The organism is Bartonella sp. HY328 (assembly GCF_025449335.1).
Classification (GTDB): domain Bacteria; phylum Pseudomonadota; class Alphaproteobacteria; order Rhizobiales; family Rhizobiaceae; genus HY038.
On record NZ_CP104883.1, the window covers coordinates 230,685 to 288,355 of the forward strand.

Below are 57,671 nucleotides of genomic sequence, written 5' to 3' on the forward strand. Positions count from 1 at the left end.
GAGGGGTCGCCCGGTACATTTATGGTTTGGCCGGTTAATTTGCCTTGCCCTGCTAGGCGAATAATCCGCTCACCATTATCGGCAATTTCTACCTCAAGATCAGCACCAAAACCACGCAACATTTTTTCCGTATGGTCGCGGGTCATCACTGGCTCGATCACTGTTGTAATGCCCGGAGTATTAAGCCCTGCAAGAAGAACGGCCGATTTTACCTGTGCCGATGCCATAGGTACACGATAGGTAATGGGATTAGCGGTTTTGGGGCCAATCAATGTCAAAGGCATTTTATCGCCTTCACTTGCTTCCACTTGCACCCCCATGAGGCGTAGCGGATCAAGCACGCGTCCCATTGGCCGGCGACTTAAGGAAGCATCACCAATGAAACTTGTTTTCATGTCATAAGTGCCAACCAACCCCATAGTAAGGCGTGCGCCCGTACCGGCATTGCCAAAATCTAAAGGTTGTTGCGGCTCTAATAATGCGCCATTGCCTGTGCCATGAATGATCCATTCATCACCTTCATGCCTAATTTGCGCCCCCATAGCGGCAAAAGCTTTACCGGTATTTAAAACATCTTCGCCTTCCAAAAGCCCAGTAATACGCGTTTCGCCGCTAGCAAGCGCGCCAAACATAAAAGAGCGATGCGAAATGGATTTATCGCCAGGAATATGCACTTCACCCTTAAGGGCACGACATTGATTGGAAACCATTGGCACAGGTTTAAGATCTGAAGACATGATGTTTTAAGCTTTATATTGAAGTGAAAACAGAATAATGCGCAAGTTAGCTATTTTAACTGCTGAGTGCAATGCTTAAAAAGACGTTCACAAATTTAAATAGCGATAGGCATTTATAGGCAATCTACCATTAAAAGCGTTAGTTTATCTAATAAGGGTTACCAACATTGTTGTGAATAATAAAAATATCATTTTTTATCTTTGACAAATTATCAAAATTGCGCTTAACCAACAGCCAACTCTTTGCCAAAAAGGCAAAATCAATTGGCTTATTTGAAAAAAACAAACAAGCTTTGGTAAAATTATTGCAGTCTGGGTTTTTTTGTGCTTGTGATACACTAAATACAACACAAATTGTTCCCTTTAACTTTTAAGAGGCTTGCTTATGGCAAAACCTGAATTAGGCACCAAACGCATCGATCCTGAAACAGGCAAGAAATTTTACGATCTTAATCGTGATCCTATTGTTTCGCCTTATACCGGAATTTCTTATCCCCTTTCTTATTTCGAAGCATCAGCTGAAGCTAAGGGTGAAGAAGAAGAAACTGAAGAAGAAGGCCTTGATACAGCTCTCGAAAAGCCAGAATTCATCTCACTTGATGATGATGACAAAGATGACGATCTGCCAGATCTTGGCGATGATGATGTTGATCTTGGCGATGACGATGACACATTCTTGGCCGATGACGATGATGACGAAGATGATGATGTTGCTGGCATTATTGTTGGCGGCGTTAATGATGAAGACGACATCTAAGATAGCTTAATTAACTATTTAATTTATAATGCCCAGCTGTATTTTATAGCTGGGCATTTTTATATCATGCCCAGATTTTGCGTTTTTGTGAAAGCTGTTTCTTTTATCTTGCCCACGGAAATGAAGGCAATTGCTAAACTACACAAAAAGCCGAGAACCAACCCCCAAACCCAGTATGGCGATTTAGGTAAAGAAATAATAAATTCAATATATTCTGACCAGTCGGGTAAAAAAATACCGCATGTAAATATTACAATCATCAAAGTAACGACTGTTCCACGCCATTTTGCAAAGCAATTCTCAACCAGTAGAACCAATGGGACTGTACTTAACACCGAGCCAGCTAAAATAACCCATACACCCAATAGCACGATGACAATAGAATAATCACTATTCGTCGCAATAACTAAATTTAAAATGCAAACTAAAATAATAAAAATAAAAGTCACCCAAAAACTGTACCTTATAACTGGTTTTCGACCAATAACATCAGACCATCTTGCAAAGCCAAGAGTTGAAATTATCAAAATCAAACTTGAAGAACCAAAAGACACAGAAAACAAAAAATCTTGGGAAAGATTGTTACTATATAACAAGATTATCAAACTAAACAAAGGTAATAGAAATAAAAATTGGGCAAGACCTATAAAAGCCAAAACGTGATTTATTTTTTTGGTTAAATCTATGGGCGCAATTTTAGCCAAAGAGATAAGATTACTGTTATTGACCCTATCTGGCTTTTTTAAGCAGAATATGCGTAGAACAACCAAGATAGCTGATAAAATTACACAGAAAAGCCAAATGGAAACATCTTCAAAAATTATTGTAATAATTTTTTGTGAATAAATTGGAATGCCTAAGAATAGTAAAGCATAAATAATATCAAGCAGAAGATTAAAACATAAAACCCGCTTTAATTGAAATTTATGCAAATTGATAGCATAGCGATTAAATACGAGACGTACCCCCAAAAGCGATGTGATGAGTAATAGGAGTAACAAAAATTGAAAAAAATTTAAATAAATGGCGGTTAGGATGAAACTTACACTAAAAGCGCGATATCCCTTATCACTAGTCTCAATGAGATAAGATAAAGAAACTGCAAGCTCGTCACAATAAAATGCAAAAATAGTGATTTTCGCTAAATTGATAATGATTGATGCAATGGTTAACGGCACCAATCCTTCCACTATTACAAAAATAACTAGTGACATTAATAGCAAAAAAATGCATTAAAAACTAAAATAGCTTTGCGGTAATAGTAATCAGAGATAGAGACTAAAACAACAGCACCGATAAGTATAACAACAAAGAAAAGCGGCGCTGGAATTTGCCATATTTCTATATCAAGGGGAATAGAAAATGCGTGCTTATTATCTGCGATACTTCCAAATATTGTTAAATAGTTATGAAACAAAAATATGCCTAAAACTATTGCTAGAATTGGCATAAAGGATTTTTGTAGCTGATCCAATCTACTCCCCCAAGTTAGCTTATTTAATGCTGCGCAATTTATATCCCATGTCAAAGACATATGGGAATAAAAATTGCTATAAATCATGCATTTCTTTGTTTAATATTGCCATAATAGTGCTAATAAGGGTTAATTGAAAATATTGGCCGCCAAAGTTCGCCTCTATAAATATAATAAAGCGCATGGAGTTACAAAATGACCAGCAATGTTGCCTTAACCGGTCTTGCCCGTGATCTTAAAGAACACGCCAAAACGGGCAAGCCTATCCGCATTGGTCTTGTTGGTTGTGGAGAAATGGGCACCGATCTTTTAGCTGGCGTCGCGCAAATGGATGGTATTGAAGTAGCAGCTGTTGCAACACGCACGCCATCAAAAGTTATACAAGCCGCTGAAATTGCTTGGCAAGAAAAAGGTCACGCGAAAGAAGTTGAAAATAACGCTGCTATGAGCGCGGCAATTGAAGCAGGACTTACCGCAGCGACCGGTGATCTTGATTTAATGTTGAATAACGAGCTTATTGATATTGTTGTTGATGCTACTGGCTATCCTGAAGCAGGGGCTGAAATTGGCATTAAAACATTGGAAAACAACAAGCATCTTGTGATGATGAATGTTGAAGCGGATGTAACAATTGGCCCCTATTTGAAATATGAAGCCGATAAGCGTGGCTTGATTTATAGTTTGGGCGCTGGTGATGAGCCATCATCTTGCATGGAGCTTATCGAATTTGTGTCCGCCCTTGGCCATCCAATTGTCGCCGCAGGTAAGGGCAAAAATAATCCCTTAAAATTTGATGCTATTCCCGATGATTATGAAGAAGAAGCTTCTCGTCGAGATATGAATGTGCGAATGCTGGTTGAATTTATTGATGGCTCTAAAACCATGGTGGAAATGGCAGCCATTGCTAATGCAACTGGCCTTGTGCCTGATTGTGCGGGCATGCACGGCCCCAAAGCCAGCGTAAAGGAACTAAGCAACGTGCTTATTCCAAAAAGCGATGGCGGTATTTTGCAAAAAAGCGGTGTAGTTGATTACAGTATCGGCCAAGGCGTTTCACCCGGGGTTTTTGTTGTGGCTAAAATGGACCATCCACGTATTCATGAACGCTTGCGAGATTTAAAAGTGGGCGAGGGGCCTTATTTTACTTTTCATCGCCCCTATCATTTAACCGCTATGGAAGTGCCCCTTACTTGCGCCCGCGTCATGCTTTATGACAAAGCCGATATGGTGCCTTTACCGCGCCCAGTTGCGGAAGTTTGTGCTGTCGCTAAAAAAGACCTAATGCCGGGTGACAAGCTTGATTTTATTGGTCTTTATACCTATCGCGCTTATATTATGACCATGGATGATGCCAAGAAAAACCATGCAATTCCTTGCGGTCTGTTAGAAGGCGCAAGCGTCACTGCACCAATTAAGCAAGGTGAATTGATAACCCATAAAAACGCAACTATACGCGAAGACCAGTGGATTGCAAAATTACGCAAACGCCAAGATGACCTTTTAAAAAGCGGTGCTTTAAGTTAATATAAAAACTAGTAATGCGGCGGCCGTGTAATAGGAATAGAGGGCTGTATTTGCTCTTCAACATTTAAAAAACGCTCGGTCAAACGATCGAGCTTCCTTTGCATGGCATCAATGATCTTCCATTGCTCGGTCAATGTGGTTGATAAATCATCAATCATCTTTTCTTGCTCGGTAATTCGGCATTGCAGAGCAATTATATCTTTTTCCATTATTTTTTGGTGCCTTAGTAAAAATTTCATTAAGTGAACACTTATCATTAAAAAGCCCATCCAATCAATAATTTACAACTCAAATAAATTATCAGTATTGAGCATAAATATCACATTAGAGCGTTTTTAAAAAAAGTATGAAGCGGTTTTTCGACCAAAAACGCGGTGTAAACAATGGATTAGAGCGCCGATCTGATCCATTCAGATCAAAATGCGCTCTAAACTTGGTACTTTGATAAATTTCGAAAGCAAACCATTGATATAATTTAATTATTTTCACAAACCTGTGAAAGCACACACGCGCTCGTGACTTGCTAAACCTCAATTAAAGGATCAAATATAGCACATCAGTTTTGCTTAGAGCGCATTTCGATCTGATTGGATCAGATCGGCGCTCTAATCCATTGTTTACACCGCATTTTTTGTCCGAAAACCGCTTCACACTTTTCGGAAAACGCTCTAAATATTTAACAAAAAAACCAAGACAGATTTTAAGTAAAACAAGCTGATCAATAAAAATACAAATCTTAAAAAATTAAGTTTGCAAATATCAGCATTGATAAAATGGAGAAAAAAATGAAAAAACTTATCTTTATCACTGCAACTGTTTTAAGTTTAACTGCAACAAGTGCCTTTGCTGGTAGCAGAGCCTTTGGTGATGGTAGCCGTGAAAATAGCTATATTACTGGCCAACACGTCACTGCACCAGTTGCAGACAATGTAAAAAATCCCGCTAGGTTCTATCGCGGTGACCATTCCATTGAAGATAATTATTATATTGGCCGCCATATGAACTCACCAATTGAGCATACAAATTCCATCATGGATAATTTACCTCATTTTGGTGACGGTTCGCCTGCAAACCAACAATCCTAATGCAAATAAATTGCTGCTATAGCAAAAGCCCTTTTGACGAATCCAAAAGGGCTTTTTAAAAGCATTATTTTTTATCAATTATCTTCGGTTTTGGCATACCAAAGAGCCTTAGGCCCAATTTTTTCAAGCAATGCCATATGGGCGGCTTTTTCGTCATCGGTTAATAAGGGCGCTAAAAATTTTGGCCGCGGTGGAAGAGTAATAACATTTTGGTCTTTATTGCTTTTGCTCGCATTGCTACTTTTATTGTCAGCAGCAAGCCCCAAAGCACCCTGTTTACCACCGATGAGTTCAATATAGACATCTGCCAAAATTTCAGAGTCGAGCAATGCGCCATGCAATGTGCGGTGACTATTTTCAATACCATAACGCTTACAAAGCGCATCCAGCGAATTGGGGCCCATTGGGTGTTTACGCCGCGCCAAGGCAAGCGTATCAATAATACGGTCAACACTAATCGGCAATTGGCCGATACGATCCAATTCAGCATTAATAAAACCAAGATCGAACATCGCATTATGGGCTACCAATTTTGCGCCATCGCAAAAGGCCAAAAATTCATCAACAATATCACTAAATTTAGGCTTATCTGCCAGCATTTCATTGGAAATACCATGCACGGCCAAAGCATCTGGATGAACAGCCTTACCTTGCGGATTAAGATAGACATGGAATGTGCGTCCGGTCAAAAATCGGTTTTCCATTTCAACGCAACCAATTTCAATCACCCTGTCGCTGGTCTTATCAAGACCTGTGGTTTCCGTATCAAATATAATCTCACGCATTTTTTGTATTTTCCGTTAGGGTCTTTATAATATTTTGTACCGCTTGTTCTGCTGCAATTAAACCTTGGCTGCTATCAATGATAAAATCAGCGCGAGCGCGTTTTTCACTATCAGGCATTTGACGATTTAAAATGGCGGCAAATTTTTCCTCACTCATATTTTCACGGGCAAGAACACGAGTTCTTTGTATATCATACGGCGCACTAACAACAGCAATTTTATCAACACGGCTTTCACCACCTGTTTCAAAAAGCAATGGAATATCAAGCACAACTAGTTTTTCGCGATTATCTTGATGTAATTTTATAAAATCTTGCTCTTTTTTACGCACTAGCGGATGAATAATTGCTTCAAGTTTTTTCAAATTATCGCTATTGCCAACCACGTAAGATGATAGATTTTGCCGCGAAACCTCACCATTAATCACTGTATTGGGGAAAGCTTCTTCAATAAGACTTAATGCAGGTTCTTCAAGGTAAAGCTGATGCACTGCCTCATCGGAACTATAAACCGCAATGCCATATTTTTTAAAAAAGGCAGCGGTTGTACTTTTTCCCATGCCGATAGAACCAGTTAACCCCAAAATAATCATGCAATTACCTGTCTTTTTCACCCATTGATTGCAAGATGCTCGCCCGTAATTCTGATGTGACGCTTGGCTTTACACCAAACCAGCGCTCAAATCCGGGAATTGCTTGATGCAATAACATACCAATACCATCAACGGTTTTAAGCCCTTCTTGCGCAGCAGCCTTCAAAAAAGGTGTATTAAGCGGCGTATAAACAATATCATTAATAATAACATCGCGGCGCGCTCGTTTAAAGTCGATAGGCATCACATTTGCATCTTGTTGATGATTTTCAAGTCCCAAGGAGGTAGTATTAACGATGAGATCTGCCGCTTGCACATGATCGTTCATATCTTGCCAATCAATCACATCGACATCATTATTAAAATGCACCATTAAATTTTCTGCCCGCGATTTTGTGCGATTACTTAACATAATCTTTTTAAATCCGCGCTCTCGCAAGGCATGGATAATTGCGCGGCTGGCACCACCAGCACCAATCACCAATGCGCAATCTCCCGCCCAATCATCGACGAAATCATCAAGATTTTTGGCAAAACCATAGGAATCGCTATTTGATCCCCAAAGCACATCACCTTCAAACCATAAGGTATTAGCCGCCCCAATTTCATTGGCTAAATCATCACGTCGATCTACCAAATCATGAGCCATTTCCTTATGGGGAATAGTAACATTACCGCCGCTAAAACCGCTTTGCCGTAAATTTTCAATAAAAATTTTGAAATTATCAGGCGCAATCTCAATCGGATCATAGCTGCCTTCTATTTCATGAAATTTAAGCCAATGGCGATGGATTTGCGGTGACCGCGAATGTTTAATAGGATAGCCGGTGACGAAAGCCTTTGAAAATTCACGCATTTATAATCCCCAATTGGCGTAATTTATTTAATAATGGAATAAGCGGCAAACCAATAATGGTAAAATAATCGCCATCAATCTTATCAAATAATTGAATACCTTCTCCCTCAATTTGATAAGCACCAACACTTGACAGCACCTTATTGCCAACCCGCTCCAGATAATAGCCAATAAAACTTGGCTCTAAAATGCGCACATGCATGTTAGCTGTTTCAACGCTACTCCAAATTATTTCTTGGTTTTTTACCAAAACAATACCACTATGAAGATGATGGACCTTGCCCGACATCGCCATTAACCGCCGCCGTGCTTCTTCCATGTCTTTTGGCTTATGGATAACATCACCATCAAGTTCTAATGTTTGATCGCAGCCAATAACAAGCGCATTAGGAAAGCGCTTTGAAACATCACACGCTTTGGCAAGGCTCAAAATTTCAGCCAATTTTTTAGGGCTAACCGCACCTATGTCCCGCTCAACCACACGTTCATCAAGCTGTGCACCCTCAATAGCAATGGAAAGGCCGGCATTTTTTAAAAGACCTGCACGAAATGGACTAAGAGATGCTAAAATAAGATTATCTGTCATGAAAAACCACTAAGGAATTAAACATTAGGCGACTTGTGCCAACAGATTTAATCTTTAACGATTATCTTTTTGCAAAACAATTAAAATATCTAAAGATAGGACCGATTTAATAATGCTAATTTTAAAAACAGTGTATTTTGCATTTAAAAAAATACACTGTTTGTTATTGATAATGTAACTAGTTTTATAACATTAAAACTTAGCATTTAATCCTAAACGGAATGTTCTACCCGGTGCGGGCATGAAACTTTGTGCCAAAGGATCAAGATAGTAACGGTCAGTCAAGTTTTGAACTGACGCATTAAAACTTGCATGCTTATTTAACTTAAAGCTGGTGAAAATATCAACAACAGTCACCGGTTGGTAAATGATTTGCGGTGTAGTTGCCGAAGTTTGCCAAGGCTCAGTGATTTCCGCCGTTGGCCCAGATGTATAGCTAACGCGGCTGCCAATCACCCATTTTTCATCAAAAAAGCGCATACCGGTTAATAAATTAATTGCATATTTGGGTGGGTTTTGCGCATTAGTGTAAGCGCCCATAAAACCGCCCTTAGTGCAATTGGGTGTATTTTCTGTTTCTTGCCAAATATTAGCAGTTTTGCGCAAATAAGCGGCAAAATCAGCATCACATGTTTCAGTATTTAAATAATAAGTTGCCGATAAATCGCCAAAGAAACGACCACTATCATAATGCGACTGAAATTCTATACCACTAGTCTTATAATTATCTGCATTTCTAAAATACATCATGCCATTTGATTGCGGATCATAAAAACGAGTGATAAAATCCTTCACATTATTATTAAAATAAGTGATTTTTGCCGACGCCGTATCGCCGGTAGTAATAAAACTATTTATGGTTTTAGAAGCGCCAATTTCAAAGCTTTTTGACCGCTCGGGCTTTAATTGATCTGTTGGGCTAAGTTGATTAGTACCATAGGTCGTTTCAAAAAGTGAAGGTAAGCGCACGCCTTGTGTATAATTTGCATAAACAAATGTGTCGGGCACAATTTCATAATTAAAGCCAACGGATGGAGAAAATGCATTATCTTTTAAATGCAATGGCTTGCTAATTTCAAAACCAGTTACTGTTGGTGTTATACTGGGCCCATAAACATAGGTACTAGTTGCGCCATAATCATTATAGCGAATACCATCAAATGGATTATTGGTATCTTTAAAGACAATACCATTATTTAGACGCGGATCATTCGCATCGGTAAAATTGCCATTTTCGTCTGCGACCCAATACATGTAACCATAAGTTGACGCATTATTGACCTCTACCCAACTGCCGTAAAGATCTTCGGTAATTGCTTTAGAATAGCCATTTTTATCGCGCGAGCGATAAAAGCTAAAACGACCCGCGCCCCAAATTGATAATTGTTCAACCGGTTTATAATCAAGTTTTGCCGAAATATTGGTTTCTTCTCTCACACCATTTCGCAAAATACGATTTTGAAAAATATCATTTTGGGTAATAACGACGCCTTTTTGTGGTCTAATATCTTCATGCTGATAAGCGCCCGCCAAAGTTAGATCAAATTCGCCGATTTGGGTATTGAATTTTGATTCATTGGATATATCAACACCAATACGCTTATTTTCCATCCGAACCCAATTACGATCGGTCATAAATTTTTGCGATGCTGGCCCGTTAACACCATTTAACTGACTGCTTTTGGAGCCCGTCCACCATAAATTGGCCTTTAAATTAATTAAATCTGAATCAGGATTAAAATTATACCGTGCTGTTGCACTGTTGATAAGCATTGTTCCTTCGGGATATTGATAAATATTACCAGTACCAAAACGGAAAATATCAGATGGCATAATTTCGCCAAAACTGCCATCAAAACGGCGATAACTTAATTCTAATGTTTGATTATCACTAATATTAAAACCCGTTTTTAAAAGAAAGCTTTCGGTACTCACCGAAGTATTTAGAATTTCGTTGCCTTCTTCATAATTAGTGGCAACTGAAGCTTGTTCTGTTCCACTTTCACTGAACATCCGATACCTATCGCGGCCGTATTTACCAGCAAAATAATTTCCTTGTTCGCGCTTTGCGTAAGCCGTAACTATACTGAAATTGTCATTGGCATAAGCAAATGCAACACTACCAGATTTAGCCGCTGAATTAATAATACCATTACGCGATGTTTCGGGAGTTTGAGAGAGTTGGCTACTTGAAAAAATATTATCCGAACGATTGGGAATAGAAACACCGTTATTCCATAATTCACCCTTTAATCGAAAACCTATATTATTACCGGGTAAAATAATATCATCAGCTTTTAAAGTATTTATCTCAATTGTGCCACCAATAGCACTAGCCGTTGCAGGGTTAAACCCGGGGCCTTTCGTGATAATCATATCGCTAATAAGATCTTGATCAATATAACTACGCTGTTGTGTACCAGCATAGCCGCGATAAACATTTAATGCTTGTTGTGATCCATCAATGGTAATTGCAATACGACTCTGCCCTTGAATACCACGAATATTAACATCAAGAGCGCCACCATTTCGACTATCGCCAACTTGCACCCCTGGAATGCCTTTTAAACTATCGGCAACCGACACACTACCAAAGCGATCAAGGTCATCACCCGTCACATAAACCGTTGATTTTGGGGCAATAAACATATCAGCAGCACGGCTACCCCCCCTAATAATAACTGGACTTAAACTATTTTCGTCACTACTAATATTAGAAGCACTTTCTGATGCAGGGCTATTATAAAGGCTAATGGTGCGGGCATTAATAAAACGATATTGAATATTACTACCCGATAACATCGTGGCTAAAGCTTCATCAGCTGATTGTCGGCCATTTACCGCAACTGAATTTCCTTGGATAGCTCCCCCATTTTCATGAATAACTTGTATTCCTGTAAGATTGGTAAAACTACTTAACGCCGATAATAGCGGCTTTGATGGAATATTAAAATTATAAATATTTCCTTGCTGTGTCTGCTGCGCCAAAGCCGACGGGGCGAATGGCATGGTTGCCAATAAAGCAATTGTTGAAACCCCCGCTACCGATAAAAAAGTCTTAAAACTTGAAATCACGAACCTGTCCCTCTTCATGTTTCTATAAAACCATAAGTTTTTAACGCGCCAAAAATTTTATTTTTCGTGAACACTATCCCACATGTCTTCATTGCGGTTTAAAACCGCAATAATGTTAAAAAATTTTTGATATGTTAAAAATTCACCTAAATATCGCCATGCCTTTTGCTACTTTTCAGCGGCAAAACTGGTCATTCAATTAAGTAACGATTTGAGAGACAAAAAGCCGTAAAATTATTTTGAAATAAATAACAATAGATCTGAAACCTTATAGATTTTTAATCCCATAACGGTCTCAAAACTGTTAAAAATTGTCTGATTATCATTGGTTAAGAATATGCCAGTAACGGGTAAATCACCCAAGGATTGATCGGCAAATATGACCTTGGCTTTAGAATAACGCGAAATTTGATTAACCACATCCCGTAAAGGTTTTTGATTTACGATAATCATACCTTTACGCCAAGAAAGCGCGATATCAGGATCTATATTTTCCATTCGTTGAATATTTTTATTGGAAATATGCGCGGCATCATTTTTTTCTAACACCAATTGGTCATTATTATTGTTTTTAACCAATACCTTACCGCGCTCAACAATAACTTCAACATCATTGGAAATTTTTTCTGCAGTAAATACTGTGCCGAGAACTTCAATTTGTGCGTCAGCAGTTTTAACAATAAATGGTCTATTTTCATCTCTTGCAACATCAAACCAAACTCTGCCACGAATGAGTTCAATTTGACGAGTTTCATGCGAAAAATTGGTATTGATTGCACTGTCACTATCTAAATAAAGATGTGATCCATCAGCAAGTTCAATATTTTGAAATTTTCCAATTGCCGCGGAATATTGGGCAAAATGACGCTCAATCAAACCATTATCAAACCATAAAACAAGTGCAGCGAATAGACAACATAGACTAGCGGAAATAGCGCTCCATTTGAAAAAAAATTTAGCTGGGGCTTTTTTAATCGGTTTATACGCACCAGTTTTAGCTAAAACTGTAGCAGGCAGCGCTAAATCTTCCCAAAGTGCTAAAGTTTTATCATAAGCAATCTGATTATTTTTATTTTGATTAAGCCAAGCATTAAAAGCCTTTTTTGTATTTTTATCAATATTTTTCGCTTGCATGCGCGCAAACCAAGCTGATGCTTGTTCAATTTCTGTGTCAGTTAATCGCTGTTCTTGGTCGGTATTTTGCATATTGGCCAATATAGTTACTTCATTTGATAAAAATACAAATATTTAGTCATGCGATTGCTTCCATTTATGACAAAATGCAATAGCTGCGGCCATTTCTTTTTCAACCGTACTTTCTGAAATATCAAGCATTTTTGCAATTTTTTTATAAGATAGACCGTCAACCCTTGATAGAAGCAATATTTGCCCCCGTCGTTTTGGCATATTTTCAATAGCATTTAAAAATATGTTTAAGTTGTTTTTTGACGAAGTAATTATTTCAGGATTTATTGTTTCGCATTGTTCTTCAGTGGCTAAACTATCGTGAATATTTTGTATTTGTCTTTTTTGTTTACGAATTTGATCTATAGCAAGGGTTTTAATCGTTGCAAAAACCAAGCCTTTATCATTTTCAGATAAGTCACGATGAGATAATTTGACATAAGTATCTTGAACAACATCTTCAGCGTCTTGCGGGTTGCCCAATATTTTTGCAGCAAAACGCTTTAACCGCGAACGCTCCCTAATAAAAATATGTTCAAAAACCATACTCATAAAAAAATAATCTCTTTTTTAAAAGATGATTTTTTTAGTATAGTATTTTTATACTTGCAATAAGTAAATCATGCAGGCTTAAAAAATTTTATTTTATTATTTATTTTCAAATAATTAACGATAACGTGGCCTTAAAGCCATAATAGCTGCGGCCGTTTCTTCAATAGAGCGACGCGTAACATCAATAAGCGGCCAGTTTTGCCGGTTACAAATACGCCGCGCATAATTTAATTCTTCAGCAATTTCAATCCGATCAATATAGGCTTGGGTATTAATACCGCCATCAAGATCTCTGGCGCTGCGCACTGTTGCCACCCGATCAACCGATGCCACTAAACCAACAATCAAAGGATTTTTGGCCTTTAATAATTGTATTGGCACTTCAAATTGCGGAACCAAGGGAACATTGGCGGTTTTAATGCCACGATTAGCAAGATAAATACTGGTAGGTGTTTTTGACGTGCGTGAAATTCCAACAAGAATAATGTCTGCTTCATCAATGTTTTCAAGCATTTGACCATCATCATGCTCCATTGTGAAATTTAGTGCATCAATTCGGCGAAAATAATCGGCATTCAACACATGTTGCGCACTAGCGCGGCGCATTTTTACCTGCCCCAAATAGGATTGGAAGGTTGAAATAACTGGTTCCAAAACAGATGCACAAGGTACACCCAATTTTTGACAGGCTTTATTAATCTCATCGGCAATCGTTTCATCGACAACCGTATAAAGCACAATTCCAGGTTCTGCATCAATTTCACCCATCACATCACGCAGCTGCGACTCGCTACGAATGAGTGGATAAATATGCTCTATCGCCCTGTGGCTGGAATATTGGGCAGAAACTGCGCGCCCAGCAGACAATAAAGTTTCCCCTGTTGCGTCTGAAATCATATGAAGATGAAAGTAAGAAATTGATTTAGCCACAGAAAAATGCCCCTGCTGTTGATAAATGTTAGAGTCGAGGATGACTATGGTGGACTCCTTATTGTGCTGGGGATAACCAACAGTTTAATCCACAATAGCATTGCCTGTTTGAAAGCTTTTCCACTCCACAAATTTTACGTGGATAATAGTGCTATTTTCAAAAAAATGACACAAGATTTCCACATAAAGGCTGCTACGCTCAATATTTTGGATTCATAAGCTTTTTTTCATTTTTTTTTAGCTATATACACAGGCATGGATTATTTTGTACATATAGCCCTATTAAAAGTTCAAACTGTGCAAAAATGACTGGTTTTTGATAATCCACATTACTCACAGACTATAATAATAAGAATCCTCTTTTAAGAAAGATTCTTTATTTAAAAAATAAAAACGGAAAAAACCTGATGACAAAAAAATTGGTAAGCGTACTCAAAGGTGAAACATTCAGCGTACCACCTTTATGGATGATGCGTCAGGCAGGACGTTATCTTCCTGAATATAGAGAATTAAGAAAAAAAGCAGGTTCATTTCTAGATTTGTGTTACCAACCAGAACTTGCTGCAGAAGTAACTTTACAACCAATTGAACGTTTTCAATTTGATGCAGCTATTCTTTTTTCAGATATTTTAGTTGTTCCCCATGCTCTTGGTAGAAATTTAAGATTTGAGGAAGGACGTGGTCCTATTCTTGAACCAATTGATCTTAATGGCATTAAGGCTCTTGAAAAAAATGAAGCGCAGGCACGTTTAGCACCTTCTTTTGAAACGATTAGGCTTGTTAAACAAAAACTCAACGATCAAACTGCGCTTATTGGTTTTTGCGGAGCTCCTTTTACCGTTGCAACCTATATGATTGCGGGACATGGTACGCCAGATCAAGCACCTGCACGGCAATTTGGCTATCAAAATCCGCAAGAAATGCAAGAATTATTGATGATCCTTGCCGATGTTTCTGCCCAATATTTGATTAATCAAATTGCTGCTGGTGCTGATGTGGTGCAAATTTTTGACTCTTGGGCTGGAATTTTGGACGAGCAATCTTTTGAAGCATGGTGCGTAAAACCGATTTTATCGATGGTTGAAAAAATTAGAGCCGTTTATCCGGAAGTGCCAATCATTGGTTTTCCGCGTGGCGCAGGCGCACTTTATGAAAATTTTGCAGAAAAAACTGGGGTTTCGGCCCTAGGGCTTGATTGGAGTGTACCTTTGTCTTTTGCTAAAAAATTGCAAAAGACAACCGCTGTGCAAGGTAATCTTGATCCACTTCGTCTTGTTTGTGGTGGCAAAGCCCTTGATGATGGCGTTGATGCAATTTTAAAAACCCTTGGCAAAGGTCCATTGGTTTTCAATCTTGGCCATGGCATTACACCCAATACGCCAATTGTCCATGTTGAACAAATGATTGCCCGCATTCGCAATTTTAAGTCGTAAAATTAAAATATATTAAGATACTGATTTTAAATAGTATTTTTAAAAAAGCCGAGGATTTTTCCTTGGCTTTTTTGTTGTGGCGAATTGTCACGAATTATTTTTGCATATTTTCTAATTTCTTCGCTATAATCTCAAGAATTATTCTAGATTCCTTTGCGTTTTCAGCAATTTTTTAGAATTTATAAATCAATAAAGCTATGTGTATTTCAAAATTAGGCTAAAAAATGCAAAATGAAAAATCAGGCTCGATGAGCAAAACAACTATTTGGATAAGAGCAATTGTTTCATTACTTATTGTTATTATTGGTTTATTTCTTTTGCTAAAAATTGAAAGCCCAACCGCTCAGCTCTGGTTTAAGGCTGTCCACATTATCGCAGTTATTAGTTGGATGGCAGGAATGCTCTATTTGCCGCGTCTATTTGTCAATCATTGCCGCGTAAAAATTGGTTCTGAAACATCTGAAGTTTTTAAAGGCATGGAAAAGCGCCTTTTGCGCTATATCATCAATCCAGCGATGATTGTTACTTGGATTACTGGACTTTGGCTTGCTCTAACCATTGGTGCATTTCATGATGGTTGGTTCCATTTGAAATTTACGGCGGTTATTTTGCTTTCGGCATTTCACGGCGTTTTATCGCGTGGTGTCCGGCTTTTTGGCCAGGATAAGAATATTAAGTCTGAAAAAACCTGGCGAATTTTAAATGAAGTTCCAACAATTTTAATGATTATTATCGTTATTTCAGTAGTTGTACTACGTTATACTTTATAATTTTGTTTTGAAATTTATATATTAATATTACAAAAGTATAGTTTTAAAAACAATAAGACCGTCGTGGTGAGGGGAACCACAACGGTCTATCTGTGCACTTTAATAGTAGATTTCCGGAGAGGGGATCGGTTTCTACTATATCTGGAAATAAAGAAATAATCTTAAGATTCCAGATACCAACTTGATTGGTTGATAGGTATTATTTAATAATTCAAAAGTGGCATTTCAAAGGCATTTAAATTAATAATTCGTAACATTTTAGTGAGTAGGTTCGCTGGGATTTCTGGGTTGAAAAGTTTTAAGAATTTTTTAAAAAAATAAAAAAATATTTAAAATCAATGGGTTAAAAGTTATTTTAAAAATAGCTCAAGCGAATCGGTTTTTTTATGGCAGTTTTTAAGCTATGAAAGCGTTATAGCTTTAAAAATGCGCGTTGTAATTACTGTTTTCGGATATCATAATGGATAAAAATAGCCATCTTTTTCTCGTTGATGGGTCGGGATATATATTTCGCGCATTTCATGCGCTGCCGCCTTTGACGCGTAAAAGTGATGGTTTGCCAGTCGGTGCAGTTGCTGGTTTTTGCAATATGCTATGGAAATTAGTGCGTGACTCACGTGAAACATCGGTTGGCGATGCACCAACGCATTTTGCCGTAATTTTTGATTATTCATCGGCTACTTTTCGCAAGGAAATTTATCCAGAATATAAAGCTAATCGTTCAGCGCCACCTGAAGAGCTTATTCCACAATTTGGGTTAATTAGACAAGCAACGCAGGCATTTAATTTACCTTGCATTGAAAAGGAAGGTTTTGAAGCTGATGATATTATTGCAACTTATGCAAAACAAGCCAGTGACGTAGGTGCGCGAGTTACAATAGTATCTTCAGATAAGGATTTGATGCAGCTGGTTAATGACCATGTTGGTCTTTATGATGGCATGAAAGATCGCCATATTGATGTGTCGGCGGTTATTGAAAAATGGGGTGTTGGCCCCGAAAAAATGGTTGATTTGCAGGCACTGATGGGCGATTCAACTGATAATGTTCCCGGTATTCCCGGTATTGGGCCTAAGACTGCGGCGCAACTGATCGAACAATTTGGCAATCTTGATAATTTATTGGCAAAAGCCGATGAAATTCCTCAAAAAAAACGTCGAGAAAATATTATTGAATTTGCTGATCAAGCGCGTTTATCGCGAGAATTAGTAAAGTTATGCGATACTGTTCCGCTTGATATTGACCTTGATGGTTTGTTTTTAGAGGCAGAAAATGGTCCTAAACTCATTGCTTTTTTAAAAGCCTTAGAGATTAATACGCTAACCCGCCGTGTTGCTGAAGCCACTAATTGTGATGCAAGCGCCATAAGTCCTGCAACGCTTGATATTGAATGGGGCAATAAAGCGCATGGCCCTGATTTGGATGTTGATGAAACAGAGGGTAAAAATGCGGGGCAGGGCGATCTTTTTGGTGAACCAATTGCTAAAACGCCAGTTGAAACAATAATAAATGCAAATGGCGATCCCATTTTTAGTTTCGCGCAGTTGGCTGAAGAAAAGCGCCTTGAAGCAGCCTCATCAAAAATCATTTATGAAGATTATACGACAATTCGTGATGAAGCGATTTTGAAACAATGGTTAGATCAAGCGATAGATCAAGGTTTTATGGCTTTTGATACCGAGACAACAGCTCTTGATCCAATGGTAGCAGAGCTTGTTGGCTTTTCTATTGCGCTTGCACCCAATAAATCGGCTTATGTGCCGTTAAACCATATTAGTGGCAAAAAAGATCTTTTAAGCAGTGGAGTGGTTGAAAATCAGCTTGACCAAAATATTGCTTTGGCTTTGTTAAAACCAGTGCTTGAAGATAGCTCTGTTTTAAAAATTGCGCAAAATATGAAATATGACTGGCTGGTTATGCATCAACATGGCATTGATATTACCGCTTTTGATGACACAATGCTATTATCTTATGTACTTGATTCTGGTGCTTTTTCTCATGGTATGGATGCTTTGTCGGAGCGTTGGCTCGGCCATAAACCAATCAGCTACAAAGACGTTACTGGTAGTGGCAAAAGCTCTATTTCTTTTGCGGAAGTTGATATTGAAAAGGCGAGCCAATATGCGGCCGAAGATAGTGATATTACATTGCGCCTTTGGCAAGTTTTAAAAACGCAAGTTGATGCAAATGCTCTTGCCCGTGTGTATCAGCGTTTAGAGCAACCGCTTGTTACTGTTCTTGCCAAAATGGAAGAACGTGGCATATTGGTAGATAGGCAAATTCTGTCGCGGCTTTCTGGCGAATTTGCGCAAAAAGCTGCTGGAATTGAAGATGAAATCTATAAGCTTGCTGGTGAAAAATTCAATATTGGTTCGCCTAAACAATTGGGTGATATTCTTTTTGATAAAATGGGCTTGCCGGGCGGCGCTAAAACAAAAACCGGTCAATGGTCAACTTCGGTGCAAGTTTTAGATGAATTGGCTTTATCGGGCCATGAATTACCGAGCAAAATTGTTGAATGGCGGCAATTAAGCAAATTGCAATCTACCTATACTGACGCATTGCCCAATTTTATTAATAAAAAAACAGGGCGTGTTCACACAAATTATGCAATGGCAGCAACCTCAACTGGTCGGTTATCGTCATCAGAACCTAATTTGCAAAATATTCCAGTGCGTACTAAAGAAGGTCGACAAATTAGAACTGCATTTATTGCAGGGGAAGGCAATGTTTTGCTTTCTGCTGATTATAGCCAGATTGAACTGCGTGTTCTTGCCCATGTTGCTGATATTCCACAATTGAAAAAAGCTTTCGCTAATGGTTTGGATATCCATGCCATGACAGCGAGTGAAATGTTTGGTGTGCCTATTGATGGTATGCCTTCAGAAACAAGAAGACGCGCCAAAGCAATCAATTTTGGCATTATTTACGGCATATCGGCTTTTGGCTTGGCAAATCAGCTTGGCATTTCCCGTGAAGAAGCGTCACAATATATCAAAACTTATTTTGAGCGCTTTCCAGGTATTCGTGATTATATGGAAGATACTAAAGAATTTGCTCGTAATCACGGTTATGTCGAAGATATTTTTGGCCGCCGTGCTCATTTTCCAGAAATTAAATCGTCTAAGGCACAAATTAGGGCATTTAACGAGCGGGCTGCAATTAATGCGCCTATTCAAGGAGCTGCTGCTGATATTATCCGCCGTGCGATGATCCGCATGGATGATGCATTGCTCAATAATAACTTAAGTGCAAAAATGTTATTGCAAGTTCATGACGAATTGATTTTCGAATTGCCTATTGATGAAAGCGATAAGACGATTAAAGTCGTTAAAGATATAATGGAAAATGCCGCTATGCCTGCGGTTAATCTCTCTGTGCCATTACAGGTTGATGCTCGTACTGCCAAAAATTGGGATGAAGCGCATTAATTTCATTGTTAAGTTTTTGTAGCACTTTTGCTTCTAACTTTTATTGGTAGAATTACTAATTGATTAAACTTAGTTTTAGGGTCAGGACTTATTAATTTGAACGAAATGGTATGAGGAAATTTTTGTGAGAACAAGGCGAAGAGCTGCAGGAAATATGAATATTTTCAAGGCTCTTCAACAAAGTTATCGCGAAAATTTACCATATCCTGAAAGGACACAAAAACAGCTGTAATCTACAGCGTCGTAAAGTTCAACTGGGTATACCACCCACTTTTCGCTCTCCCCCTTTATATCAAAAATATATACTTTTGCTGTTTATTGTGCTTGTTTCTTTAAATTAACAGGTCTTGACCCTAAGCTCATTTAAAATATTTGCATTTCATTTTAAAGCCGAGATTAGATCCTTAACATCGCGATTATTGGTGCTGTGCTAACTTGTCACAGCAGCGATGATTGACAATATTTGGTATTAGGCGCAGGCTATAACTGAGTTTTCAATATTGAGATATCTTTACCAATTGGGCATTTCTAGTCCCTATGAACCCATAAATGCTCTGATTAATTCAGTGAAATGCATTTAAAAAAACAAATCGGTTCCTCTTTGCATAGTTAAATGTTGAAGTAGGGGTAATTATCTTGTCAGAAAAAACGATCAATTACAAAATTATCATATGGACCACCCTTATTGGCGGTTTTATGAGTTCGCTCGTCAAATGGGGATCTGAGGTTAACATGCCACCGCGCATGCCTGGTGAAGTTTCACCCCCAGGGGCTCATATTGATGCTTGGCTTGGTTGGCTTGGGGTAAATTCGCACTCGCTAAATTATATTTATCAAGGTAATAGCGTGCTTGGCGCAGTAACCCTTTATCATTGGTTATTTAGTTTTGCCTTTGCCTTTGTTTATGTTGTTTGGTCAATTTATTGGCCTACAATACGCTTATGGTATGGCGCATTATACGGTATTATTATTACTGTTGTCATGCATGGTTTCTTTATTCCGTTGCTTGGCTTTAGAAATCCTGTTTACGCCGATGGTTGTGTTGGTTGGTTATGGAATTTGAACCAGTATGAGCTTTGGAGCGAATTTTTAGGCCATATTTATTGGTCGGTTTCTATTGAAATTTGTATGATTGCCGTACTTGCTCATTTTTCACGACCAATTGCAGGGCGTTGGTGGCACTAATATTTGAGACTTTTAAAATGCTATAGGCTTGAGATTGTTATAGGTCTTAAGCCTTCACTGTCAATTTTACATTTTATAGCGTTACTTTTTGTGACGGCTAATATTTGCAGGTGTTAACAATTCTCCTTGCTTTTTTAGCCTTTTCCACCTATATAGTAGCCATCCCTCCTTTTTGTCTTCCATCATCATTTAATCTGCTATTTCTAGCGACATGTTGGCGACAAGTTTTTCCATTATTATTATATGAGATTTTTATGCAAGAAATGAAGCTTCAAGAACTGAAGAGCAAAACACCGGTGGAGTTGCTTGCACTCGCCGAAACGCTTGAGGTTGAAAACGCCAATGCTATGCGCAAACAAGAATTGATGTTTGCAATTTTGAAAAAATTGGCTTTACAAGATGTTGAAATTATTGGTGAAGGTGTTGTTGAAGTATTGCAAGATGGATTTGGTTTCTTGCGTTCAGCTGATGCTAATTATTTGCCAGGCCCTGACGATATTTATCTTTCACCATCGCAAATTCGTCGCTTTTCTTTAAAAACAGGTGATACGGTCGAAGGCCCAATTCGTGGCCCTAAAGAAGGTGAGCGTTATTTTGCCCTTCTTAAAATCAACCTTATTAACTTTGAAGATCCTGATAAAATCCGTCACAAGACCCATTTTGATAATTTAACGCCGCTTTATCCAAATGAGCGTTTACGGATGGAAACCGATAATCCAACCCAAAAGGATATGTCACCACGGGTGATAGATCTTGTTGCACCCTTGGGTAAGGGGCAGCGCGGTCTTATCGTTGCGCCTCCGCGTACTGGTAAAACCGTTCTTCTACAAAATATTGCCCATGCTATTACCGAAAACCATCCTGAATGCTATCTCATCGTGCTGTTGATTGATGAGCGTCCAGAAGAAGTGACGGATATGCAGCGCTCGGTTAAGGGGGAAGTTGTATCTTCAACTTTTGACGAACCTGCAACCCGTCACGTTCAAGTGGCTGAAATGGTCATTGAAAAGGCCAAGCGTTTGGTTGAACATGGCCGTGATGTGGTTATTCTTCTAGACTCGATTACGCGTCTTGGCCGCGCTTATAATACGGTTATTCCTTCATCAGGTAAGGTTTTGACCGGTGGTGTGGATGCAAATGCTTTACAAAGGCCAAAGCGCTTTTTTGGTGCAGCTCGTAATATTGAAGAAGGTGGCTCGCTCACGATTATTGCAACGGCACTTATTGATACTGGTAGCCGCATGGATGAAGTTATCTTTGAAGAATTTAAAGGTACTGGTAACTCAGAAATCGTGCTTGATCGTAAGGTTGCTGATAAGCGTATCTTCCCAGCAATGGATATTCTTAAATCTGGTACCCGTAAGGAAGACTTGCTTGTAACTCGTCAAGACCTTCAAAAAATCTTCGTTCTGCGCCGTATTCTTTCATCAATGGGCACTACCGATGCTATCGAATTTTTGATTGATAAGTTGAAGCAAACCAAAAATAACGACGAATTTTTTGATTCAATGAATACGTAATTTTAGAATTAATCTCATTAATAAACTCTAAAATGCCGACCTTTGGGTCGGCATTTTTATTGCATATATGGTTTGCCTTGTATTAATTTTTTAAACTATAATTTTTTTAGAGTATAATCTATTTAAGAATTTGATTTATAAAGCAGGGTTACTATTTGAAATTAAATGCTTGTAATATGTGAGCATAAATTTAACTAGCAGAATGAATTTGAATAAACATCGACACATATGTTTTGTGCAATAAGTCAGTATTGAGGTTTAATATGGAAACGATTTTCGCGCTATCAAGTGGTGCCTTACCTTCTGGTGTAGCGGTGATTAGGATTTCGGGTACTGAAACCAAAGCGGTTTTATCAGCGCTTTGTGAGGGCATATTAAAATCGCGCGTGATGCATTACCGTACACTAAAAGATGGGTGTGGTGATATTATTGATAATGGTTTGGTAGTATTCTTTAAAGGGCCGCAAAGCTTCACAGGTGAAGATTGTGCGGAACTCCATATCCATGGTGGACGTGCAGTGGTACAAAAACTATTGGATGTGCTTGGTGCGTTCCCCAATTGTCGACAAGCAGAAGCAGGGGAGTTTGCACGCCGTGCTTTTGCTGAAGGTAAGTTAGATCTAACTGAAGCAGAAGGCTTAGCCGATCTTATTGAAGCAGAAACTGAAAGCCAACGCAAATTGGCACTCATGGGTGCAAGTGGTGCCTTGGCAGAGCTTTATCGCAATTGGCGAAAGGAATTGATATTTTGCCGTGCTATGATCGAGGCAGAACTTGATTTTGCTGATGAGAGTGATGTCCCAGGTTCAGTATCTGATGAAGTCTGGCAAAGAGTGAGTGCTTTAAAGCAGTCTATAGAACAACATATTGAGGATGGTAAACGCGCAAATATTATGCGTGATGGTTTACGTATTGTTATTGCTGGTGCTCCTAATGCCGGCAAATCAAGTTTAATAAATCGCTTAGCTGGGCGTAAGGTTGCTATTGTTACTAATGAGGCTGGCACAACAAGAGATGCCTTAGAAGTACGCCTTGTGATTTCTGGTGTGCCTGTTTTGATTACCGACACTGCTGGCTTGCGTAAGACCGATAATCACATTGAAAGGGCTGGTATTGAAATTGCTGAAGAACATATTTTAAATGCTGATCTTGTGCTTATGCTCGAAGATATGCAAAATCCAATAGCGATTGAATTGCCAAAGACAGAGGCCAATATTTGGCATATAGGCAATAAGCTTGATTATGGAGCAGGGGAGGCAGCACGCTGGCCAATACAAATTTCAGCCGCAACGGGTGAGAATTGGCAAGAGTTTATTGATAGGCTAGAAGCCTTTTGTAGTGCGCGGGCTGGCGATGTAAGTAAGTTGGTTCCGGCACGAAAAAGGCAGATTAGCCTTTTGGTTAGTGGCATGCAAGAACTAGATTATTCGCTACAAAAACGTGATATTGACCTAGAGTTACGCGCTGAGCATTTACGTTTAGCAGCGAATGCAATTGGGCGAATTACTGGCGATGTTGATGTTGAAGATCTTTTGGATGTTATCTTTTCCGAATTTTGTATTGGCAAATAAAGGTCAAAGATCGCCTCATTATTCATAGGTGGAGCGAGGTCTACTTCGCTACGCAGATTGTTGTAGTGACCATAGGTATCAGCCATGATGGGCATTCTCCCTTCGTGACCTTAGTCGTCTCATCGCGATAGCTTTGCCGCCACCGCCTGCGGTTAGGTTTATAGCTGCATTAATACCTTATTAACCAAACTGATTTTTATGATGTTTCACGTGAAACATTTAAATATGTTTGAAGGCTGAGCATTATTTGTTTCACGTGAAACAATTTTTAAAGCAGATAAATTTGCTCAAATGATTTCATCAAAAAAGATTTCCACCGCTATTTTGCAGTAAATGACAGCATTTCAACGCGAATCTAAAGAAGCTTCTTTGCATTCACCAGATTATGCGGTAAAGACTAAATCAGATATTTATTAGATCAATGGCGTTTTGGTACATTATGATATGCCATTTGGTTTATCTTTAACCACTGTTCTATCTTTTTTTGCTATGCAGAATGCAAAGTTTGACCGACGCGAGGCCACGCGATGAATTGGCCAAGGTGAATATTATGTCAATGAATTATGATGTTATTGTTATTGGTGGAGGACATGCTGGTACGGAAGCTGCAGCAGCCTCAGCACGGCTTGGTGCAAAAACCGCTTTAGTAACATTTTCATTTGAAACAATAGGTGTTATGTCATGTAATCCGGCCATTGGTGGTTTGGGTAAAGGCCATTTGGTTCGTGAGATCGACGCACTAGATGGCATTATGGCGCGTGCCGCGGATCGTGGTGGAATTCAATTCCGTCTTTTAAATCGGCGTAAGGGACCAGCAGTTCGTGGCCCTCGCACCCAAGCTGATCGGAAATTATATCGGTTGGCCGTGCAAGATCTTATTGCACAACAAGAAAATCTTACAGTGGTAGCAGGGGAAGCAGTTGATATTTCAATTATTGACGGAGTTGTTAAAGGTGTAGTGCTTGCTGATGGGCAACAGCTTATCGCGCCATCAGTGGTGTTAACAACGGGAACTTTCTTGCGCGGGTTAATCCATATTGGTGATAAAAATTGGCCTGCTGGGCGTATGGGTGAAGCACCAGCTGTTAAGTTGGCAGAGCGCTTGAATGAACACGGTATTGTCCTTAGTCGCTTAAAGACCGGTACACCTGCCCGTTTAGACCGTGAAACAATCGAATGGGATAGATTGGACAAGCAGTCGCCAGACGATGTTTTGGTGCCATTTTCCAGCCTTACTGATAGCATTAAGACGCCGCAAATTGATTGCGCTATTACGCGCACCAATGAACGCACCCACGCTATTATCCGTGAAAATATTCATCGCTCTGCAATGTATTCCGGTGCTATAGAGGGAATTGGTCCGCGTTACTGTCCATCTATTGAGGATAAAATTGTAAAATTTGGTGACCGTGATGGCCATCAAATCTTTTTGGAGCCTGAGGGTTTAGATGATAATACAGTCTATCCTAATGGTATTTCAACTTCACTTCCTGAAGACGCACAAGATGCGCTCATTCATTCGATTGATGGTTTGCATAATGTTCGCATTTTACAACCTGGTTATGCAATTGAATATGATTTTGTTGATCCCCGACAACTCCATCGGTCATTACAATTAAAAGCAGTGACTGGTCTATATCTCGCAGGCCAAATCAATGGTACTACGGGATATGAAGAAGCAGGGGCTCAAGGCTTAATAGCTGGGTTAAATGCGGCGCGTTTTGCTGCAGGGCAAGAGCCTATTATCATGCAGCGCAGCGACTCCTACATAGGCGTGATGATTGATGATCTCGTGTCGCGCGGCGTCAGTGAGCCTTACCGCATGTTTACATCGCGGGCTGAATTCCGCTTGTCTTTGCGTGCTGATAATGCCGATGAGCGTTTGACACCATTTGCTATTGATTTAGGTCTTTGCGGGGCGGAACGTATTGCAGCCTATCAGGATCGCCAAACCAAGTTGGATGGGTTGCGAACACTTTTAAAGTCAGTTAACCTCACGCCCAATGAGGCCGCCCAACATGGCTTACAGATTAATCGTGATGGGCAACGGCGCACAGCCTATGATCTGTTGTCTTATAATGATATTTCCATTGCTAGTCTTACCAATATTTGGCCAGAACTTAATGGCGTAGATGCTAAAACAATTGAGTTGATGGAGATAGAAGCGCAATACGCTGTTTATATGGAACGCCAAGAGCAAGACATGGCTGCATTGCGTCGCGATGAAAAGCTTTATATTCCTGAGGATCTTGATCTCAATTCGATATCTGGCTTATCAAATGAGTTGAAGATTAAGATCGCGGCTCGTGCACCACGTACAATTGCAGAAGCGCAGCGTATTGATGGTATTACACCTGCCGCTTTATCTTTAATTATTACCCATATTCAAAGGCAGCGCCGCAGCCAAAAGGATGTAGCGTAATGGTTGATAAATTTGATCAATTGAAAGAAATTCTACCAGATGTTTCACGTGAAACATTTGATAGTTTATTGGCTTTTGAAGAACTGATTCTAAAATGGCAAGCCAAGATTAATTTGGTGGCCAATAACGCAATTAGTGAACTTTGGCAGCGCCATATACTAGATAGTGTTCAGCTTTATCAATATGGTCTAGGCGCTCATCATTGGTTTGATATTGGATCTGGCGGTGGTTTTCCGGGTATCATTATTGCAATATTGATGAAACAGCAAGGGCAGGGCTATATCTGTCTTATCGAGAGCAATAGTAAAAAATGCGCATTTTTAAATAGCGCAATTGCGCAGCTTGATCTGCCAGCCAAGGTATATAATGATCGCGTAGAAAAGTGTTGCCTAGGTCAGCAATCACCAGATATTATTTCGGCGCGCGCTCTTGCTTCGCTGACTGATTTATTTGGACTATGTCAAAACTGGCTTAGTAACCCTAGGACTTATGCTCTTTTTCAAAAGGGTAAAAATTATAAGGATGAGATCTTGGAAGCGCAGCTTTTATGGTCTTTCGATGTTGAGATTTTCCAAAGTGTAATCGATAAAGATTCAGTTGTTTTGAAAATCTCCAATCTTTTTCCGCTAACAAAGGAAGCGTAACATGAGTGATCAGGTACGTATTATTGCAATAGCTAACCAAAAGGGTGGCGTTGGTAAAACAACCACAGCGATTAACCTTGCTACTGCTTTGGCTGCTATCGGCGAAAAAGTCTTAGTATTGGACATTGATCCACAAGGCAATGCGAGTACTGGACTTGGTATTGACCGCAATAACCGTCGCTTGTCGTCTTATGATGTGGTGATAGAAGGTGTTTCTGTCGTTGATGCAGCACTTGCTACCGATGTTCCAAACCTATCTATCGTGCCATCGACCCTCGATTTGCTAGGGGTGGAAATGGAGATTGCCGCGCGCGCTGATCGCTCTCATCGCTTGCGTTTAGCTTTACGTGATGATCCAAGGGTTAAGCATAAGTTTTCCTATATTTTGATTGATTGTCCACCATCTTTCAATCTACTAACTCTAAATGCCATGGGCGCTTCGGATTCTGTCCTCGTACCACTGCAATGCGAGTTTTTGGCATTGGAAGGTTTAAGCCAGTTGTTAGAAACAATTAAGCAGGTGCGCTCCAGTCTCAATCCACATCTTACCATTCAAGGTATTGTCCTTACCATGTATGATGGGCGTAATAATCTTGCTAATCAAGTGGTGGAAGACGTACGTTCCTTTATGGGTGAAAAGGTATATCGGACTGTCATTCCTCGTAATGTTCGTGTATCTGAGGCACCTAGTTTTGGTAAGCCAGCACTGCTTTATGATTTGAAATGTGCGGGTAGCCAAGCTTATTTGCAATTGGCTTCTGAAGTTATTCAACGGGAACGGCGTTTGCGTTATGAAAATGCATAAAAGGTAATATTGGTTATTTAGGTGGAAAATGTTTTGCCTTTATATTTATCGTAATTACTTGGCGCACTATTTTTGAAGTTTAGTTAAACTTGCGGAAAAACGGAATTGATATGAGTGAAGATAAATCAAAAAAGAGATTAGGGCGTGGGCTTGCTGCGCTAATTGGCGATATTGAAGCCCCGCAGGTTTCGCCCGAAGTAGTGGTCACACAAATAGCATCCGAAAAGCAAGTGCCCATTGAATTGGTATCGCGCAATCCCCGTAATCCACGCCGGACATTTCTTGAAGCCGAGTTGGATGACCTTGCACAATCTATTCGTGAACATGGTATTGTGCAGCCGCTGGTTGTTCGTCCATTAGGCGGCGATTATTTTGAATTGATTGCCGGTGAACGGCGCTGGCGAGCTGCACAGCGTGCTGGCCTTGTCAGAGTGCCAGTTATCGTGCGTGATGTTGATGATCGCACTGCTTTAGAGCTGGCTATTATTGAAAATGTTCAGCGCAGTGATCTTAATCCAGTGGAAGAAGCTCTGGGTTATCAGCAACTGATTGACGAACATGATTATACTCAAGCAGACCTTGCCCAAGTGATTGGTAAAAGCCGCAGCCATGTTGCCAATACTTTGCGGCTTTTAAAATTGCCGCCTGAAGTGCAACAAATGGTTAATGATGGGTTACTTTCAGCTGGGCATGCACGTTGCCTCATTACTGCATCTGATCCATTGAGCCTTGCACAAAAGATCATTGCTGAAGGCTTATCAGTGCGTCAAGCGGAGGCATTGGCAGCAAAAGGCCCAGAAGAAGAAAAGCCAGCTAAAATACCGGTTGAAAAAGATGCTGACACAAAGGCATTAGAGCGGCGTATAGGTGATTGTCTTGGTCTTAAGGTTGATATTAAATATAATAAGAAAGGTGGAGATATCCGTATTTCTTATAAAACGCTTGAGCAGCTCGATGATCTTTGTCAACGATTGGGCGCACAAATAGCATAATATTTAATAAGTTAAAAGTTTAGGCCTGGCAGATAACTGATCTGTCGGGCTTCATATGTCCACTTAATAACCTGCGTGCTATAAACGACCACTTATTCGATTGCTGAGTTTATGGTATGGATAGTTTATTGATCCGCACTCAAGGGATTGGTCCACCAAATATGTCTTGTGTATTTTGGTCCGCCTCATATTGTGGATAGCGCTTCAATATCTCCATAGCTAATATTTGTCTATTTTTACCTTCTTCTTTACCACGCTGTTTATATGCCGAGATATAAACCATTGCGTCGACAATATCATTCATTTGAATATGGTCTAAATATCCTTTGTCAATGAGCTTAGTGAATTCATCGCAACCAGTTATTGTTAGACCTAACTGCCCAAGGAGATTTATGCCGCTATCATTGCGAGCCTAGATATTGGCAGCAGCTTCCACTAAATTGTGAACACCATCATAATCTTGCATAAGAGCAACTATCATCACTAATGGGCTAATATTAACATCGCCACCATGTTTTACGTAAATTTCAATTAGTTTGGTTCTGTATATATGATTTGTAGCTGTGTAATTTCCGCCAAATGGGGCCAAAGCACTAATAAATACCATTTCAGCCATAGAAAAATCACCGCTATTGCTGATAAGTAAGTCAATTACTTAAACGTTATGTTGTGACAAGGCATGAAAAAGCAATGTAGTGTTACTGCCATAACGTTGATTTATTCCATTGGGTAGAAGCGCCGGCAGATCATTTTGGTTTATTGGTTGTTCGCGTTCTATTTTTTGCGCCAAATGATAGACGGGCCCACCATAATTACGAAACAGACGATCTGATCGCGGTGTTTACAGTTTTATCATAGTCAATAGCAATTTGATGACGTCTTTGCGGCCCTAAATGACTTTTTATCACTAGGTCGATAATGATCAAAAATTTGCTGATAACCAATGTGATTTAAATTAAGCCTGATGTCACATTGGTTATAGCCCAAGTTTTTAGTTACAGCATCATTGAATTTTAATTCAATTGACCAGTCTTTGGATTAAATTTATCCAAAATATTAATCACGATCCAAAGGCAAAATAGTTGGATTGACGTATAAATAAAAGTTACAGCTGCCATGTGAATGATGGTTGATAAGATATCTAGTGCACTTATTACCGCATTTTGGTAATAACCAGAAAATGGAAAAACTTGCCAAATTGTCATGACCAAGTTAACCAAAGCAGCCAAATAAATAAAGTTTTTATATGACAATTGATTTTTATAATTTAGAATAAAGATAACTGCCAAACCGATAAATATAACACTCATATCACTTAATGTGTCAATGAGAATGATAATTGAAAAATCCTGAATACGCATATAACGGATCTGATTAAAAGCTGTGTTCGTTAGCATTTGGATTGCAAAGCTAAAACAGGCATTGACAATAATAAATAGAAAGAAAAATATTGCATAATAAACAAAATCTGCTTTTTCTTTATCAATAATAAATAATTTTTTAAAATCCTTATCAAATAGCCATTTCAAAATAATTATCACCGCAATCGTCGCCATAAATACATTACGCTGACATTTCAGAAAAAATGACATTGGGGTTTCAACCATGTCTAAAGTCATAGTGTCTAACAGAGTTGTAACGTGGAATAGTCCTAACTTGGCAATGACTAAAATTAAAACGAATTGAATAATAAAGCCGATGATGATGTATGTTATTTTAACCAATTTAAATTTTTTGAAAGATAGTGCAGCCGAGCCGGAAATAAAAGCTATCGCCACTACTAAGGCTCCTATGGTTTCTATCACTTCCCTAAGGCCATCAGTGCCACCTCTATAATAATAATAAAACAATGTCGAAAAATCATTAAAAATTATGATCAAAAGCATAAGTATTAATGCTGTTAAAAATACACTGAAACTATTTAATGACTTTTGCATAGTTATCCCTTTTAATTAGTTAATTATAGCTAATAATAATCTTAATTATTATACAAAGTTTTAAAATAATAAATCACCGATGTCATTATATATTAATTTTAAAATATGTATCAGTGTTAGAACAGTGAAGTAAATCTTTAAATTGAAATATTTTATAGGTAAAGATTTTATTTCTTTACCTTATAATTCTTATAAAAAATATTGGTAAATATACAATTTGACTGAAACATAGGCGCCAATCAAAGGTAACCTATTTAAAAAACAAAAATAGTTGCAAATGTGCATAAAAAAACGGAGCACATGTGGGCGCTCCGTTTTATAAAACTAAAATTGCCTTAAAAATTATTTGCCAGCAGCTTTTGCGCGTTCAATGGCTTGAACAACCAGTTCACGGGCGAAATCTTCATCGCGCCAGCCACCAATCTTTACCCATTTACCTGGTTCAAGATCTTTATAATGCTCAAAGAAATGCTCAATCTGCTTCAAAAAGATTTCTGGCAGATCGGAATAATCATGTACATCAACATAGCGTTGGGTCATTTTGGGAGTTGGAACAGCAATAATTTTTTCATCCTTGCCGCCATCATCTTCCATGATAAGAGCGCCAATTGGGCGAACATTGATGACACAGCCGGGAACTAAAGGCCGTGTATTGCACACAAGCACATCAATTGGATCTCCATCTTCTGACAAAGTATGTGGTACAAAACCATAATTGCCTGGATAGGTCATTGGCGTATAAAGGAAACGGTCAACAAAAAGTGCACCTGACTCTTTGTCCATTTCATATTTTATTGGTTGGCCACCAACTGGCACCTCGATGATAACATTTACATCTTCAGGAGGATTTTTACCAATAGAGATAGCATCAATCTTCATCTCATTGCCCTTTCATTTTAATCAGGGATAACCGGAACGGCGTATATTGTTTATAAAATGTGTTTTGAACCAAGAAAAACGCTTTTGCAAGAAAATATTTTAAAGCCAAGTGCTAAGATCGCTAACAACTGCGCACAAATACGTTATTTTAAAGCTATTTGCTTTTCTTTATCGCTAAACAAGCCAATTTGACCTTTTGCAACAGTCAAAAATAGAAAAAGCGGAAAATACATCCCGCTTTTAAAAATCTTATAAAATAACTTAACTGCTTTTTTTGCCAAAACGCTTGCGTTCATTTGGATCAAGATAAAGCTTGCGCAAGCGAATAGATTTTGGTGTTACCTCAACCAATTCATCATCCTGAATCCATGACAAAGCGCGTTCAAGCGTCATGCGGATTGGCGGTGTAAGCTTAACAGCTTCATCTTTACCAGCTGCACGAATATTGGTAAGTTTTTTGCCCTTAAGAACATTAACTTCCAAATCATTATCGCGTGAGTGGATACCGATGATCATGCCTTGATAGACTTTTACGCCTGCATCAATAACCATAGGACCGCGATCTTCAAGGTTGAACAACGCATAGGCAACAGATTCACCATTATCATTGGAGATAAGAACGCCATTGTTACGACCAGAAATTTCACCCTTAAATGGTTGATAATCATGGAACAAACGGTTCATAATAGCAGTACCGCGTGTATCGGTTAAAAGCTCTGACTGATAGCCGATAAGCCCGCGTGTTGGTGCATAAAATACCATACGAACGCGATTACCACCCGATGGGCGTAATTCAACCATTTCGGCCTTGCGTTCAGACATTTTTTGCACAACCGTGCCTGAATATTCTTCATCAACGTCGATAACAACTTCTTCGATTGGTTCAAGAACATTACCATTTTCGTCTTCTTGCATAACAACGCGTGGACGCGAAATGCTAAGCTCGAAACCTTCACGGCGCATGTTTTCAATCAAAACAGCAAGCTGCAATTCGCCGCGTCCTGAAACATAGAAAGAATCCTTATCATTGGATTCTTCAATCTTTAACGCAACGTTGCCTTCTGCTTCTTTAAGCAAACGGTCACGAATAACACGACTTGTTACCTTATCACCTTCAGTACCAGCAAGCGGACTATCATTAACGATAAAGCTCATTGTAACAGTTGGTGGATCAATTGGCTGTGCGGTTAAAGGCTCAGTTACAGCAGCATCACAGAACGTATCTGCAACGGTACCTTTTTGAAGACCTGCAATTGCGACGATATCGCCGGCAACACCTTCTTCAATTGGTTGGCGCTCAAGACCACGGAAAGCAAGGATACGTGAAATACGGCCAGTTTCAACAAGTTCGCCAGTCTGTGACAAAACTTTGATGTTTTGGTTTGGCTTAATGCTGCCTGAATGGATACGACCTGTGATAATACGACCCAAGAAAGGATCTGCTTCCAAAAGCGTACCGATCATGCGGAATGGGCCTTCACCAGTATTGGGTTCAGGAACATGGCGTAGAACAAGGTCAAATAATGGACCAAGACCTTCATCTTTTGGACCCTCTGGACTTTCAGCCATCCAGCCATCACGGCCTGAACCGTAAAGAACAGGGAAGTCAAGCTGCTCGTCAGTTGCGTCAAGGGCTGCAAAAAGGTCAAATACTTCGTTGATCACTTCTTCAGCGCGCGCATCTGGACGGTCAATTTTATTAATAGCAACAATAGGACGTAAGCCAACTTTCAAGGCTTTACCAACCACAAATTTGGTTTGTGGCATTGGGCCTTCAGCAGCATCAACAAGAACGATAGCGCCGTCAACCATGTTCAAAATACGCTCAACTTCACCGCCAAAATCGGCGTGGCCTGGCGTATCAACGATGTTAATACGGGTATCTTTCCAAACAACGGAAGTTGCCTTGGCAAGAATGGTAATGCCGCGCTCCCGTTCAATGTCGTTAGAGTCCATCATACGCTCTGTTGTGCGCTGATTGTCACGGAATACACCGGACTGTTTTAGAAGCTCGTCAACCAGTGTCGTTTTGCCATGGTCCACGTGAGCGATAATCGCGATATTGCGCAATTTCATATGATAATTCTTCTTTTTGTTCGTGGGATTGGAGAAAATAACCGTTAATTCGGTTAACGTTCGAACACAAGCGCAATACAGCTTTTTTTTCTTAAAAGAAAGAGGGCGAGCGCCGCTTAAGGTTCATAAACGAATTCATCCCAGAAAAGAATTATATTGGCTTGGGTGTTTCCATACATCATTTTATGCTTGTAATAAAGCAATTTTTTTCAATACTTGTTGTTAATCTATATTTTAAAGCCATTTTTCATACTTTTAGTAAAGCTTTGACCTTTTATTAGGATAAAAACAAGCTTATGTCTAAATGAAAATGTCAAGTTGATTGATTAAAAAATCTAGCAATGAATTAGTATTGAATAGGAGCCAAGCTATGAGCGATCAAGCACTAAGCCTAACAAAACTAGCCCATGGTGGTGGTTGTGGTTGTAAATTGGCGCCGGCGGTTTTGCAAAAAATGCTGGTCAATCAACCAAAATTTGGGCCGTTTAATGGTCTTGTCGTTGGCAATGAAGCAAGCGATGATGCGGCAGTCTATGCGCTTGATGACAATAATCTTATCATTGCGACAACTGACTTTTTCATGCCAATGGTTGATGATCCTATTATGTTTGGACGCATTGCTGGTGCCAATGCAATATCGGATATTTATGCTATGGGTGGGCGGCCATTAATGGCACTTGCCATTCTTGGTATGCCAATTGATAAATTATCTCCTCATAGTATTGCAAAGATTTTGCAAGGCGGGCAGGAAATAGCAGCCGAGGCCGGTATTGCGGTTGCTGGCGGTCATTCGATTGATTGTCCTGAGCCGGTTTATGGCCTTGCAGTGATTGGTAGTGCAACCCCTAAAACCTTGCGCCGTAATGATACGGCACGAGCTGGTGACACATTGCTTTTGTTAAAAGGCTTAGGGGTTGGTATTTATTCGGCTGCCTTTAAAAAAGCTGCGCTAAGTGATAGCAATTATAATGAAATGGTCCAATCCATGACCAAACTTAACACAATTGGTATGGAACTTGCCAAAATGGATAGCGTTCATGCCATGACCGATGTGACCGGCTTTGGTATTCTTGGTCACGCCCTTGAAATGGCGCGAGGCTCTAACTTTGAATTGCGTTTGCACTTTGATAGGCTACCCTTTTTAAGTGATGCGTTAAAGCTTGCAAATGAAGGTTATATTACCGGAGCATCAAAGCGTAATTTTGATAGTTATGGCGATGCTATCCGTTTTGAAAAAGCCTTGAGCGATCATCAAAAAGCGCTGCTTACAGACCCGCAAACCTCTGGCGGTCTTTTGATCGCAGTAGCCCCAGAAAATGCCAAGGATGTTATGGCATTGGCTCTGTCGAGCGGTTATGAACGCGCTAGCATTATTGGTGAAGTGGTAGAAGGTAAGCCACAGATCGTTGTTTTATAAATATGTTCCACTCTTCATCACCTCATTGGCGATGAAGAGTGAAATTTTTGGCATTTACCAAAAATCGGGCAAGGATTCTTGCAAACGTGGGCCAATGCGCACGGCAGCAATTTTTTCTGCTAAACCAGTGCGGTCAGATATTTCAACGGCTAATCCGCAAATTGTTGCAGGGCCAGAAGCAGGTTCATAGCGCCCACGCGGCAATTTGGTTAAAAAGCGGTTTAAAGGTTCTTCCTTATCCATGCCAAGCGACGAGTCATAATCGCCGCACATGCCAGCATCCGACATATAGGCAGTGCCGCCATTTAAAATTTGCATATCAGCGGTTGGTACATGGGTATGAGTACCAACAACAACGCTGGCACGCCCATCAAGAAAATGACCAAAGCACTGCTTTTCGCTGGTTACTTCGGCATGGAAATCAAAAATAATTGCATCAGCCTGCTCACCAAGCGGGCAAGCGGAAACAATTTCCTCGGCTGATTTAAAAGGATCGTCAAGTTCTGGATGCATGAAAACGCGGCCCATAACATTGGAAACCAATACCCGTGCGCCATTTTTGGCAATGAATAGGCCTGAACCTTTGCCAGCTGTACCGCGCGGATAATTGGCTGGGCGCAAAAATCGCTCAGAGCGATTGGCATAAACAAGGGTTTCCTTTTGGTCAAAAGCATGATTGCCGGTTGTGACCACATCGGCACCCGCTTCAAGTGTTTCGAGATAAATTTTTTCGGTAATGCCAAAACCAGAAGCGGCATTTTCACCATTTACCACAACAAAATCAAGCTTATAATCAGAAATTAAACCAGGAAGGCGCTCATAAACAGCAGTGCGACCACACCGCCCCACCATGTCGCCCAGAAATAAAAATCGCATAGATACGCTTTCAAAGGTTATTATAGCATTTCCAGCAAAGTTTTTTTCAACCTTACATTTGGACAATGCGCCAAAATAAATAAGTTAGAGCACGACATTGTTTTGACAATGAAAAGATGTGTTCCAAAATGCTTGAACATCTCTATAACTTATATTTCAGCTTTTTAAAAGTGCGCTTATAATCGGCAAATAAAGCTATGCAATATAAGGCATTGTCCTCCCCCCTAGGAAATTAACAAACATAACGCACTAACTCGATATTTTTTTATGAATATCTATAATAAATCAAATTTATTTAATACTTTTTTTAAATCCTCACATGATTTATTTATAAGGTTAGGTGTTAATGAAGCTATACCTAATAGTAAACCTTTTTGGCAATTTTTTTCTGCATACCATGGCGAAAGAGGGGAAGGTGCTAAGCCATAAGTTAAACACTCGTTTGAAATATCGATGTCATTGCAATGTGATTGGATAGGTAAAATTGCAGAAAGACCTGCTATGGATTGATTGCTAATCAAGGGGCTTAAATGTTTTATAATCATATCACGATTTGCAGCATATAAACGTTTTAAGCGTCGTAAATGACGTATGTAATGCCCTTGATGCATAAAATCTGCGACTGTTAATTGTGTTGTGATGCTTGGCTGTGATGACAGACACATCGCTACCTCTGCGAATAAAGCAGCTTGTTGAAGCGGCGCGACCACAAAACCAATGCGAAGTGATGGTGTTAGTGTTTTACTGAATGACCCGATATGGATTACGCGACCCGTGCGGTCTAAAGAAGCAAGGGCAGGTGCAGCACGACCTTGTAATTGTAAGTCGCTTAGGTAGTCATCTTCAATAATCCAAGCTTGTGCTTGATTTGCCCAGTCCAGGATTTGTAAACGCCGATCTAAAGATAAGCTCATACCAAGAGGTGCTTGTTGTCCCGGTGTTATGATAGCCAGTTTTGCGTCTGGCGCTTTTATTATTCCCTCATCCACAAAAATACCTTGATTATCGACGCTAATCGGTTCAATTATTAGCCGTGCTAATTCTAATCCTCGGCGTGTTAATGGGTAACCAGGTTCTTCCACCCAGGCTTTTTTGTTCTCAAGTCCAAGTGCCATCAATACCAAGCCAAGGCCACCTGAATAGCCACTAGTAATGATAATTTGGGTGGGGTTACATTGAATACCGCGTGTTATGGCAAGGTGACCTGCAATTTCGCTTCGTAGTTGGTACAAACCTCGTGGATCTGGATAGGCAGGTGCTTTTGCAAATTGATTGCGTGTCTGTTGCGCGCCAATGCGCGTAAATAAAGTGGCTGGAAAAGCATTTTTGGACGAAACACCTAGCTGAAAAGGAAGGGGGGCATATCCGCCCCTTTGCTGCTGAAGTGGTAATATAATTTCTTGTCTATGCTGGTCGTTATTTAGCATAGGTATTAAGGGCAGATCAGCTACAAGGGTACCTTTTGCTTTAGAAGACAAAATAAGCTGATCGGCGAGTAGTTTTTCATAAACCAGCCTTACCGTGCCACGAGATACACCTAATTGCGCGGCAAGATCGCGCCATGATGGTAGTCGCGATCCTTTAGGTAAGACACCATTATTTATTGCCATTTTAATAGCTCTATAAATTTGCTCGTTAAGCGTAAGCTTTAAATTTCGATCTAGCTTTAAGTCGATTAGGTGCAGCATCTTGAGTGGTACATTCCTATTTGTCGTTTTTGGTGCTTTCTAAATTTTATATAAGTATTAGGTTAAGTATTAAGGAGAAATAATATGAACTTCAAATCTATTTTATTTGCAGCAATTGCAGCATTAACATTTTCTACAAGTGCATGGGCATTAAATCCTGGTGAAAAAATTGAACAAAATTTCAATCAACCAATTCCAAATGTACCAGGAAAATCACTTATTGCTTTAGAAGTTAGTTATGAACCAGGTGCAGAAACAGCGCCTCACTCACACCCAAATTCAAGTTTTATCTATGCATATGTTGTATCTGGCGAAATTGAATCACAAGTTAATGGTGGCGAAGTACGAATTTACAAAGCCGGCGAAAGTTGGTCTGAAGCTCCTGGTTCAAACCATCAGATTAGTCGTAATGCGAGTAAAACAAAACCCGCAAAATTGCTCGCAGTGTTTGTTGTCGATAGTGATGAGAAATCACTGGTAAATGAAATGAAACATTAAATCATTTTGAGCGACGAAAAAATATTGTTTTACCCCCAATGGAAACAATAAAAACAAGCACAGTGAGCCAAATGGTGAGAAAGCATGATGCATTCTCACCATTTGGTTTTTTTGCATTTTTAGACAAGACAAATTTAATATGTCAAATTAATCGTAAGTTAAAAAAATTATAGTTTGCCAAATATATTGGTTTTTTAATACCAAATTTTTAACGTCGACTTCTTTTCTTACCACTATTTTCGTCAAATAATGCTGCTAATTGCTCGGTAATGGCACCTGCTAACTCTTCTGCATCAACAATGGTAACAGCACGGCGATAATAACGGGTGACATCATGGCCAATACCAATAGCAATAAGTTCGATTGGCGAGCGAGTTTCTATCTCCTCAATGACACCGCGCAAATGCTTTTCTAAAAAATTTGAGGGGTTGAGGGATTGCGTTGAATCATCAACCGGAGCACCATCAGAAATCATCATCAAAATGCGTCGATGCTCGCTGCGGGCTAAAAGACGCTGATGCGCCCAAATAAGCGCTTCTCCATCAATATTTTCTTTTAGTAACCCCTCACGCATCATCAAGCCAAGGTTACGCCTTGCACGCCGCCACGGTGTGTCAGCACTTTTATAGATAATATGGCGCAAATCATTTACACGGCCAGGATTGGTGGGTTTGCCACTTTGCAACCACGCCTCTCGCGATTGGCCGCCACGCCATGCTTTGGTCGTAAAGCCAAGTATTTCAACTTTAACGCCGCAGCGTTCTAAGGTGCGGGCAAGAATGTCAGCGCAAGTGGCAGCAACTGTAATTGGACGACCGCGCATAGAGCCAGAATTATCTAAAAGTAGAGTAACCACCGTATCGCGAAATTCGGTATCACGCTCACGCTTAAAGGATAGAGGCTGGGCTGGGTCAATGACTAAGCGTGTCAAACGTGCCGTATCAAGATAACCTTCTTCAAGATCAAAATCCCATGCGCGATTTTGTGCCGCCATTAAGCGGCGCTGCAAACGGTTGGCAAGGCGGCCGACAATGCCTTGTAAATTAACTAATTGTTTGTCTAAATGGGCGCGTAGCCTTTCCAGCTCTTCCTCCTCACAAAGTTCCGTTGCTTCTGCAACATCATCAAATTCGTGAGTGAAAACTTTGTAATCCCCTAAATGCTCAAGGTCAGCCAAGGCATTTTGTGGCCTTTTAGTTTCACCTGGTTGCATTTCTGAGTCAAGATCTTCGGTTTCAGATGCTTGCTCATCAGAATAATCAGCGGCCTCCATTTCGCCGTCTTCAGTCTCTTCAGAGCCTTGTTCGGCATTTTCGCTTTCGCCGCTCTCAGCGTTTTCTGGATTATCAGCTTCGCCCTCCTGATCCTCTTCTGATTGGCTCTGATCTTCTTCATCACCATCTTCTTCAGGATTTGGATCGTCGCGTAATTCATCGCTAAGGTCCATGGCGGTTAGCATATCACGAATTGCTCGACCAAAAGCATTTTGATCATTGAGCTTATCGGTCAAATTTTCAAGATTTTTACCGGCGCGCGCTTCTACCCAGTCGCGCCAAAGATCAACCAATGGGCCAGCCTCAACCGGGGCTTTGCGGCCGGTTAGTTTTTCGCGCACCATTAAAGCAAGTGCTTCGGCAAGTGGCGCATCATCTTGGGATTCAAGGTCTTTGTAATTGGCACGGGCATAACGATCGCCAAGCATGGCATCAAGATTATCTGCCATACCATCCATCATTCGCGCACCAATCGATTCAATACGCGCTTGCTCCACCGCATCGAAGATCGCGCGGGCATCATTTCCTTCAGGGGCTAATTTTGCATGAACAGAGGCATTATGCCATGCTTTGCGCAATGACATAGAGTCGCCAAGGCCGCGTGTGATGTGAATATCATGCACTGTTGGACGGCGGGATAAATCGGGCAGCCGCGCGGTATCACCACTTAAGGATGGGCGATCATTGGTGAAGGTCACATTCAGTTCATGGTCGGCGGCAACAGCGCGCATTGTTGCGCTAATTGCACGCTTAAATGGCTCACTATCAACAGGCTTTGTCCTATTTTCGCGGCTATTATCTCCCAATGGTGCTGCCATGATTTTGCGCTTTTCTCTATTCTAAACAAAGGCTTATAAAGCTAAAATTTTAAGGGGCTTGGTTAAATAAGCCCCTTTGCCTATCACTGTTTTATGCAAAAACGGTATTGACGATCGAGTCTGGAAGCTCTTCGCCAAAGGCACGTTGATAAAACTCCGCAACGATTGAGCGTTCAAGTTCATCACATTTGTTTAAGAAGGTGAGGCGGAAAGCAAAACCAATATCCTTGAAGATTTCAGCATTTTCTGCCCAAGTAATAACCGTTCTAGGGCTCATCACTGTTGATAGATCACCATTGATAAAGGCTTGACGGGTAAGATCAGCAACGCGCACCATGCGGCTAATAATATCGCGGCCATCAGCTTGGGTTTTGAAATATTTAGCCTTTGCAAGAACAATGGCCACTTCATTATCATGGGGCAAATAATTCAAGGTAGTGACGATTGACCAACGGTCCATTTGTGCCTGATTGATTTGCTGTGTACCGTGATAAAGACCGGTTGTATCGCCAAGGCCAACAGTATTTGCCGTTGCGAAAAGACGAAATGCTGGATGGGGTGCAATGACGCGGCTTTGATCAAGCAAGGTCAAACGGCCAGAAGATTCAAGTACACGCTGGATAACAAACATCACATCAGGGCGACCTGCATCATATTCATCAAAAACCAAGGCAACATTATGCTGGTATGCCCAAGGCAAGATACCATCTTTAAATTCGGTTATTTGTTTGCCATCTTTAACCACAATGGCATCCTTACCGACAAGGTCAATACGGCTGACATGGCTATCAAGATTAATGCGCACGCAAGGCCAGTTAAGGCGAGCTGCGACCTGTTCAATGTGGGTAGATTTACCTGTGCCGTGATAGCCAGACACCATGACGCGGCGATTAAAGGCAAAACCAGCAAGAATAGCAAGGGTGGTTTGGCGATCAAAAAGATAATCAGGATCACTTTGGGGCACATAATCATTGCCTTGTGAAAATGCTGGCACTTGCATATCTGTATCAATACCGAATACATCGCGGGCAGACACAGTAATGTCGGGCAAGTGCATGGTCGATTGATTATCCTCTTTCATTCTCTTTAATGCCTCCTTGGGCGAAAAATGATTTTTCCGCTTTATGATAAATATAGTGTTTTAAAAAACTATATTTAGTTTCATCTGCAAAAATATTGCAATAATTTGCCTTTTAAAACGCTTTGTTTCAAGAAAAAAATTAAAAAAACAAAGCGAAAAGCCCATCATAATCTGTTGATAGGCAGTTTTTAGATTAACTGGTTATACCAGAGCAAGGCATAAACACAACGCAGAAAATGCCGCATTTGTTACAAATATGGCATTTCATAGTTGGTGATACTAAGTTTTAAAAAGGGATATCACATTCAATGATTTATAACCATGTCTTATGGCTGCGTGTAATTGATAATTTGCAAATTTTTAGCCAAACATGCGGCTCAAATTAAAATGGCAATAATATTGGCACAAGGATAAGTGTGACCAACATTGTTAATAAAGAAAAAGGCACACCAAATTTTACAAAGTCAATAAAGCGGAAATTACCCGGCCCTTGCACCAAAGCATTTACCGGTGATGATACTGGCGTCATAAAGGCGGTGGAAGCAGCAAGTGCAACCGTCATGGCGAAGGGTAAGGGCGACACACCCATTTGCTGAGCAAGGCTAATGGCAACAGGTGCCATAAGAACAGCCGTTGCCGTATTCGATATGAACAGCCCCAATATAGCTGTGACAATAAATAAGCTTGCTAGAATAAGGCGCGGCTCGCCTTGACCTGCAAGCGAAAGCACAAAATCAGTTGCTAAAGTAATACCGCCGGTTTTTTGTAAAGCCAGTGAGAAAGGCAACATGCCTGCAATTAAAACAAGACTTTGCCAATGGATAGAGCGATAGGCCGCATCAAAATCAATACAACGTGTTAATCCTAAAAATAGACAAACCAGCAAAGCTGCCAATACATTTGGAATAATACCGCTAACCATTAAAGCAATCATCAAGCCAAGGCCGATAAGCGCATAGGGCGCGCGGGTAGGGGCTGGTGTTGCATCATCAATTTCTTCAGGTAAATCTAAAACAACTATATCATTGCCGTAGTTAGTAAGGCGGCGAATATTGCGCCATGGCCCAATTACCAGTAAAATATCACCCATTTTAAACGCTATGTCAGCAACGCTATCACTTACGGCTTTGTTGGCGCGTTTCATGCCAACAATGGAAAGGTCAAAACGCTTTCTAAATTTAACGCTGGCTGCGGTTTCATTAATTAAAGCCGAGCTTGCCGGTATCATAATTTGTGCCATGCCAAGTTGCTGGGTACTATCGGCAAAATAACCACTAGCAAGCCGCATTTGTTCAAGCTTATAGGCACCGCAAAGACTGGCTACCGTCTCATTTTCTGGCATATTGACAACATCAAGCAGCAAAATATCATCTTGCAATAAAAGTGTATCAGGGCGCGGTGTGACCAATTTTTTGGTAAGACCAGAGGTGCGCTCAATCGCCAAAATATTAACACCATTAGCTTGGCGTAGATCGAGTTCCTCCAATGTTTTGCGAATAAGTGGCGAGTTTTTTAAAATTTTGATCCGCGCTTCACGTTGATAAAGCTGATATTCTTCAACCCAATCGGCAATATGCGGGCGCTGGTGGGTTGATTTTGTCTTTTGTTCTGTTCCTAAAAATTTACGGATAAGGAACATATATAAAATGGCAAGGATCAAGAGTGGCAACCCAAAAGGCGTAAAAGAAAAGAAACTAAACGTTGGAAGGTTATGGCGAACAAGTTCACTTTGGACGACAAGATTAGGTGGTGTGGCAACAAGGGTTAGCATACCACTTAATAAGGCTGCATAGCTTAGTGGCATCATCAAGCGGCCAGCAGCTAAATGGGTTTGTTTCGCGATGCGCAAAACAACCGGAATAAAAATAGCAACAACACCGGTCGAGCTCATAAAAGCGCCAACACCTGCCACAGCCACCATTAAAAATATGAGCAGTTGATTTTCATTAGAGTTTGATTTTTTGAGCAACCAATCGCCAATATATTGAACGATGCCCGTGCGCGCTAATGCTTCACCAACCACAAAAAGCAAGGCAATAAGGATAACTGCAGAATCTGAAAAGCCCGATAGTGCCTCGTTGACCGTTAATATACCGCTTAATGGCAAGGCGCAAATCATAATAAGTGCCACTGCATCCATGCGCGGCTTATTGAGCGCAAACATAACAACTGCAAGAGCTAGTAAAATAAGGACAATGCTTAAATCTTGGCTCATAAAAAGTAGCCTTGATGATGTTGGGTAACACACCCTTTAAAAATAAACCCAAACAAGATAATAGATGTTTTGGCAATGATGTTTTATTTATAGCTCAAAATATTTAAGAATAAATTGATAGCATCAATATTTATGCCAACTTTCAGCTCTCAATCATTGTGCAAACAGTTCTTGCCAAATATTTTATCACCTTTGTGAGTATTAATTTATTGGAATACTGATTGACATCTTTTAATTCTTATTTTCTCTCACCTACTTTAAATAAAGTCATAAAATATTGGGGCTGACCCTAGATAACTTCAATTATCTAAGGACAGCCCCGTAATGATAGGCGTGGTAATAAGGGGCATTTAACCCATTAAAGCATATTTAAAAACTGCTTAAAACGTTCTGATTTGGGCTTAGCCATTATTTCACTGGGATGCCCTTGTTCCTCGATAAGCCCCTTATAAAGATAAATAACTTGTGTTGATATTTCACGTGCCAAGGCCATTTCATGAGTTACCATCACCATGGTACACCCATCATTTGCCAATTGTTTAATAACTTGAATAACTTCGCCAACCAATTCTGGATCAAGAGCCGATGTTGGTTCGTCCATTAAAATTACCTCAGGTTTCATCGCAAGAGCCCGTGCAATAGCTGCACGTTGCTGTTGACCGCCTGATAATTGCAATGGATATTGATCTGCTTTTGCTGAAATCCCAACCTTTTCCATAAGAACCTTGGCATTTTCAATCGCTTCATCTTTTGAAATACCAAGAACCTTGGTCGGGCCTTCAATAATGTTTTGTAAAATGGTTTTATGAGACCACAGATTGAAACTTTGAAAAACCATTCCTAAGCGGGTGCGAATATGCTGCAATTGCTTTTTATTCGCCGCATATTGTTTACCGTTTTTTGCCAATTTTGTTTCAATAAGTTCACCAGCTACACTGATCTCGCCAGTGTCAGGTGTTTCAAGATAATTTATGCAGCGCAATAATGTTGTTTTGCCTGAGCCACTACTGCCGATCAAGGAAATGACATCCCCTTTTTTTGCTTCAAAAGAAACGCCTTTTAGCACCTCAATATCGGCAAAGCTTTTATGAATATTTGTTACTGTTAATGCTTTGACGGTCATTTTATGCTCCCGATTTAATTATAGGCCAATTTATTGGAATGTTTTTATTTTTAAATGTGCAGACTTATTGAGACCTATAGCGCGTGAAATGTCTTTCGAAATGTGAGATTGATTTGGTCATTATTAAAACAACAACAAAATAGATGATACCAGCAGCCACCAATGGCTCTAAAGATAAGTTAAGGCTACGCTGTAATTCGCGGGCGGTACCCATTATTTCCATAACCGTAATTGTTGAAGCAAGTGCCGTTGATTTGAGCAAAATAATCAAATCATTGGTTAAAATCGGTAAGCATTGGCGAAATGCGAGCGGCAGAGTAATGCGCATCAATATTTGATAGGAACTCATACCGATGGCTTGTGCTGCCTCTAATTGCCCACGACCAACTGATTTTATAGCGCCGCGAATGACCTCGGCAGTATATGCGCCTTGGTTAAGACTAAGCGCAACAAGTGCATACCAAAGTCCTTCACGCAAATAAGGCCACAAAAACGTATCATGGACTGGCAAATTTGGTAAAAGCTGTCCTACGCCTTGATAGATGAGATATAATTGGACAAGCAAAGGAGTGCCGCGAAACAAAAATGTGTAAAGGGCGGTTGGTTTTGATAGCAGCCAATTGCGCGAATTTAAATTGATACCGCCAATCGTTCCAATTAGAAGCCCAAACAAACCAGCAACGAAAGTTAGAAATAAGGTGAGTGGTAGGGCGTGCAAAAGAATAGGAATAAATTCTATGACGCGTCCAAAGAAAACGCCGATGCCACCTAAGAATGAAATATCAAATGATTGCTGATCCATATCAATACCCACGATTCAAGTGTTTTTCTAAACGCATGATAACGACAATAGAAACAAGCGTGATGACTAAAAATAAAAACGCGGTAAAACCATAAAAAAAGACATATTCCCGTGTTGTCGAGGCGGCACGATAGCCCGTATAAAGCAATTCTTGGAACGAGCCTAATACCGAAATAATCGCGCTTTCCTTAATGATCGATAACCACAAATTACTCATACCTGGTACGGCGTGACGCATCATTTGCGGAAATAAAATGCGTGTAAATATCTGCCATCTGCCCATACCAATGGATAGAGCTGCTTCAACTTGGCCATTGGGTATGGCTTGCAGGGACGAACGTAAAACCTCGGTCATGAAGGCGCCATTGACGAAGGCAAGGGCAATAATAGCTGCCCAAAACGGGCTCAATTGAAATTCGTCACCCACTAAGTTGCTTTGTTTGAGCAAATTTTCAAGGCCGGTCGCAACAGCAAAATAGAGCAATAAAACCACTAGCAATTCTGGTAGGGATCTAACAATGGTTAGATAAATATTGGCTAAAACGCGTAACATCTTGTTTGAAGAAAGCTTAGCGCTAGCGGTAATCAATCCAAACAAGAAAGAAATGAAATATGCGACGAATGATAGTTCCAGCGTTAAAATAAAGCCCCAAAAAAACTGTTCGCCCCAGCCATCGTTACCCCATGATAATAAATGCAGATATTTTTCCATCATACACCATTTACGAACATTAAATAACAAAACGTCATTCCATATCCCCTTTTTATAGTGATAAAGCTCAGCATAGAGGCATAATATTTTATTTTTTTCTTTGAATTATGCTTTTAGCGGCTAATATTTTTGTTTCTTAATTTATTAAAATGCACATGATATTGCCTACTCTACAGCGGCACTATCAACCCATTTATCTTGAATTTTTTTAAGCGTGCCATCATCAGCAAGCTCTTGTAATGCCTTATTGACAATATCTAGGGTCTTTTTGTCACCCTTTTTAATTGCATAGGCAACACCTTGCCCCAACATAACATTATCAGGAATAATGAGTTTAATTTCGTAATTTTGCGCAAACGGCGTTTTTAGAAAATCTTGCGAAAAAGGCAATGGTGCAAGCATATAATCGGTACGCCCTGCAACAAGGTCGGCGGCGTTGTTATCAGCCGTATCATAACTCTTTAAATGTACATTGGGTAAATATTTTTTCATGTATTTTGATTGCACACTAGCAACCTGCACACCGATAATTTTACCTTGCAAACTATTCTGGTCTAAAATATCGCCTTTTCCATCTTCTGCTTTTATCGTTGCAATTACGGTTTGGTCTTTTTTGGCACCAACAACGGCTGTACCTTCAACAAAATAAGGCGTACTAAAATCGATGGTTTGGGCACGTTCTTCAGTTACGGAAAAAGCACCAATCGCAAAATCGATCTTTTTTTCATTTAAGGAAGGAAGCAAACCATCCCAAGCCATGGATTTAAATTGGCATTTTACTTCAATGCGCTCACATAATGCACGCGACAAATCGGCCTCTAAACCAATCCATTCGCCATTAGAGCGCACTGCCGTAAAAGGCAAATAAGGCTCAGGCGTCATGCCAAGCCGCAAAGGATTGTCTGCATAAGCAAAATTAGAAAAAAGAGAAAATATAACGAGGCTTAAAAACTTAATTTTCATTGTTTGACCTCCCAATCGATTACAATACTTCATGTTTTATTAAGTATTTCGATAAAAATACTCAATAAATTAACATGTAAAATATCCAAATAATAATATTTGCTGTCTTATTATTCTTTTTTTGCAAATATTACTGTATCGTGATTTTTAAAAACCACGATACATTTTTTGATTAAACAAATTTATTACAAGAGATATTTTAATTTTTAAACCAACGCAGCGACATGCAAGATAAGCCAGCATCAATTTTGCCGATTTCAGTGGTTTTAAGCGGCACAACATTATAGCCATGGCCGATTAGCAAATCGATTGTTTTTGGGAAATCCGATCCAACAAATACGGTATCGTTAACCCGTAATGCGTTTGCCGCAGCTTCTTCACCCTCTGGCACAATAATTTGACGGAAACGCGAAAACACACCAGAAGCGGCTAAGCGTGCAGTGGAGAAAATAGTTTCATCATCGAGCAAAGAACAATCAGTTTTAAAATGAAGCACGCCTTTAGGTGTTTGAACAACTTCACCCTTTTTGCCCAATTTTGCGAGTGCTTCGATAAGATCTTCGGCGCCTTTTGCATCAGTTCGTGCAGATAGGCCAATCATAACGGCATGGGGCGCGTTGAGAACATCGCCGCCATCTGCATAACCATTTTCGGGCAAACGCAATACCGTATCAAACATTTTTTCAATTGTTGGTGCAATTTCTTGCACTTCATTGATACGCGTTTCAGCGCCTGGGCGAAGCAAAATTGCGCCTTCACTGAAAACAAGCGCTGGATCTTCAACAAAGATTGCATCTGGAAAAGCTTCAAGTGCAGGCAATACGGTAACATTCACGCCAGCAGTTTTTAGTGCTTCGATATAAGCATCATGTTCAGCCTTAACACCTTCATAGGTAGGATTACCACGATCATCAGCACGCAAACCATTAACGACCGAGCGTGAAGGCTCGCGGACAATCACTGAATTGAAATTATAAACACTTCTAGTATCAGACATTTAGAACCCTTTTCCTTATGTGGCTGTATAAATTACTTAGAGTAATTATTAGCAAAACTTGTATTGTGAAGGAATAGCATGTCACATCTTTGATTTTTTAGATCAATCTTTAATATATTTTTTATATTCTAATTGATTATTAAATATTGACTAAAGCTATAATTGTATAATTTTTATATATCTTAAAATATATTTTTTTAAATTATCGCTTTTTAAATAAAATCGTCAAATTATAATCATTTAAGACTAAAAAATAAATCTTAATTGAAATAAATTCTTAATGTGACAACGGCCTCCCACTCCTCCTGAATTTATTATGTAATCAGACTACAGTTATAAATTTTTATTTAAAATTGTAAAAATGCACAAATATTTGACAAATTTTATAAAAATTTCTATGGGTGGATATACAAATTTACTAAAAATGCAATCACTAATGGCCTTATTTTAACTATTTTTTTTAAATATGAGTAGAAAAATCATAAATTGATTTTCTCATCTTATTTAGCCATTGATTTTAAACTAATATTTCAAATGTTTCTATTGTAGTGATTCATCAAAGGCAAATGGGGCACTTATGGTATCAAAAGTGTTAGAAATCAAAAAATGCTAGCTTGATCAATACTAACTAACACTACTTAATAATAGACTGGTTTCGCTATTTAAAACGCCATCAATAGCGCGAATTTCGCCAAGGACACGGTCAAATTCGGCTAGGCTTTCTGTCGTTATGTTCGCCACCAAATCCCAATTACCATTTGTTGTATGTAAAGTTTGTATTGCGGCAATACCGCGCAATTGGCGTATAACTTGAGTGGTGGATTTACCAACAACTTCAATTAACATAATGGAATGAACAGCATTTGCATCATAATCATCACGAACGCGAACTGTAAAATTACTGATTGTGCCATTGTCAACCATACGATCAAGACGATTTTGGACAGTACCACGCGAAACCTTCAAAATATCCGCCAATTTTGCAAGTGGTGCGCGTCCATCTTGCCTTAACAAGGCAATTAAACGACGATCTAACTCATCGGGAATATATTTTGAATAAAGCTGAATAGATGAGTTTTTGTGCATTTTTACAATCTCAATATAAAAATTTATAATTTATTGACGAAATTTTATAACTCTTTGGCATTTTTTACAAATATTTTTTATTTTAAAAATGGTCAAGCCTTTAATCGACTCAAGCGGCAAATCACAAGCTTTGAATTGGTTAAGGCAAAAATTGGGAATAAAAGCATAGATTGGCGTTTTAAAGCATAAATACTTTAAGAGTGCCCATCATATGCGTATCAAAATATTGAGGAGTTATGATGAACAAGACCACCCCATCCGATAAGGCGCTCGTCCCTTTTGTAAGCGTCGACCATATGATGCAATTGGTTCATCATATCGGCATCGAACAAGTTTTAATTGAATTATGCGACACGATTGAAGAAGATTTCAAGCGTTGGGAAAGCTTTGATAAAACGCCTCGTATTGCTAGCCATTCTAAAGAAGGCGTTATTGAACTAATGCCCACCTCAGATGGCGTTATTTATGGTTTTAAATATGTTAATGGTCATCCTAAAAATATGAAAGAGGGTTTACAAACCGTTACGGGTTTTGGACTTTTAGCCGATGTTGCAACCGGCTATCCTATTCTTTTTACCGAAATGACCTTATTGACCGCTTTACGTACTGCTGCAACATCAGCATTAGCGACACGTGCTCTTGCACCAAAAGGCGCAAAGACCCTTGCAATGATTGGTAATGGTGCGCAATCAGAATTTCAAGCTTTAGCCCTTAAAGCTATTTGTGGTATTGAAAATGTCCATCTTTATGACATTGATCCATTGGCCACGCAAAAAGCCTACCGCAATCTTAAAAATAGCGGCTTAAATATTGTTGCATGCGATAGCGCCCAACAAGCTATTGAAGGCGCTGAAGTCATCACAACTTGTACTGCGGACAAGCAATATGCCACAATTCTTACCGATAATATGGTGGGTGCTGGCGTTCATATTAATGCTATTGGCGGTGATTGTCCGGGCAAAACCGAACTTCATAAAGACATTTTGCTGAGAGCAGATACTTTTGTTGAATATCCACCACAAACCCGTATTGAAGGTGAAATTCAACAAATGCCAGCAGATTATCCAGTAACCGAATTATGGCAAGTTTTAACAGGTCAAGCCACTGGGCGTAAAGATACACGCCAAATTACGCTGTTTGATAGCGTTGGCTTTGCTATTGAAGATTTTTCGGCGCTGCGTTACCTCCATAATAAAATCAAAGATACAGATTTTTACGAAGATCTTGACATTTTGGCAGATCCTGATGATCCTCGCGATTTATTTGGCATGTTGCAACGCGCGAATTAAAATTTTAAAACCGCAAAATATTGTGTCTTATAATTTAACTTTATTAAATTATAAGACAAATTTCTACTTTCCATTCGGCATTGACTGCAATGAGCCTGCATCTCTCATGTATAAAATGCTAAAAAATTTCATCTTCAATTTGGAGGAAGCGGCATGAGCCGTAAACAATCATTTTCCGTTCAGGCTCCTGCAGCCGTTGTAATGATCCGCCCCCACCATTTTACAGTAAATACTGAAACAGCGGCTGATAACAGTTTTCAAGCCAAAGGTACATTTGACGAAACATTGGCGCCTGCTGCTTATAATGAAATCACCAAAGCAGTTGAACAAATGCGCGATGTCGGCATTACCGTTCACCTTTACGAAGATGAAGGGTACAAAACACCAGATTCTGTATTTCCAAATAATTGGTTTTCTACCCATGCTGGCGGCTATATTGCCATCTATCCCATGAAAGCAGCAAGCCGCCGTCTTGAACGCCGTTACGATATTATCGAGCATTTAAAGCGTGATTATCGTGTGCAAGAAGTTGTTGATTATTCAGGACTTGAACCTGATGGACTATTTCTTGAAGGCACTGGCGCAATGGTTCTTGATCACATTGATCGGGTGGCATATGCAGTTAAATCCGATAGAACAGACCCGATTGCGCTTGAGCGTTTTTGTACGCACTTTAACTTTGAACCAATGACGTTTAATGCCGCAGACGAACATAATACGCCAATATATCATACCAATGTGCTGATGTGTATCGCGACAGAATTTGTCATGATCGGTCTGGACATGATTACCGATAAGGTAAGAGCTAAAGAAATTATTACGCGCTTTGAGCAATCTGGCCGCAGTGTCATCAATTTAACGTCTGAGCAGATCCATCAATTTGCTGGCAATGCAATTGAGTTAAAGGGACGTGACGGGCGGTATTTAACATTATCTGGCACGGCATATCGTTCACTGACACCAGAGCAGATTGCTGTTATTGAAAAAAGTGCAACACCGCTGGTTCTAGAAATACCAACAATTGAGCAAGCTGGCGGCTCGGTGCGCTGCACTATTGCTGGTATTCATTTATCACAGCGCAGCTAGAGCGCATTTCGATCTGATTGGATCAGATCGGCGCTATAATCGATTGTTTACACTGCGTTTTTCCGAAAACGCTTCACATTTTTCGGAAAAACGCTCTAATATAACTCTCACTTCACAAGTTGAGATCAATTAAAAGGGCTGAAAGTAAGGGCTATTTTTATGAAATAGCTTTTTACTTTCACCTTGTTAAATTGTGTAATTTTTATAATCCAAGCTCAAATTTAAATGACACATGCATCATTAAATGGATTGTAAGACCAAAATATCATCTGCCAATAAAAATGCTGCTATGGTGAAAGAATTAAGCTGTGATTTGCGCGGCTTCAATGAAGCGTTTGCGGCCAAGATAACCAGCACCATCATCAATATCGGCAATAATTGCCGCCCTTAAAGCTGCACTATCTTTCTTTTCAAGAGCTGCCAAGGCTTCCTGATGATGATCAACTGTATAGCTTTCCGATAGGTTTTCAGTAGCTTCACGCATAAATGGCCCAAGGCGCAGCCAAACAGATTCAATTAATGGCAATAAAACCGCGGCTGAGCGCTTTTGATATAAATAGCGATGAAAGGCAAAATTCTTTTCGATGCCAAGCTGGATATTGCCTGTTTCATAGGCTTGGTTGATTTCCTGATCAATACTGCGTAAGCGTGCTAAATCCATAAAGTCAACAAATGGTAATGCGCGTTCTGCCGCTAAAGTTTCAAGCGCAATACGGGCTGCAATAATCTCGTCAAATTTATTGGGATCAATATCAGGAATGCGCACACGGCGATTATCAAGGTTTTCCAAGGCGCCTTCTGCAACCAAACGATGCAATGCTTCACGAATGGGGGTTGCACTCACATCCAGCAAATCTGATATTGCCTTAACAGTCACTGGCTGGGCGGGTGGAAAATGCCCAGTCATAATTGATAGGCGTAGTGAGCGGTAAACCCATTGCTTAATGGTCTCATCGCTGTGCTTTTCATCTTGCAAAAGGTTTAACCCTGGCTTCTTTTTCATTGCTTTTCCTTGCCCGAATTTAAAATTGAGCTTTTTTTAATTATGCCAGACATGAAACTAGAAAATATCTTAACCACACACCGGTAAGTTGTTTTATTACCCGCAACTATAGTGACTTTGAAGCCTTTTTATGAAAAACGGCTTCAAAAGGATAATTGCGTTAAGATAGTTTATTTTGCTGAAAAAAGTCTAAAATTTCATCAGCAATAGCACCGCGAGAAAGGTTTTGTTCCGTTGGCTTAACCATTCTATCTTTAACATTTTGCGGTAGAACTTGCCCGCGTTCATGATATAGGGCTTCGTAAAAACTCGAGCTGAATTCTGGATGGGGCTGAAAACTCAAAGCTTTATTGCCATATTGCAGCATAGCAAATTGACAAGCATCAGCTGACCCGATTACTTTTGCGTCTTTTGGTAATTCGACAACTTGATCTTGATGCCAAGCAACAAGATTTTGCGCTTCGCCGTTATCACGCTTATATTCGATTTGCCCTACCGACCAGCCACCTTGAAATTTTTCAACCTTGCCGCCAAGAGCTTGCGCAATAGCTTGATGGCCAAAACAAACACCAACTAAGGGCCTACCGCTTGCATAAATTTCGCGGATAAGATCAAAAAGCGGCGGTAACCAATCATGATCTTCATAAACGCCAAATTTAGAGCCTGTGATGAGCCAACCATCAGCCTCGCCAATTGAAGCGGGAAAAATACCATCAACAACGGGATATTCAATGAAATCAATATTTTTGCTTTGCAATAGCTTGACAAATAAGTCATTATAATCGCCATATTGCGGAATAATGTCGCTAGGTGCATGTCCTGTTTGTAAAATTCCAATCTTCATTGGCCTATTCCTGATTGTGGTAAGAGCTTTTTGACATTTAACTAGGTCAAAAAGCTCATATTATTAGCGGATACATTCTCCATTCGAAAATTCGAAATGCGAAGTCTGCAATCTAACTATTCTATACACCTAATTTGTCGCGTATGCCATACCACCAAGCTCCAAGAGCTGTAAGTGGCACACGTAATAATTTGCCACCTGGGAAAGGCAAGTTTGGCAATGATGCCCATACATCAAAGCGTTCACTGTGACCGCGCACTGCTTCCCCTAAAATTTTACCCAAAAGATGCGTTGTGGTAACACCATGACCACTATCACCATGAGAAAAATAAACCGTATCGGATAATTTACCGATATGAGGAATACGGGTTAAGGTCAATGCAAAATTCCCGCTCCATGCAAATTCAATTTTTGCACCTTCAAGCTGAGGAAAGGTTTTAAGCATATTGGGGCGAATAACTGCTGTAAGATTGCTTGGGTTTTGTCCACCATAACCAATACCACCTCCATAAAGCAGGCGATTATCAGCGGTGCGGCGATAATAATCCAAAACATAATTGGCATCTTCAACGCAGTAATTAGCTGGCAATAGACTATCGATCAAATCCTTATCTAAAACCTCTGTCGTCATTACCTGACTGGATACTGGCATCATACGGCCACCAATTTCAGGCAAAAGACTTCCAATATAGGCATTGGCACAAACAAGTACATATTTTGCCTTAATCACGCCTTTACTGGTGCGCACAACAGGATTTGCTCCAGTATCAACACTGGTAACCCGTGAGTTTTCAAAAATCTTGCCGCCTTGCGCGCTTACTGCTGCCGCCTGACCAAGCACTAAATTCAGTGGGTGGATATGGCCACCGCGACGATCAATCATACCACCAACATAGCGATCACTATTGACATATTTGCCAACATCGCTTTTAGAAACCATTTCAAGGCCGTCATTGCCATATTGTTTCCAATTGGCACGGTTTTCTGCCATGCCTTTTACTTGCTTATCAGTAAAAGCTGCAAAAAAACCACCATTAACAAGGTTACAATCAATATTATATTTCGCCACCCGCTCGCGGATAATATCACCGCCCTCAAGGGACATAGCGCCAAGTGCATTGGCCTTTTCTTGTCCATAACGCTTGGCGATAACCATTAAATCACGGCTATAACCATTAACAATTTGGCCACCATTACGCCCTGACGCACCATAGCCGATACGATCACCCTCAAGCAAGACAACTGAAAAACCGTTTTCAACCAATTCAAGCGCGGCTGAAACACCGGTAAAGCCTGCACCGATTATACAAACATCGGTGGTGATTTCACCTTCTAACTCAGGATGAACAGTCTTGTCATTGGCGGTTGCGGCATAATAAGTTGCGGCATGGCCTGGATTAGAAGTAGTGTTGAAATTAGAATTTGTTGTCATATCATACTGTCCTTATATAGGCATCATATTCAACATCGGTTACACGCAAGGCAAATTCTGCCATTTCTTGTCTTTTACAACCGGTAAACAAATCACGATACTTGGGGCCAAGGGTTGCATAGGCAAAACTTGATTTTGCAAAAAGCTGTAAGGCATAATCCCAATTGGTTGGTAGCGGTTCATGGGCAATATCATGATCATCACCATGGATTGGACCACCTGGATCACGGCGGGTTGTCATGCCTTCAAGCGCTGCCGACAAAATCATCGCAAGCACGAGATAGGGATTGGTATCAGCGCCAGCAACGCGGTGCTCAATACGAGTAGCTGCTTTACTTGCAGTAATAACACGTACCGCAGCTGTGCGGTTATCATAGCCCCATGATGCATAGGTAGGCGCGTGTTCACTCGGAGTGAGGCGGCGGAATGAATTGGCGTGCGGCGCAAAAATTGCAATACTATCTGCCATATTTGCCAAAAGACCACCAACAGCATGCAATAGCACTTCCGATGGGCCGGTATCACCAGCAAAAACATTTTTGCCATTTTCATCAAGTAGTGAAAAATGCACATGCATACCATTGCCAGCCTGAGTGCCATATGGTTTTGCCATAAAGGTTGCATCAAGATCATGCTTGCGCGCAACACCCTTAACAATACGTTTTAGCAGCACAGCAAAATCAGCAGCCTTTAACGCATCAGGTACGTGATTAAGGTTGATTTCATATTGACCAGGGCCATTTTCACGCAAGGTCGTATCTGCAAGCACTTTTTGTGCGCGGCACGCTTCTGAAATATCATCAAAAACATGCTCATATTCTTGCAGTTCAGCAATGGAAAGCACTTGTGTTTGGCCGGTATGCCAACGACCATCACGTGTATTTGGTGGACGCACAGGATCCAATGCCGAACGAATAGGATCGATAAGATAAAATTCAAGCTCGGTGGCAACAACTGGAGTTAGTTTCAATTTCTTGAAACGCTCTAAGACATTAATCAAAACCTGACGAGGATCAGCATAAAAGCCAGTACCATCACGGTTTTGCATGCCTAAAATTACCTGTGCGGTTGGCCGTTCCAACCAAGTAACACGTGACAAAGAATCGGGTGAGGGAAAGCACATGCCGTCAGGGTCACCAGTACCTGTTGCAAGACCTGCATCATTTACGTCTCGCCCCCAAACATCGAGCGCATAAACCGAGCGCGGCATAGCCATGCCGTTTACCAAAACATCCAAAGCGCGTTCACGCGGTATCCATTTACCGCGCGGTACACCATTAACGTCAATAACGAAGGCCTCCAATACACGCAAATCAGGATTTTCTTCTATAAATTTTTTTGCTTGAGCTTCATCAATCATAATACACCAGTACGAAAAAGATAATTTTTAAAAAGGAAAGCGTTTTATAACCTGAAGCCGCGCTAATCCTCGCCAGCGCGATTTTGGTTCCAACGGATTTTTACAGGTTGCAAGGCCAAAGATTGTGATTGCATAAAAGACTGCACTTGCAAATTTTTATTATTTTTAAAAATGAACATCGCCATATGGTAAAGACTACCTGTAAAAGAGCTTATGCTTTTTATACAAGAAATGAGCTTGCTATACCCATAGTTTGGGGAGCAGAAAAAAAGCTGCCGATAATCCATTGCTATACCTCCCATGACATGATCCAATAGCTGCGATATTATTAATCGTCTTTTCTATCATTCATTTTATTTGATCAATTATGCTATTAATTTGATCAAATGTAAAGGGGGTACAAAAATCAAGTTTGCTATTATTTGAAAAAAATATAAATATCAAAAGGTTAAATAAATATTTGGTCTTGCCTTTTAAATTGTAAAGACCAAATATCCTTGCTTAATCGTAAAATTATTTTCTGACTTATCATTAATTTATTAAAGTGGAACACTTTTAGCATCACCATCGCCGCCATTCACTGGTAATATCTTCATTTTCTTCAATGAGAAAACCCGTTTGCGCAAAAACCTTATCAATAAAGATACCTGGTTCATCACGTTTTAAAGTTTCCACTTAACCATTATGCTCGTAATTCAATATAATAGTAATTTAGTCTCGACTATTCCTCAATCGAAGCATCATCATCGTTCTTCATCGGGCGGTAGCCAAATATTGCCGAGCCGACACGCACACTTGTTGCACCAAACCTTATCGCAAGTTCAAAATCACCGGACATGCCCATGGATAATTTGTGCAACCCTGCTTGTTTGCCAAGCTTTTCAAGCAATGCAAAATGGGGGCCTGGATTTTCATCAGCTGGTGGGATGCACATTAAACCAATAATATTAAGACCATGGATATTTTGGCAGCGTTTGACAAAATCAAGCGTGTCTTGGGGGGCAATGCCTGCCTTTTGCGGCTCTAAACCCGTATTAACTTGAACATAGCATGGTAAATTACGTGCCTGCTTGTTCATTTCCGCGCTTAAGGTTGCGGCAATTTTTTCGCGGTCAACACTTTCAATTACGTCAAAAAGTGCAACGGCCTCCGCCGCCTTGTTGGATTGCAGTGGCCCAATGAGGTGTAATTCTATATCCGAAAACTCATTGCGCAATTGCGGCCATTTGCTTTGCGCTTCTTGAACACGGTTTTCGCCAAATTGCCGCTGTCCCTGTTGCAGCACGGGACGAATGTCATCAGCAT

Annotated in this window: 50 protein-coding genes (2 of these 50 cut by a window edge); 17 read left to right on the forward strand and 33 right to left on the reverse strand. The window is 40.0% G+C overall.

Features of this window, described 5'->3' with window-relative positions; all coding sequences use genetic code 11:
* Positions 1 to 737, reverse strand: partial view of a 3-phosphoshikimate 1-carboxyvinyltransferase gene (gene aroA / locus N5852_RS00920; protein ID WP_262098503.1) — the 5' portion only. It extends 607 nt beyond the left edge of the window; 737 of the gene's 1,344 nt are visible here — the first part of the coding sequence; it begins with the start codon at positions 735 to 737; its stop codon lies off the left edge, out of view.
* 385 nt (positions 738 to 1,122) lie between these two features.
* On the opposite strand from aroA, the gene N5852_RS00925 reads away from it, so the two are divergent.
* Complete coding sequence (locus tag N5852_RS00925; protein ID WP_262098504.1) at positions 1,123 to 1,494, forward strand: TIGR02300 family protein; 372 nt, start codon at positions 1,123 to 1,125, stop codon at positions 1,492 to 1,494.
* 59 nt (positions 1,495 to 1,553) lie between these two features.
* Here N5852_RS00925 and N5852_RS00930 read toward each other — a convergent pair whose 3' ends face one another.
* Positions 1,554 to 2,672, reverse strand: a complete 1,119-nt coding sequence (locus N5852_RS00930; RefSeq protein ID WP_262098506.1) for a hypothetical protein — start codon at positions 2,670 to 2,672, stop codon at positions 1,554 to 1,556.
* A gap of 35 nt (positions 2,673 to 2,707) precedes the next feature.
* Positions 2,708 to 2,968 carry a hypothetical protein gene (locus N5852_RS00935; RefSeq protein WP_262098507.1) on the reverse strand — a complete coding sequence of 87 codons (261 nt, stop codon included), beginning with the start codon at positions 2,966 to 2,968 and terminating at the stop codon, positions 2,708 to 2,710.
* Positions 2,969 to 3,163: 195 nt separating this feature from the next.
* Between N5852_RS00935 and N5852_RS00940 the strand changes: the two genes are divergently transcribed.
* The gene (locus N5852_RS00940) at positions 3,164 to 4,492 is read left to right on the forward strand and encodes an NAD(P)H-dependent oxidoreductase (protein ID WP_262098508.1); all 1,329 of its coding nucleotides are present in this window, start codon (positions 3,164 to 3,166) and stop codon (positions 4,490 to 4,492) included.
* Between the two features lie 8 nt (positions 4,493 to 4,500).
* On the opposite strand, the gene N5852_RS00945 is transcribed toward N5852_RS00940, so the two are convergent.
* Entirely contained in the window at positions 4,501 to 4,701 is a 201-nt protein-coding gene (locus N5852_RS00945) for a SlyX family protein (protein WP_262098509.1), read from the reverse strand.
* A 576-nt stretch (positions 4,702 to 5,277) separates the two neighbouring features.
* On the opposite strand from N5852_RS00945, the gene N5852_RS00950 reads away from it, so the two are divergent.
* On the forward strand, positions 5,278 to 5,577 hold the full coding sequence (locus N5852_RS00950; protein ID WP_262098510.1) for a hypothetical protein: 300 nt from the start codon (positions 5,278 to 5,280) through the stop codon (positions 5,575 to 5,577).
* A gap of 74 nt (positions 5,578 to 5,651) precedes the next feature.
* Here the strand turns inward: N5852_RS00950 and dnaQ are convergent, their stop codons facing one another.
* The 8 genes from dnaQ to N5852_RS00990 all read right to left on the reverse strand — a co-directional run bounded on the left by dnaQ (position 5,652) and on the right by N5852_RS00990 (position 14,138).
* Positions 5,652 to 6,362: a DNA polymerase III subunit epsilon gene (gene dnaQ, locus N5852_RS00955; RefSeq protein ID WP_262098511.1), complete on the reverse strand. Its 711-nt coding sequence runs from the start codon at positions 6,360 to 6,362 to the stop codon at positions 5,652 to 5,654.
* Positions 6,355 to 6,954 carry a dephospho-CoA kinase gene (coaE, locus tag N5852_RS00960; RefSeq protein WP_262098512.1) on the reverse strand — a complete coding sequence of 200 codons (600 nt, stop codon included), beginning with the start codon at positions 6,952 to 6,954 and terminating at the stop codon, positions 6,355 to 6,357. Before coaE ends, dnaQ begins: the two co-directional genes overlap by 8 nt.
* A gap of 4 nt (positions 6,955 to 6,958) precedes the next feature.
* On the reverse strand, positions 6,959 to 7,810 hold the full coding sequence (locus N5852_RS00965; protein WP_262098513.1) for a shikimate dehydrogenase: 852 nt from the start codon (positions 7,808 to 7,810) through the stop codon (positions 6,959 to 6,961).
* A complete protein-coding gene (locus N5852_RS00970) occupies positions 7,803 to 8,396 on the reverse strand; it encodes a Maf-like protein (protein WP_262098514.1) in 594 nt (197 codons plus the stop codon). Before N5852_RS00970 ends, N5852_RS00965 begins: the two co-directional genes overlap by 8 nt.
* 192 nt (positions 8,397 to 8,588) lie before the next feature.
* Positions 8,589 to 11,471 carry a TonB-dependent receptor gene (locus N5852_RS00975; RefSeq protein WP_262098515.1) on the reverse strand — a complete coding sequence of 961 codons (2,883 nt, stop codon included), beginning with the start codon at positions 11,469 to 11,471 and terminating at the stop codon, positions 8,589 to 8,591.
* Between the two features lie 234 nt (positions 11,472 to 11,705).
* Positions 11,706 to 12,677 carry a FecR family protein gene (locus N5852_RS00980; RefSeq protein WP_262099793.1) on the reverse strand — a complete coding sequence of 324 codons (972 nt, stop codon included), beginning with the start codon at positions 12,675 to 12,677 and terminating at the stop codon, positions 11,706 to 11,708.
* A gap of 42 nt (positions 12,678 to 12,719) precedes the next feature.
* The gene (locus N5852_RS00985) at positions 12,720 to 13,208 is read right to left on the reverse strand and encodes an RNA polymerase sigma factor (RefSeq protein ID WP_262098516.1); all 489 of its coding nucleotides are present in this window, start codon (positions 13,206 to 13,208) and stop codon (positions 12,720 to 12,722) included.
* 114 nt (positions 13,209 to 13,322) lie between these two features.
* Positions 13,323 to 14,138: a pyruvate, water dikinase regulatory protein gene (locus N5852_RS00990; RefSeq protein ID WP_262098518.1), complete on the reverse strand. Its 816-nt coding sequence runs from the start codon at positions 14,136 to 14,138 to the stop codon at positions 13,323 to 13,325.
* A gap of 407 nt (positions 14,139 to 14,545) precedes the next feature.
* Here N5852_RS00990 and hemE point away from each other — a divergent pair, with 407 nt between their 5' ends.
* The 10 genes from hemE (at position 14,546) to N5852_RS01040 (ending at position 28,910) form a co-directional block, all read left to right on the forward strand.
* Entirely contained in the window at positions 14,546 to 15,571 is a 1,026-nt protein-coding gene (gene hemE / locus N5852_RS00995; protein ID WP_262098519.1) for a uroporphyrinogen decarboxylase, read from the forward strand.
* Between the two features lie 224 nt (positions 15,572 to 15,795).
* Entirely contained in the window at positions 15,796 to 16,341 is a 546-nt protein-coding gene (gene hemJ, locus N5852_RS01000) for a protoporphyrinogen oxidase HemJ (RefSeq protein WP_262098520.1), read from the forward strand.
* Between the two features lie 460 nt (positions 16,342 to 16,801).
* Entirely contained in the window at positions 16,802 to 19,771 is a 2,970-nt protein-coding gene (polA, locus tag N5852_RS01005; protein WP_262098521.1) for a DNA polymerase I, read from the forward strand.
* A 636-nt stretch (positions 19,772 to 20,407) separates the two neighbouring features.
* Entirely contained in the window at positions 20,408 to 20,956 is a 549-nt protein-coding gene (locus tag N5852_RS01010; RefSeq protein ID WP_262098522.1) for a YagU family protein, read from the forward strand.
* 254 nt (positions 20,957 to 21,210) lie between these two features.
* Positions 21,211 to 22,476: a transcription termination factor Rho gene (gene rho / locus N5852_RS01015; protein WP_182418116.1), complete on the forward strand. Its 1,266-nt coding sequence runs from the start codon at positions 21,211 to 21,213 to the stop codon at positions 22,474 to 22,476.
* A 263-nt stretch (positions 22,477 to 22,739) separates the two neighbouring features.
* Entirely contained in the window at positions 22,740 to 24,047 is a 1,308-nt protein-coding gene (mnmE, locus tag N5852_RS01020; RefSeq protein ID WP_262098524.1) for a tRNA uridine-5-carboxymethylaminomethyl(34) synthesis GTPase MnmE, read from the forward strand.
* Positions 24,048 to 24,597: 550 nt separating this feature from the next.
* On the forward strand, positions 24,598 to 26,469 hold the full coding sequence (mnmG, locus tag N5852_RS01025) for a tRNA uridine-5-carboxymethylaminomethyl(34) synthesis enzyme MnmG (RefSeq protein WP_262098525.1): 1,872 nt from the start codon (positions 24,598 to 24,600) through the stop codon (positions 26,467 to 26,469).
* The gene (gene rsmG / locus N5852_RS01030) at positions 26,469 to 27,113 is read left to right on the forward strand and encodes a 16S rRNA (guanine(527)-N(7))-methyltransferase RsmG (RefSeq protein ID WP_262098526.1); all 645 of its coding nucleotides are present in this window, start codon (positions 26,469 to 26,471) and stop codon (positions 27,111 to 27,113) included. Before mnmG ends, rsmG begins: the two co-directional genes overlap by 1 nt.
* A 1-nt stretch (position 27,114) precedes the next feature.
* Complete coding sequence (locus N5852_RS01035; protein WP_262098528.1) at positions 27,115 to 27,918, forward strand: ParA family protein; 804 nt, start codon at positions 27,115 to 27,117, stop codon at positions 27,916 to 27,918.
* A 110-nt stretch (positions 27,919 to 28,028) separates the two neighbouring features.
* A complete protein-coding gene (locus N5852_RS01040) occupies positions 28,029 to 28,910 on the forward strand; it encodes a ParB/RepB/Spo0J family partition protein (RefSeq protein WP_262098529.1) in 882 nt (293 codons plus the stop codon).
* A 139-nt stretch (positions 28,911 to 29,049) separates the two neighbouring features.
* On the opposite strand, the gene N5852_RS01045 is transcribed toward N5852_RS01040, so the two are convergent.
* The 5 genes from N5852_RS01045 to typA form a co-directional block, all read right to left on the reverse strand.
* The gene (locus tag N5852_RS01045; protein WP_262098530.1) at positions 29,050 to 29,214 is read right to left on the reverse strand and encodes a hypothetical protein; all 165 of its coding nucleotides are present in this window, start codon (positions 29,212 to 29,214) and stop codon (positions 29,050 to 29,052) included.
* A gap of 108 nt (positions 29,215 to 29,322) precedes the next feature.
* Positions 29,323 to 29,526: a hypothetical protein gene (locus N5852_RS01050; protein ID WP_262098531.1), complete on the reverse strand. Its 204-nt coding sequence runs from the start codon at positions 29,524 to 29,526 to the stop codon at positions 29,323 to 29,325.
* A gap of 397 nt (positions 29,527 to 29,923) precedes the next feature.
* The gene (locus N5852_RS01055; protein WP_262098533.1) at positions 29,924 to 30,847 is read right to left on the reverse strand and encodes a hypothetical protein; all 924 of its coding nucleotides are present in this window, start codon (positions 30,845 to 30,847) and stop codon (positions 29,924 to 29,926) included.
* 342 nt (positions 30,848 to 31,189) lie between these two features.
* On the reverse strand, positions 31,190 to 31,726 hold the full coding sequence (gene ppa, locus N5852_RS01060) for an inorganic diphosphatase (protein WP_262098534.1): 537 nt from the start codon (positions 31,724 to 31,726) through the stop codon (positions 31,190 to 31,192).
* A 261-nt stretch (positions 31,727 to 31,987) separates the two neighbouring features.
* Complete coding sequence (gene typA / locus N5852_RS01065; RefSeq protein ID WP_262098535.1) at positions 31,988 to 33,802, reverse strand: translational GTPase TypA; 1,815 nt, start codon at positions 33,800 to 33,802, stop codon at positions 31,988 to 31,990.
* A gap of 370 nt (positions 33,803 to 34,172) precedes the next feature.
* On the opposite strand from typA, the gene selD reads away from it, so the two are divergent.
* Complete coding sequence (gene selD, locus N5852_RS01070; protein ID WP_262098537.1) at positions 34,173 to 35,219, forward strand: selenide, water dikinase SelD; 1,047 nt, start codon at positions 34,173 to 34,175, stop codon at positions 35,217 to 35,219.
* Positions 35,220 to 35,273: 54 nt separating this feature from the next.
* Here selD and N5852_RS01075 read toward each other — a convergent pair whose 3' ends face one another.
* Positions 35,274 to 36,095 carry a TIGR00282 family metallophosphoesterase gene (locus tag N5852_RS01075; RefSeq protein ID WP_182418093.1) on the reverse strand — a complete coding sequence of 274 codons (822 nt, stop codon included), beginning with the start codon at positions 36,093 to 36,095 and terminating at the stop codon, positions 35,274 to 35,276.
* Between the two features lie 275 nt (positions 36,096 to 36,370).
* Entirely contained in the window at positions 36,371 to 37,705 is a 1,335-nt protein-coding gene (locus tag N5852_RS01080) for a MocR-like pyridoxine biosynthesis transcription factor PdxR (protein WP_262098538.1), read from the reverse strand.
* Positions 37,706 to 37,867: 162 nt separating this feature from the next.
* Between N5852_RS01080 and N5852_RS01085 the strand changes: the two genes are divergently transcribed.
* The gene (locus N5852_RS01085) at positions 37,868 to 38,281 is read left to right on the forward strand and encodes a cupin domain-containing protein (protein ID WP_262098539.1); all 414 of its coding nucleotides are present in this window, start codon (positions 37,868 to 37,870) and stop codon (positions 38,279 to 38,281) included.
* A gap of 208 nt (positions 38,282 to 38,489) precedes the next feature.
* On the opposite strand, the gene cobT is transcribed toward N5852_RS01085, so the two are convergent.
* From cobT to N5852_RS01130, 9 genes are all read right to left on the reverse strand, one after another.
* Positions 38,490 to 40,373 carry a cobaltochelatase subunit CobT gene (cobT, locus tag N5852_RS01090; RefSeq protein ID WP_262098540.1) on the reverse strand — a complete coding sequence of 628 codons (1,884 nt, stop codon included), beginning with the start codon at positions 40,371 to 40,373 and terminating at the stop codon, positions 38,490 to 38,492.
* 91 nt (positions 40,374 to 40,464) lie between these two features.
* Positions 40,465 to 41,454 carry a cobaltochelatase subunit CobS gene (cobS, locus tag N5852_RS01095; RefSeq protein WP_262098541.1) on the reverse strand — a complete coding sequence of 330 codons (990 nt, stop codon included), beginning with the start codon at positions 41,452 to 41,454 and terminating at the stop codon, positions 40,465 to 40,467.
* Between the two features lie 382 nt (positions 41,455 to 41,836).
* The gene (locus tag N5852_RS01100) at positions 41,837 to 43,669 is read right to left on the reverse strand and encodes an SLC13 family permease (protein ID WP_262098542.1); all 1,833 of its coding nucleotides are present in this window, start codon (positions 43,667 to 43,669) and stop codon (positions 41,837 to 41,839) included.
* Positions 43,670 to 44,027: 358 nt separating this feature from the next.
* Positions 44,028 to 44,792 (reverse strand): ABC transporter ATP-binding protein, encoded by a 765-nt coding sequence (locus tag N5852_RS01105; RefSeq protein WP_262098543.1) that lies wholly within the window; start codon positions 44,790 to 44,792, stop codon positions 44,028 to 44,030.
* Positions 44,793 to 44,856: 64 nt separating this feature from the next.
* Complete coding sequence (locus tag N5852_RS01110; RefSeq protein ID WP_262098544.1) at positions 44,857 to 45,594, reverse strand: ABC transporter permease; 738 nt, start codon at positions 45,592 to 45,594, stop codon at positions 44,857 to 44,859.
* A 1-nt stretch (position 45,595) separates the two neighbouring features.
* The gene (locus N5852_RS01115; RefSeq protein ID WP_262098545.1) at positions 45,596 to 46,336 is read right to left on the reverse strand and encodes an ABC transporter permease; all 741 of its coding nucleotides are present in this window, start codon (positions 46,334 to 46,336) and stop codon (positions 45,596 to 45,598) included.
* A 135-nt stretch (positions 46,337 to 46,471) separates the two neighbouring features.
* Positions 46,472 to 47,269 (reverse strand): substrate-binding periplasmic protein, encoded by a 798-nt coding sequence (locus N5852_RS01120; protein ID WP_262098546.1) that lies wholly within the window; start codon positions 47,267 to 47,269, stop codon positions 46,472 to 46,474.
* 199 nt (positions 47,270 to 47,468) lie between these two features.
* A complete protein-coding gene (locus N5852_RS01125; protein ID WP_262098547.1) occupies positions 47,469 to 48,266 on the reverse strand; it encodes a dimethylarginine dimethylaminohydrolase family protein in 798 nt (265 codons plus the stop codon).
* Between the two features lie 624 nt (positions 48,267 to 48,890).
* Entirely contained in the window at positions 48,891 to 49,352 is a 462-nt protein-coding gene (locus tag N5852_RS01130; protein WP_262098548.1) for an Lrp/AsnC family transcriptional regulator, read from the reverse strand.
* Between the two features lie 239 nt (positions 49,353 to 49,591).
* Between N5852_RS01130 and N5852_RS01135 the strand changes: the two genes are divergently transcribed.
* The gene (locus N5852_RS01135; protein ID WP_262098549.1) at positions 49,592 to 50,641 is read left to right on the forward strand and encodes an ornithine cyclodeaminase; all 1,050 of its coding nucleotides are present in this window, start codon (positions 49,592 to 49,594) and stop codon (positions 50,639 to 50,641) included.
* Between the two features lie 153 nt (positions 50,642 to 50,794).
* Positions 50,795 to 51,727: a citrulline utilization hydrolase CtlX gene (gene ctlX, locus N5852_RS01140; RefSeq protein WP_262098550.1), complete on the forward strand. Its 933-nt coding sequence runs from the start codon at positions 50,795 to 50,797 to the stop codon at positions 51,725 to 51,727.
* 301 nt (positions 51,728 to 52,028) lie between these two features.
* Here the strand turns inward: ctlX and N5852_RS01145 are convergent, their stop codons facing one another.
* The 5 genes from N5852_RS01145 to N5852_RS01165 form a co-directional block, all read right to left on the reverse strand.
* Positions 52,029 to 52,730, reverse strand: coding sequence for a GntR family transcriptional regulator (locus N5852_RS01145; protein WP_262098551.1), 702 nt, complete (start codon positions 52,728 to 52,730; stop codon positions 52,029 to 52,031).
* Between the two features lie 160 nt (positions 52,731 to 52,890).
* The gene (locus N5852_RS01150; RefSeq protein WP_262098552.1) at positions 52,891 to 53,574 is read right to left on the reverse strand and encodes a type 1 glutamine amidotransferase; all 684 of its coding nucleotides are present in this window, start codon (positions 53,572 to 53,574) and stop codon (positions 52,891 to 52,893) included.
* Between the two features lie 121 nt (positions 53,575 to 53,695).
* Entirely contained in the window at positions 53,696 to 55,006 is a 1,311-nt protein-coding gene (locus N5852_RS01155; protein WP_262098553.1) for an NAD(P)/FAD-dependent oxidoreductase, read from the reverse strand.
* Between the two features lies 1 nt (position 55,007).
* Positions 55,008 to 56,366: a glutamine synthetase family protein gene (locus N5852_RS01160; RefSeq protein WP_262079310.1), complete on the reverse strand. Its 1,359-nt coding sequence runs from the start codon at positions 56,364 to 56,366 to the stop codon at positions 55,008 to 55,010.
* A 721-nt stretch (positions 56,367 to 57,087) separates the two neighbouring features.
* Positions 57,088 to 57,671, reverse strand: partial view of a YggS family pyridoxal phosphate-dependent enzyme gene (locus N5852_RS01165; RefSeq protein WP_262098554.1) — the 3' portion only. 154 nt of this gene lie beyond the right edge of the window; only the last 584 of its 738 coding nucleotides appear in the window; its start codon lies beyond the right edge, outside the window; it ends in the stop codon at positions 57,088 to 57,090.

Coding starts and splice junctions, on each gene's coding strand:
- N5852_RS01150 (WP_262098552.1), bottom strand. CDS start 53,574: ATGAAGATTGGAATTTTACAAACAGGACATGCACCTAGCGACATTATT.
- N5852_RS01050 (WP_262098531.1), bottom strand. CDS start 29,526: ATGGCTGAAATGGTATTTATTAGTGCTTTGGCCCCATTTGGCGGAAAT.
- N5852_RS01155 (WP_262098553.1), bottom strand. CDS start 55,006: ATGACAACAAATTCTAATTTCAACACTACTTCTAATCCAGGCCATGCC.
- N5852_RS00925 (WP_262098504.1), top strand. CDS start 1,123: ATGGCAAAACCTGAATTAGGCACCAAACGCATCGATCCTGAAACAGGC.
- cobS (WP_262098541.1), bottom strand. CDS start 41,454: ATGAAAGAGGATAATCAATCGACCATGCACTTGCCCGACATTACTGTG.
- coaE (WP_262098512.1), bottom strand. CDS start 6,954: ATGATTATTTTGGGGTTAACTGGTTCTATCGGCATGGGAAAAAGTACA.
- N5852_RS01045 (WP_262098530.1), bottom strand. CDS start 29,214: ATGAATGATATTGTCGACGCAATGGTTTATATCTCGGCATATAAACAG.
- N5852_RS01080 (WP_262098538.1), bottom strand. CDS start 37,705: ATGGCAATAAATAATGGTGTCTTACCTAAAGGATCGCGACTACCATCA.
- selD (WP_262098537.1), top strand. CDS start 34,173: ATGAGCGATCAAGCACTAAGCCTAACAAAACTAGCCCATGGTGGTGGT.
- N5852_RS01075 (WP_182418093.1), bottom strand. CDS start 36,095: ATGCGATTTTTATTTCTGGGCGACATGGTGGGGCGGTGTGGTCGCACT.
- N5852_RS01085 (WP_262098539.1), top strand. CDS start 37,868: ATGAACTTCAAATCTATTTTATTTGCAGCAATTGCAGCATTAACATTT.
- N5852_RS01055 (WP_262098533.1), bottom strand. CDS start 30,847: ATGCAAAAGTCATTAAATAGTTTCAGTGTATTTTTAACAGCATTAATA.
- N5852_RS01135 (WP_262098549.1), top strand. CDS start 49,592: ATGAACAAGACCACCCCATCCGATAAGGCGCTCGTCCCTTTTGTAAGC.
- polA (WP_262098521.1), top strand. CDS start 16,802: ATGGATAAAAATAGCCATCTTTTTCTCGTTGATGGGTCGGGATATATA.
- N5852_RS01125 (WP_262098547.1), bottom strand. CDS start 48,266: ATGTCTGATACTAGAAGTGTTTATAATTTCAATTCAGTGATTGTCCGC.
- N5852_RS00940 (WP_262098508.1), top strand. CDS start 3,164: ATGACCAGCAATGTTGCCTTAACCGGTCTTGCCCGTGATCTTAAAGAA.
- hemE (WP_262098519.1), top strand. CDS start 14,546: ATGACAAAAAAATTGGTAAGCGTACTCAAAGGTGAAACATTCAGCGTA.
- N5852_RS00965 (WP_262098513.1), bottom strand. CDS start 7,810: ATGCGTGAATTTTCAAAGGCTTTCGTCACCGGCTATCCTATTAAACAT.
- N5852_RS00970 (WP_262098514.1), bottom strand. CDS start 8,396: ATGACAGATAATCTTATTTTAGCATCTCTTAGTCCATTTCGTGCAGGT.
- N5852_RS01100 (WP_262098542.1), bottom strand. CDS start 43,669: ATGAGCCAAGATTTAAGCATTGTCCTTATTTTACTAGCTCTTGCAGTT.
- typA (WP_262098535.1), bottom strand. CDS start 33,802: ATGAAATTGCGCAATATCGCGATTATCGCTCACGTGGACCATGGCAAA.
- N5852_RS01130 (WP_262098548.1), bottom strand. CDS start 49,352: ATGCACAAAAACTCATCTATTCAGCTTTATTCAAAATATATTCCCGAT.
- N5852_RS01110 (WP_262098544.1), bottom strand. CDS start 45,594: ATGGATCAGCAATCATTTGATATTTCATTCTTAGGTGGCATCGGCGTT.
- mnmE (WP_262098524.1), top strand. CDS start 22,740: ATGGAAACGATTTTCGCGCTATCAAGTGGTGCCTTACCTTCTGGTGTA.
- cobT (WP_262098540.1), bottom strand. CDS start 40,373: ATGGCAGCACCATTGGGAGATAATAGCCGCGAAAATAGGACAAAGCCT.
- dnaQ (WP_262098511.1), bottom strand. CDS start 6,362: ATGCGTGAGATTATATTTGATACGGAAACCACAGGTCTTGATAAGACC.
- hemJ (WP_262098520.1), top strand. CDS start 15,796: ATGCAAAATGAAAAATCAGGCTCGATGAGCAAAACAACTATTTGGATA.
- N5852_RS01105 (WP_262098543.1), bottom strand. CDS start 44,792: ATGACCGTCAAAGCATTAACAGTAACAAATATTCATAAAAGCTTTGCC.
- N5852_RS00950 (WP_262098510.1), top strand. CDS start 5,278: ATGAAAAAACTTATCTTTATCACTGCAACTGTTTTAAGTTTAACTGCA.
- rho (WP_182418116.1), top strand. CDS start 21,211: ATGCAAGAAATGAAGCTTCAAGAACTGAAGAGCAAAACACCGGTGGAG.
- N5852_RS01040 (WP_262098529.1), top strand. CDS start 28,029: ATGAGTGAAGATAAATCAAAAAAGAGATTAGGGCGTGGGCTTGCTGCG.
- N5852_RS00945 (WP_262098509.1), bottom strand. CDS start 4,701: ATGGAAAAAGATATAATTGCTCTGCAATGCCGAATTACCGAGCAAGAA.
- N5852_RS01120 (WP_262098546.1), bottom strand. CDS start 47,269: ATGAAAATTAAGTTTTTAAGCCTCGTTATATTTTCTCTTTTTTCTAAT.
- N5852_RS01160 (WP_262079310.1), bottom strand. CDS start 56,366: ATGATTGATGAAGCTCAAGCAAAAAAATTTATAGAAGAAAATCCTGAT.
- mnmG (WP_262098525.1), top strand. CDS start 24,598: ATGTCAATGAATTATGATGTTATTGTTATTGGTGGAGGACATGCTGGT.
- rsmG (WP_262098526.1), top strand. CDS start 26,469: ATGGTTGATAAATTTGATCAATTGAAAGAAATTCTACCAGATGTTTCA.
- N5852_RS01145 (WP_262098551.1), bottom strand. CDS start 52,730: ATGAAAAAGAAGCCAGGGTTAAACCTTTTGCAAGATGAAAAGCACAGC.
- N5852_RS01035 (WP_262098528.1), top strand. CDS start 27,115: ATGAGTGATCAGGTACGTATTATTGCAATAGCTAACCAAAAGGGTGGC.
- ctlX (WP_262098550.1), top strand. CDS start 50,795: ATGAGCCGTAAACAATCATTTTCCGTTCAGGCTCCTGCAGCCGTTGTA.
- N5852_RS00985 (WP_262098516.1), bottom strand. CDS start 13,208: ATGAGTATGGTTTTTGAACATATTTTTATTAGGGAGCGTTCGCGGTTA.
- ppa (WP_262098534.1), bottom strand. CDS start 31,726: ATGAAGATTGATGCTATCTCTATTGGTAAAAATCCTCCTGAAGATGTA.
- N5852_RS00980 (WP_262099793.1), bottom strand. CDS start 12,677: ATGCAAAATACCGACCAAGAACAGCGATTAACTGACACAGAAATTGAA.